Source organism: Streptomyces sp. M41, from assembly GCF_043673425.1.
Taxonomy (GTDB): Bacteria; Actinomycetota; Actinomycetes; order Streptomycetales; family Streptomycetaceae; genus Streptomyces.
The window spans coordinates 1-57,671 of sequence record NZ_JBIMKE010000011.1; the positions used below are offsets into that span (position 1 = coordinate 1).

39 protein-coding genes (1 of these 39 running past the window's edge) are annotated in these 57,671 nt (G+C 71.3%); 14 read left to right on the forward strand and 25 right to left on the reverse strand.

Annotated elements, in window-relative coordinates; translation table 11 throughout:
• Window positions 1-183 precede the first annotated feature (183 nt).
• The 5 genes from ACHBTE_RS16170 to ACHBTE_RS16190 are packed head-to-tail and all read right to left on the reverse strand — an operon-like array spanning window position 184 to window position 5,824.
• On the reverse strand, window positions 184-1,494 hold the full coding sequence (locus ACHBTE_RS16170; RefSeq protein WP_394724561.1) for a DUF58 domain-containing protein: 1,311 nt from the start codon (window positions 1,492-1,494) through the stop codon (window positions 184-186).
• A complete protein-coding gene (locus ACHBTE_RS16175; RefSeq protein WP_394724716.1) occupies window positions 1,494-2,483 on the reverse strand; it encodes an AAA family ATPase in 990 nt (329 codons plus the stop codon). Before ACHBTE_RS16175 ends, ACHBTE_RS16170 begins: the two co-directional genes overlap by 1 nt.
• Entirely contained in the window at window positions 2,483-3,685 is a 1,203-nt protein-coding gene (locus ACHBTE_RS16180) for a DUF4350 domain-containing protein (RefSeq protein WP_394724562.1), read from the reverse strand. Before ACHBTE_RS16180 ends, ACHBTE_RS16175 begins: the two co-directional genes overlap by 1 nt.
• Complete coding sequence (locus tag ACHBTE_RS16185; RefSeq protein ID WP_394724563.1) at window positions 3,682-4,491, reverse strand: DUF4129 domain-containing protein; 810 nt, start codon at window positions 4,489-4,491, stop codon at window positions 3,682-3,684. Before ACHBTE_RS16185 ends, ACHBTE_RS16180 begins: the two co-directional genes overlap by 4 nt.
• A 4-nt stretch (window positions 4,492-4,495) precedes the next feature.
• A complete protein-coding gene (locus tag ACHBTE_RS16190; protein ID WP_394724564.1) occupies window positions 4,496-5,824 on the reverse strand; it encodes a hypothetical protein in 1,329 nt (442 codons plus the stop codon).
• Window positions 5,825-5,964: 140 nt separating this feature from the next.
• On the opposite strand from ACHBTE_RS16190, the gene mtnA reads away from it, so the two are divergent.
• From mtnA to ACHBTE_RS16225, 7 genes are all read left to right on the forward strand, one after another.
• A complete protein-coding gene (mtnA, locus tag ACHBTE_RS16195; protein WP_394724565.1) occupies window positions 5,965-7,116 on the forward strand; it encodes an S-methyl-5-thioribose-1-phosphate isomerase in 1,152 nt (383 codons plus the stop codon).
• Between the two features lie 312 nt (window positions 7,117-7,428).
• Entirely contained in the window at window positions 7,429-8,118 is a 690-nt protein-coding gene (gene mtrA / locus ACHBTE_RS16200; RefSeq protein WP_015659998.1) for a two-component system response regulator MtrA, read from the forward strand.
• Between the two features lies 1 nt (window position 8,119).
• Window positions 8,120-10,198, forward strand: a complete 2,079-nt coding sequence (mtrB, locus tag ACHBTE_RS16205) for an MtrAB system histidine kinase MtrB (RefSeq protein ID WP_394724566.1) — start codon at window positions 8,120-8,122, stop codon at window positions 10,196-10,198.
• Window positions 10,188-12,029, forward strand: coding sequence for an LpqB family beta-propeller domain-containing protein (locus ACHBTE_RS16210; RefSeq protein ID WP_394724567.1), 1,842 nt, complete (start codon window positions 10,188-10,190; stop codon window positions 12,027-12,029). Before mtrB ends, ACHBTE_RS16210 begins: the two co-directional genes overlap by 11 nt.
• Before the next feature lie 515 nt (window positions 12,030-12,544).
• Window positions 12,545-13,669 carry a ComF family protein gene (locus ACHBTE_RS16215; protein ID WP_394724568.1) on the forward strand — a complete coding sequence of 375 codons (1,125 nt, stop codon included), beginning with the start codon at window positions 12,545-12,547 and terminating at the stop codon, window positions 13,667-13,669.
• Between the two features lie 315 nt (window positions 13,670-13,984).
• Complete coding sequence (gene hpf / locus ACHBTE_RS16220; RefSeq protein ID WP_394724717.1) at window positions 13,985-14,677, forward strand: ribosome hibernation-promoting factor, HPF/YfiA family; 693 nt, start codon at window positions 13,985-13,987, stop codon at window positions 14,675-14,677.
• A gap of 203 nt (window positions 14,678-14,880) precedes the next feature.
• Window positions 14,881-15,627: a response regulator gene (locus tag ACHBTE_RS16225; RefSeq protein WP_394724569.1), complete on the forward strand. Its 747-nt coding sequence runs from the start codon at window positions 14,881-14,883 to the stop codon at window positions 15,625-15,627.
• A gap of 21 nt (window positions 15,628-15,648) precedes the next feature.
• On the opposite strand, the gene ACHBTE_RS16230 is transcribed toward ACHBTE_RS16225, so the two are convergent.
• Both ACHBTE_RS16230 and ACHBTE_RS16235 read right to left on the reverse strand, forming a co-directional pair.
• Window positions 15,649-16,851: a winged helix-turn-helix domain-containing protein gene (locus ACHBTE_RS16230; RefSeq protein ID WP_394724570.1), complete on the reverse strand. Its 1,203-nt coding sequence runs from the start codon at window positions 16,849-16,851 to the stop codon at window positions 15,649-15,651.
• Window positions 16,852-16,918: 67 nt separating this feature from the next.
• Window positions 16,919-17,491 carry a GNAT family N-acetyltransferase gene (locus tag ACHBTE_RS16235; RefSeq protein ID WP_394724571.1) on the reverse strand — a complete coding sequence of 191 codons (573 nt, stop codon included), beginning with the start codon at window positions 17,489-17,491 and terminating at the stop codon, window positions 16,919-16,921.
• A gap of 285 nt (window positions 17,492-17,776) precedes the next feature.
• On the opposite strand from ACHBTE_RS16235, the gene secA reads away from it, so the two are divergent.
• Window positions 17,777-20,596 carry a preprotein translocase subunit SecA gene (secA, locus tag ACHBTE_RS16240; protein WP_394724572.1) on the forward strand — a complete coding sequence of 940 codons (2,820 nt, stop codon included), beginning with the start codon at window positions 17,777-17,779 and terminating at the stop codon, window positions 20,594-20,596.
• Window positions 20,597-20,854: 258 nt separating this feature from the next.
• On the opposite strand, the gene ACHBTE_RS16245 is transcribed toward secA, so the two are convergent.
• Window positions 20,855-21,532, reverse strand: coding sequence for an Rv3235 family protein (locus tag ACHBTE_RS16245; protein WP_394724573.1), 678 nt, complete (start codon window positions 21,530-21,532; stop codon window positions 20,855-20,857).
• Window positions 21,533-21,862: 330 nt separating this feature from the next.
• Here ACHBTE_RS16245 and ACHBTE_RS16250 point away from each other — a divergent pair, with 330 nt between their 5' ends.
• Both ACHBTE_RS16250 and ACHBTE_RS16255 read left to right on the forward strand, forming a co-directional pair.
• Window positions 21,863-22,378, forward strand: a complete 516-nt coding sequence (locus tag ACHBTE_RS16250) for a DUF6912 family protein (RefSeq protein WP_394724574.1) — start codon at window positions 21,863-21,865, stop codon at window positions 22,376-22,378.
• Between the two features lie 78 nt (window positions 22,379-22,456).
• Complete coding sequence (locus ACHBTE_RS16255) at window positions 22,457-23,122, forward strand: HAD family hydrolase (RefSeq protein ID WP_394724575.1); 666 nt, start codon at window positions 22,457-22,459, stop codon at window positions 23,120-23,122.
• A 75-nt stretch (window positions 23,123-23,197) separates the two neighbouring features.
• Here the strand turns inward: ACHBTE_RS16255 and ACHBTE_RS16260 are convergent, their stop codons facing one another.
• Window positions 23,198-23,764: a DJ-1/PfpI family protein gene (locus ACHBTE_RS16260; RefSeq protein WP_394724576.1), complete on the reverse strand. Its 567-nt coding sequence runs from the start codon at window positions 23,762-23,764 to the stop codon at window positions 23,198-23,200.
• Window positions 23,765-24,487: 723 nt separating this feature from the next.
• On the opposite strand from ACHBTE_RS16260, the gene ACHBTE_RS16265 reads away from it, so the two are divergent.
• Window positions 24,488-29,425 carry an NAD-glutamate dehydrogenase gene (locus tag ACHBTE_RS16265; RefSeq protein ID WP_394724577.1) on the forward strand — a complete coding sequence of 1,646 codons (4,938 nt, stop codon included), beginning with the start codon at window positions 24,488-24,490 and terminating at the stop codon, window positions 29,423-29,425.
• Window positions 29,426-29,586: 161 nt separating this feature from the next.
• The gene (locus ACHBTE_RS16270; protein WP_394724718.1) at window positions 29,587-31,059 is read left to right on the forward strand and encodes a hypothetical protein; all 1,473 of its coding nucleotides are present in this window, start codon (window positions 29,587-29,589) and stop codon (window positions 31,057-31,059) included.
• 21 nt (window positions 31,060-31,080) lie between these two features.
• On the opposite strand, the gene ACHBTE_RS16275 is transcribed toward ACHBTE_RS16270, so the two are convergent.
• The 4 genes from ACHBTE_RS16275 to ACHBTE_RS16290 form a co-directional block, all read right to left on the reverse strand.
• Window positions 31,081-32,742, reverse strand: a complete 1,662-nt coding sequence (locus ACHBTE_RS16275; protein ID WP_394724578.1) for a glycosyltransferase family 2 protein — start codon at window positions 32,740-32,742, stop codon at window positions 31,081-31,083.
• On the reverse strand, window positions 32,739-35,018 hold the full coding sequence (locus tag ACHBTE_RS16280; protein WP_394724579.1) for a CDP-glycerol glycerophosphotransferase family protein: 2,280 nt from the start codon (window positions 35,016-35,018) through the stop codon (window positions 32,739-32,741). Before ACHBTE_RS16280 ends, ACHBTE_RS16275 begins: the two co-directional genes overlap by 4 nt.
• Window positions 35,019-35,111: 93 nt before the next feature.
• Window positions 35,112-35,990, reverse strand: coding sequence for an ABC transporter ATP-binding protein (locus ACHBTE_RS16285; RefSeq protein ID WP_394724580.1), 879 nt, complete (start codon window positions 35,988-35,990; stop codon window positions 35,112-35,114).
• Window positions 35,983-36,927, reverse strand: a complete 945-nt coding sequence (locus ACHBTE_RS16290) for an ABC transporter permease (protein WP_394724581.1) — start codon at window positions 36,925-36,927, stop codon at window positions 35,983-35,985. Before ACHBTE_RS16290 ends, ACHBTE_RS16285 begins: the two co-directional genes overlap by 8 nt.
• Before the next feature lie 251 nt (window positions 36,928-37,178).
• Here ACHBTE_RS16290 and ACHBTE_RS16295 point away from each other — a divergent pair, with 251 nt between their 5' ends.
• Window positions 37,179-37,805: a TetR/AcrR family transcriptional regulator gene (locus ACHBTE_RS16295; protein WP_394724582.1), complete on the forward strand. Its 627-nt coding sequence runs from the start codon at window positions 37,179-37,181 to the stop codon at window positions 37,803-37,805.
• A 97-nt stretch (window positions 37,806-37,902) separates the two neighbouring features.
• Here the strand turns inward: ACHBTE_RS16295 and ACHBTE_RS16300 are convergent, their stop codons facing one another.
• The 4 genes from ACHBTE_RS16300 to ACHBTE_RS16315 form a co-directional block, all read right to left on the reverse strand.
• A complete protein-coding gene (locus ACHBTE_RS16300) occupies window positions 37,903-38,880 on the reverse strand; it encodes an ADP-ribosylglycohydrolase family protein (RefSeq protein ID WP_394724583.1) in 978 nt (325 codons plus the stop codon).
• A gap of 15 nt (window positions 38,881-38,895) precedes the next feature.
• On the reverse strand, window positions 38,896-39,876 hold the full coding sequence (gene galE / locus ACHBTE_RS16305) for a UDP-glucose 4-epimerase GalE (protein WP_394724584.1): 981 nt from the start codon (window positions 39,874-39,876) through the stop codon (window positions 38,896-38,898).
• 52 nt (window positions 39,877-39,928) lie between these two features.
• Entirely contained in the window at window positions 39,929-41,590 is a 1,662-nt protein-coding gene (locus tag ACHBTE_RS16310; protein ID WP_394724585.1) for a glycosyltransferase family 2 protein, read from the reverse strand.
• 132 nt (window positions 41,591-41,722) lie between these two features.
• Complete coding sequence (locus tag ACHBTE_RS16315; RefSeq protein ID WP_394724586.1) at window positions 41,723-42,199, reverse strand: MarR family winged helix-turn-helix transcriptional regulator; 477 nt, start codon at window positions 42,197-42,199, stop codon at window positions 41,723-41,725.
• A 172-nt stretch (window positions 42,200-42,371) separates the two neighbouring features.
• Here ACHBTE_RS16315 and ACHBTE_RS16320 point away from each other — a divergent pair, with 172 nt between their 5' ends.
• Window positions 42,372-42,785 carry an organic hydroperoxide resistance protein gene (locus ACHBTE_RS16320; protein WP_394724587.1) on the forward strand — a complete coding sequence of 138 codons (414 nt, stop codon included), beginning with the start codon at window positions 42,372-42,374 and terminating at the stop codon, window positions 42,783-42,785.
• 138 nt (window positions 42,786-42,923) lie between these two features.
• Here ACHBTE_RS16320 and ACHBTE_RS16325 read toward each other — a convergent pair whose 3' ends face one another.
• The 8 genes from ACHBTE_RS16325 to ACHBTE_RS16360 all read right to left on the reverse strand — a co-directional run.
• Window positions 42,924-44,537, reverse strand: a complete 1,614-nt coding sequence (locus ACHBTE_RS16325) for a hypothetical protein (RefSeq protein ID WP_394724588.1) — start codon at window positions 44,535-44,537, stop codon at window positions 42,924-42,926.
• Between the two features lie 50 nt (window positions 44,538-44,587).
• Window positions 44,588-46,822, reverse strand: a complete 2,235-nt coding sequence (locus ACHBTE_RS16330; RefSeq protein WP_394724589.1) for a CDP-glycerol glycerophosphotransferase family protein — start codon at window positions 46,820-46,822, stop codon at window positions 44,588-44,590.
• Window position 46,823: 1 nt separating this feature from the next.
• Window positions 46,824-49,025: a CDP-glycerol glycerophosphotransferase family protein gene (locus ACHBTE_RS16335; RefSeq protein WP_394724590.1), complete on the reverse strand. Its 2,202-nt coding sequence runs from the start codon at window positions 49,023-49,025 to the stop codon at window positions 46,824-46,826.
• 157 nt (window positions 49,026-49,182) lie between these two features.
• Window positions 49,183-51,447, reverse strand: coding sequence for a CDP-glycerol glycerophosphotransferase family protein (locus ACHBTE_RS16340; RefSeq protein ID WP_394724591.1), 2,265 nt, complete (start codon window positions 51,445-51,447; stop codon window positions 49,183-49,185).
• Window positions 51,448-51,614: 167 nt separating this feature from the next.
• Window positions 51,615-52,526 carry a carbohydrate ABC transporter permease gene (locus ACHBTE_RS16345; RefSeq protein ID WP_394724592.1) on the reverse strand — a complete coding sequence of 304 codons (912 nt, stop codon included), beginning with the start codon at window positions 52,524-52,526 and terminating at the stop codon, window positions 51,615-51,617.
• Entirely contained in the window at window positions 52,523-53,869 is a 1,347-nt protein-coding gene (locus ACHBTE_RS16350; protein ID WP_394724593.1) for a carbohydrate ABC transporter permease, read from the reverse strand. The genes ACHBTE_RS16345 and ACHBTE_RS16350 overlap by 4 nt, the downstream gene beginning before the upstream one ends.
• Before the next feature lie 4 nt (window positions 53,870-53,873).
• Entirely contained in the window at window positions 53,874-55,247 is a 1,374-nt protein-coding gene (locus ACHBTE_RS16355; protein WP_394724594.1) for an ABC transporter substrate-binding protein, read from the reverse strand.
• Window positions 55,248-56,051: 804 nt separating this feature from the next.
• Window positions 56,052-57,671: the 3' end of an FtsK/SpoIIIE domain-containing protein gene (locus ACHBTE_RS16360; RefSeq protein ID WP_394724719.1), read on the reverse strand. It continues 2,586 nt past the right edge of the window; only the last 1,620 of its 4,206 coding nucleotides appear in the window; its start codon lies beyond the right edge, outside the window — the gene reads right to left on this strand; its stop codon occupies window positions 56,052-56,054.

Genomic DNA, 57,671 nt, shown 5'->3' on the forward strand with positions numbered 1-57,671 from the left:
TAAGCCTTACAGCGCCGATGGTACTGCAGGGGGGACCCTGTGGGAGAGTAGGACGCCGCCGAACAAATTTTGAGAAAGCCCCCGGCCGGGGATACCGGCACGGGGGCTTTCTGTATTTGTGGAGGAATAGAGTTCGGCTCTGAGGAACGGGGCGGATTTCTCAGAGCCCTCCGGCCACTCGGGTCATAGGCGGCCTGTGGTCTTGAGGGCCAGGTACGCGTCTGCCAGTGCCGGGGGGAGTTCCTCTGGGGTCGCGTCGACGACTGTGACTCCGTGACGGCGGAGTTGTTCCGCTGTGCGGTGGCGTTCGCTCTGCGCCTGGGCCGCTGCGGCGGCCTCGTACACGGACTCCGTGTTTCCGCGTGCCGCTGCCATGCGGGCGATGTGCGGGTCTGCAACGGATGCCAGCAGGACTGTGTGGCGCTGGGTGAGCTGGGACAGGACGGGGAGTAGACCTTCTTCGATCGGGGCTGCGTCCAGCGTCGTCAGGAGCACGATCAGGGTGTGGCGGGGGGCCGTACGCAGGGCTGTGGCGGTGAGGCCACGGGCATCCGTTTCGATCAGTTCTGGTTCGAGCGTGGCCATCGCGTTGACGAGGGCGGGCAGGACGTCGCCGGCCGCGCGGCCCTGGACCAGGGCGCGTACTCGGCGGTCGTATGCGAGGAGGTCCACGCGGTCGCCGGCTCGGGAGGCGAGGGCGGCCAGGAGGAGTGCGGCGTCCATGGAGGCGTCGAGGCGTGGAGCGTCGCCGACGCGTCCTGCCGAGGTGCGTCCGGTGTCCAGGACGAGGAGGATGTGGCGGTCGCGTTCGGGGCGCCAGGTGCGTACGGCTACCGCGGATTGTCGGGCCGTAGCGCGCCAGTCGATGGAGCGGGTGTCGTCGCCGGGGACGTACTCGCGCAGGCTGTCGAATTCTGTGCCCTCGCCGCGGGTGAGGACGCTGGTGCGGCCGTCCAGTTCGCGTAGGCGGGCCAGCTTGGCGGGTAGGTGCTTGCGGCTGGTGAAGGGCGGGAGGACGCGTACGGTCCAGGGGGCTTTGTGGGTGCCCTGGCGGGCGAAGAGGCCCAGGGGGCCGTATGAGCGGATGGTGATGCGGTCGGTCTGGCGGTCGCCTCGGCGGGTGGGGCGTAGGCGGGTCGTGATACGGCGGCGTTCGCCGGCGGGGACCTTCACGCGGTGGCGGGAGGCTGCTGTTTCCGTGCCGGGCTGCCAGCTGCTGGGGGGCCAGGCGTCGCGGAGGTGAGCGCGCAGGGGGCGGCGGGATGGGTTGGTGATCGTCAGGGTGACGTCGGCCGCTTCGCCCAGGCGCACGGAGGTGTCTCCGGAGCGGGTCAGGCCGAGGCGTCGTACGGGTGCTGCCAGGGCGAAGTCGCAGGCGCAGGCGGCGGCCAGGGGGGCGTTGACCGCGAGGATGCCGGTCCAGCTGGGGTCCCAGATGCCGACCGGGAGGGTGCCTAGGGCCGCGAGGAGTGCGGCGCGTCCGGTGAGTGCCATCAGCGGGGGACGGGGACGTGGGCGAGGATCGCGTTGATGACGGAGTCGGCGGTGACGCCTTCCATCTCGGCCTCCGGGCGCAGTTGCACGCGGTGGCGGAGGGTGGGGAGGGCGAGGGCCTTCACGTCGTCGGGGATGACGTAGTCGCGGCCGGTGAGCCAGGCCCAGGCGCGGGCGGTGGCGAGGAGGGCTGTGGCCCCGCGCGGGGAGACGCCCAGGGTGAGGGAGGGAGACTCGCGGGTGGCTCGGCAGATGTCCACCACATAGGCCGTGATCTCCGGGGAGATGGTGGTTTTGGCCACCGCCGCGCGGGCCGCTTCGAGGTCCGCGGGGCCTGCTGCGGGGCGCACGCCGGCGGCGCGCAGGTCGCGCGGGTTGAAGCCCTCGGCATGGCGGGTGAGGACGTCGATCTCGTCCTGGCGGGAGGGGAGCGGGATCGTGAGCTTGAGGAGGAAACGGTCCAGCTGGGCTTCGGGGAGGGGGTAGGTGCCCTCGTACTCGACGGGGTTCTGCGTGGCCGCGACGAGGAAGGGCTCCGGGAGCGGGCGCGGGGTGCCGTCGACGGTGACCTGGCGTTCCTCCATGGCTTCCAGGAGGGACGACTGCGTCTTCGGCGGGGTGCGGTTGATCTCGTCGGCGAGGAGGAGGTTGGTGAAGACCGGGCCGGGCTGGAAGGAGAACTCGGCGGTGCGGGTGTCGTAGACGAGGGAGCCCGTCACGTCGCTCGGCATGAGGTCCGGGGTGAACTGGACGCGCTTGGTGTCGAGTTCGAGGGCGGATGCGAGGGCGCGGACGAGGAGCGTCTTGGCGACGCCGGGGACTCCCTCGAGGAGGACGTGTCCACGGCAGAGGAGGGCGACGACGAGGCCGGTCACGGCGGGGTCCTGGCCGACCACGGCTTTGGCGATCTCGGCGCGCAGGGCCTCCAGGGAGGCGCGGGCGGCGCCCGGGTCCCCGGTGTTCCCGGCGTTGTCAGTGGTCGGGTCCATCATGGACGGCGTACCTCTCTTTCGAGGGCGTCGAGTTGGTCGGCGAGGGAGATGAGTGCCGCGTCGTCGCTGGGCGGCGGGCCGAAGAGGAGTGTGTGCAGGGCCTGTCCGTCCCCGTGGTCGCGGAGGTGGGCGGACAGGGCGGGGAGCAGGGCCTCGGGCGCGTGCGCCTGGGAGACGGAGACACCTACGAGGGGGGCGAGGCGCGTGCGGGTGGTGGAGCGAAGAGCTGTTGCCGCGCGGTCGCGGGCGTTGGCCTTGCGGTAGAGGCGGGCGCGGCCTTCGACGGTTTCGGAGGCGCGGATCGCCACGGGGAGTTTTTCGGGCACCAGGGGGCCGAGTCGGCGTGCTCGCCAGAGGGCGGCCAGGGCTGCGGCGATGAAGAGCTGGAGGGTGCCCCAGAGCCAGCCCGAGGGGAGCAGGTCGAAGAAGCTGCGTTCGTCGTCCTCGTCGGCGGCCGACGTGTCGGAGAGCGAGGGGAGGTACCAGACCAGATGGGGGCGGGAGCCGAGGAGTTGGAGGGCGAGCGAGGCGTTGCCCTGCTCGTCGAGGCGGTCGTTGAAGAGGATGTCGGGGGCGCCGAGGACGACGGTGTCGCCGTCCGCGTCGGTCTCCGGGACGCGCAGCAGAGTGGCCAGGCGTTCGCTGGGGTAGCACTCGTCGGCGTCGAGATGGGTCGTGGTGTATCGGATGCCGCCCAGGTCGGCGTTGCCCGCGCGGCGGGCGGCGGGCAGGGAGCAGTCGGGGGCGAGCTCGGAGTCGAGGCTGGTGGCGGGATCCGCCGTGACGCCGGGGGCGAGCCTTTCGACGGACCAGCTGCCGGGGGCGACGAGGACGGTACGGCCGTCGGTGCCGGCGGTCGCCGAGCGCAGCCAGGTCTGTTGACGGTGCGTCAGCAGGTCGGGGGCTGCGACCAGGAGAGTGGTGTCCGGGGAGGCTGCCGCGCGTGCCTCGTCCAGTGTGGTGACGACGTGTGTGTCCACGCCCCGGTCGGCGAGGAGTTCTGCGACCGCTCGGCTGCCGTTGGGGTCGGCGGAGCGTGGGTCGAGGGTGCCGTGCCTGGTTTCGGAGCGGATCGTGGCGATCGCGACGGCCGCGGCCAGCAGCAGGACGACGGCGAGGGCGACGCCTCGCGAGCGGGTCCACAGCCGGCGGGCGGTGGGCGAGGCCGAGGTGGACGCGAGCGTGGCCTCGGTGGTCATCGGGCGGCCCCCTGGTGGGCGTCGGAGGCCGTGCTGTTCGCGCTGCTCGTGAGCTGCGGCTTGGTGCTCTCCAGGTCGTGGTCGAGGTCCGCGATGCGCTGGTACGCCTGCTGGGTGGCCGTCCGCCCGCCGTACGTCACGTCGTCGAAGTCCCGGGCTGCGGTGCGCAGTCGGTCGGTGTGGGAGGGCAGGGACCGGCCCGCTTCGGCGGCGGCTTCGTCGGCGGTGCGGCCGGGGCGGAAGTCGAGGAGCGCGCGTTCCTCCAGGGAGCGGACGATGGCGCGCATGCGCTCCTGGACGGCCTGGTTCCAGTGGCCCTGGGAGGCGTGCGCTTCGGCGGCGGCCCGGTGTTCGGCGGCGCTGCGGGGGCGGTCGTCGAACAGGGCGGTGGAGGAGGTGGGCCTGCGGCGCGGGGTGCCGAGGCGCCACCACAGGGCGCCCAGGACCGCCAGGACGACGAGGATGACGACGACCAGGCCGAGCGGTCCGCCGGGTGCCACGGTGGAGGCGCTGCTGAACAGGTCCTCGACCCACTCCCAGAACGCGTCCAAGGCGCGCTCGAACCAGCTGGGTTCGTTCTGGTGGTACATGTTCTTCGACAGCTCGCGCCTGGCCGCTTCCCGCGCTGGATCACGCGGGATCGTCAGTGGCGGCTCGTCGTCGGAGCGGGCTGCCAGGGACAGTACGGACATGTCGCCGCCGGGTGACAGCGACCGCACGGCGGTGCCGCCGGCGCGCAGCACGGCGCTGCCGGACGCGTCCGGCAGCGCTGACGCCGTGATGAGAACTCCCCCCGCCAGGACCACCCGTTCAGCTCCCCCGAGTGTCGGTGCCTTGGGCCGGGAGGCCGGCTGCTCGGGCCAGTTCGAGGTCGAGGGCCTCGCGGCGGATGCGCTGGTCGATGTAGAGCAGGACGGTGACGCCGGCCGAGATCGGGAAGGTGATCATGGAGCCGATCACCGAGCCGATGCCGCTGATGATGAGGAACGTCCAGCCGAAGTCGGTGGTGCCGTCGAGGAAGCTGGTGGCACCTTCGCCGCTGACGGCGCCGCCGAGGAACGTGAAGGGGATGACGACGATCGCGGCGACGATGTTCGCGATGACCATGGCGAGCAACTGGATGCCGAAGACCCGCCACCACGAGCCGCGGACCAGCTTCGCGGAGCGGCTCAGCGACTTCATGATGCCCTGCTTCTCCAGCATCAGCGCAGGCGAGGCGAGGGAGAAGCGGAACCACAGCCACAGCGCGACGATGCCGGCGCCGAGGGTGCCCAGCACGGCGAGCGCCGCGCCGCCGTCGCCGGAGCCCGAGGCGGCCACGAGGATGCCGGGCAGGGCGCCCAGGATCACCACGCCGAAGGTCATGAGCAGCAGCAGGAAGAGCAGGCCGAAGAGCCTCAGCACCTGAGGCCGGGCGTCCCGCCAGGCTTCGCCGGTCGTCACCGACTTGCCCAGTACGGCACGGCTGGTGACCGTCGTCAGCAGGGCGGTCGCGGCGATCGCGCCGACCACCGAGATCAGGAAGATCAGGCTGGAGCTGAGCAGGGCGTCACGGGTGGCGCGGGCCAGCTCGCTGATGGTGGCGCTCGGGTCGTTGAGGGCTTCGGTGCTGGTGCGGTCGTTCAGGACGAAGCCCTGGAGGAGGATGACCAGGATCTCCGTGACGACGGCGACGGTCAGGGAGATGCCCAGGACCGTGCGCCAGTGGGTGCGCATGGTGGAGACCGCGCCGTCGAGGATCTCGCCGACGCCGAGCGGGCGCAGCGGGATCACGCCGGGCTTGGCGGCGGGGGGCGGGCCGCCCCAGCCGCTGCCCCACGCGCCGTGGCCCCCCGGAGGGCCGTACCCCTGATGGCCGCCGCCGTAGCCGCCCGGGCCCGGGGGAGGCGGGGCGCCCCAGCCCTGGCCGGGCGGTGGGGGCGGTGGCGACTGGCCGGGGGGCTGCTGCCCCGTCGGCGCGGACCACTGGGCGGGTGGCGGCTGTTCCTTGGACCACTTCGAGTCGCCGCCCTGCGGATCCGGTCCCGGCTGCTGGGCGGAGTCGGGACGGTCGGCGGGCTCGGCAGAGCCGGACGTGCCGGGCTCCTGTCCGTCGGACGGGGCGGATCCGGGCGAGGCCCAGCCCGGAGTGTCTTTCATCGTCGCTCCTTCACGGTGCCCGTCCGCGGTCGCGGCGGCAGGTTGGCAGCCATCGTGCCATGGGGTGGTCGGCGAGGTACTGGCCGCGGTACGGGCTGCACACCTTCAATTGTCCGCCGCACACGGGGCAGACTGACCGCATGGCTGATCAGTACGCGCAATCCGGCGAGGACAGCAGGCCGACCGAGATCCCGGCGATCCGCTGGGACGAACCGCCCGAGGGGCCCGTCGTGGTGCTTCTCGACCAGACGAGACTGCCGGCCGAGGAGGTCGAGCGGGTCTGCACGGACGCGCCGGCGCTGGTGGAGGCGATCCGTTCGCTCGCCGTGCGCGGGGCGCCGCTGCTCGGGATCGCCGGGGCGTACGGCGTCGCGCTCGCCGCCGCGCGCGGCTTCGACGTGGACGCCGCCGCGCAGGCGCTGGCGGGTGCCCGGCCCACGGCCGTGAATCTCGCCCTCGGTGTGGACAGGGCCCAGTCGGCCTACCGGGCCGAGCTTGCGAACGGCGGAGACGTCGAGCGGGCCGCGGCTGCGGCGCTGGCCGCGGCGCGGGCGTTGCACGAGGAGGACGCCGAGGCCAGTACCCGGATGGCCGAGCGGGGGCTGGCGCTCCTGGACGAGCTGCTCCCGGGTGGTGGGCACCGCGTCCTCACCCACTGCAACAGCGGGGCGCTGGTGTCGGGTGGGGAGGGCACGGCGTTCGCGGTGGCGCTCGCCGCGCATCGGGCGGGGCGGCTGCGGCGGCTGTGGGTGGATGAGACGCGGCCGTTGTTGCAGGGGGCGCGTCTGACGGCGTACGAGGCGGCGCGCAACGGCATGGCGTACACCCTGCTCACGGACAACGCGGCGGGCTCCCTGTTCGCGGCCGGTGAGGTGGACGCCGTGCTGATAGGGGCGGACCGCATCGCGGCCGACGGTTCGGTGGCGAACAAGGTGGGGAGCTACCCGCTCGCAGTGCTGGCCCGGTACCACCATGTGCCGTTCATCGTGGTGGCACCGCTGACCACGGTGGATCCGAAGACGCCGGACGGGGCGTCGATCGAGGTGGAGCAGCGGCCGGGATTCGAGGTGACCGAGGTTCTGGCGCCGCAGGTGCCGTTGGCGGGGGCGGAAGCCGGAGGCGGGATTCCGGTGGCGCCGCTGGGCACCCAGGCGTACAACCCGGCGTTCGATGTGACACCGCCCGAGCTGGTGACGGCGATCGTCACCGAGGAGGGCACTGCGTCGCCTGTGACTGCTGAGGCGCTGGCCGAGCTGTGCGCCCGGTCGCGGCAGGTGTCGCCGACGTTGTGAGGGGGAGGACGGTCGGCCTGGGGCACTTGGTCGGGTTATCCCCTTCGCCCTTCCAGCCGCGGCGGCCGTCGCAGTGTGGATCGCGCTCTGGCACCCCGTCGGCCCGCACTGGGGGCCGATGGGGTGCCCTGGGTTGCTGGCCGCCGCGCTGCGTCGCCTGGATGGCGGGGCGGACACCGCCTGGCACCGTCTGGCCTCCGTTGCTGACATCAGCGTCTGGGGACGAGGGCAGACAGTGACGGCCGCGTACGACTAAGGTCACTGGCCGGTGACCTACCTCACCTGAGCCTTCGCCACTGTTATGAGAATGGGATGATGTCGTTTATGAAGGGACGAGTCCTTGTCGTCGACGACGACACCGCACTGGCCGAGATGCTCGGCATCGTGCTGCGTGGTGAAGGTTTTGAGCCGTCTTTCGTGGCCGACGGCGACAAGGCGCTGGCTGCATTCCGGGAGACCAAGCCTGATCTGGTGCTGCTGGACCTGATGCTGCCGGGCCGGGACGGTATCGAGGTGTGCCGTCTGATCCGGGCGGAGTCCGGCGTGCCGATCGTGATGCTCACGGCCAAGAGCGACACCGTGGATGTCGTCGTGGGCCTGGAGTCCGGCGCCGACGACTACATCGTGAAGCCGTTCAAGCCGAAGGAGCTCGTCGCCCGTATCAGGGCGCGGCTGCGGAGGTCGGAGGAGCCGGCGCCCGAGCAGCTCGCCATCGGTGACCTAGTCATCGATGTGGCCGGACATTCCGTGAAGCGGGACGGGCAGTCGATCGCGCTGACGCCGCTGGAGTTCGACCTGCTGGTCGCGCTGGCCCGTAAGCCGTGGCAGGTGTTCACGCGTGAGGTGCTCCTGGAGCAGGTGTGGGGCTACCGGCACGCCGCCGATACGCGTCTGGTCAATGTGCATGTGCAGCGGCTGCGGTCCAAGGTCGAGAAGGACCCGGAGCGGCCGGAGATCGTGGTGACCGTTCGTGGCGTGGGCTACAAGGCAGGGCCGAGCTGACATGTCCCGGGACAGTGCCGCTGCGGCCCCCGGTCGGACCGGGGCCCGTCCGGAGCGGCCTGTCGGCCGGAAGAAGGCGGGCTCCCGCTGGAGCCGGTTCTTCGAGGGCGGGCTGCTGCAAGGAGGAGTTCAGGGCAGCCCGGTCCTTCGGCTCCTGCTGCGCTGGGTGCGTCGGCCGTTGCTGCCCGTCATGCGGCTGTGGCGGCGCAACATCCAGCTCAAGGTCGTCGCCACGACCCTGCTGATGTCGCTCGGTGTGGTGCTGCTGCTGGGCTTCGTCGTCATCGGGCAGGTGCGCAACGGCCTGCTGGACGCCAAGGTGAAGGCCTCGCAGAGCCAGGCCACCGGCGGGTTCGCGGTGGCCAAGCAGCGGGCCGACGAGGCGGCGGCCGGGACGGCCGACGACGGCGCGACGGCGGGCGAGCGTTCCGACCAGAACGTCATCCAGTGGATGAGTGATCTCGTCTCCTCGCTCTCCAGCGGCGGCCAGGGCGCCTTCGACGTGGTGACGCTTCCGGCGTCCGCGGGCGGCGACACCGGCGGGCGCGGACCGCGCGCTTCCGGTGGCGTGAACCCGACGAGCAGCGTGCCCGAGAACCTGCGCGAGCGGATCGACAGCAACACCAGCGCCTTCCAGAGCTACACGCGCATCGTCTACCACGCGAACACCGCCAAGGAGCCGCAGCCGGCCCTGGTCATCGGCAAGCAGGTCAACGACCCCAACGGCGACCCGTACCAGCTCTACTACCTCTTCCCGCTCACCCAGGAGGAGAAGTCGCTGAGCCTGGTCAAGGGCACGCTCGCGACCGCCGGGCTCTTCGTCGTCGTGCTGCTCGGGGCCATCGCCTGGCTGGTGGTGCGTCAGGTGGTCACGCCGGTGCGGATGGCGGCCGGGATCGCCGAGCGGCTGTCCGCCGGGCGGCTCCAGGAGCGGATGAAGGTCACCGGCGAGGACGACATCGCGCGGCTCGGCGAGGCCTTCAACAAGATGGCGCAGAACCTTCAGCTGAAGATCCAGCAGCTGGAGGACCTGTCGCGGATGCAGCGGCGGTTCGTGTCGGACGTGTCGCACGAGCTGCGGACGCCGCTGACGACCGTGCGGATGGCCGCGGACGTCATCCATGAAGCCCGGGAGGACTTCGATCCGGTGACCGCGCGGTCGGCGGAGCTGCTGGCCGATCAGCTGGACCGGTTCGAGTCGCTGCTCGCCGACCTGCTGGAGATCAGCCGCTTCGACGCCGGCGCCGCGGCGCTGGAGGCGGAGCCGATCGACCTCAGGGAGGTCGTGCGGCGCGTGGTCAGCGGGGCCGAGCCGCTGGCGGAGCGCAAGGGCACACAGATACGCGTCGTCGGTGACCAGCAGCCCGTCGTCGCCGAGGCCGACGCCCGGCGGGTCGAGCGCGTGCTGCGCAACCTCGTCGTCAACGCCGTCGAGCACGGCGAGGGCAAGGATGTCGTCGTCAAGCTCGCCTCGGCGGGCGGGGCCGTAGCCGTCGCGGTGCGCGACTACGGTGTCGGGCTCAAGCCCGGCGAGGCGACCCGGGTCTTCAGCCGCTTCTGGCGCGCCGACCCGGCACGCGCGCGTACCACGGGCGGTACGGGGCTGGGGCTGTCCATCGCGCTGGAGGACGCGCGGCTGCACGGCGGCTGGCTGCAGGCGTGGGGTGAGCCGGGTGGCGGTTCGCAGTTCCGGCTGACGCTGCCGCGGACCGCGGACGAGCCGCTGCGGGGCTCGCCCATACCGCTCGAGCCCAAGGACTCGCGCCGCAATCGTGGGCTCGATGACGCCGGTCTGCCGTCCGGGGGTGGCGAGAAGGCCGCGACTGTGCCGACCCAGACCACGGGCGATCAGGGGTCCTCGAAGTCGTCGAGGGACCCGATCGCGCCGCGTTTCGGTACCGGCGCGACCCCCAAAGCCGATCCCACGGCGCTGCCCGGCAACGGCGCGCGGGTGGTGCCCAGGCCCACATCGGGCGCGCGACCACAGAACGACACCACCGGGGCCGAAGGCGCACCGGGCGACGAGACCGGGGCGGCCGAGAAGCCGGACAAGCATGGGGAGGCATTTCGTGGGCGCTGACCGTGAGGGGGGCGCTCGGCGCCGGCCGGTGCGCGCGGTGGCGTACGCCGCCTGTGGCGCCGTACTGCTGGCCGGGTGCGCCTCGATGCCGGACAGCGGTGACCTGCAGGGTGTCGAATCCACGCCGCGCCAGGACACCCAGGTGCGGGTCTTTGCCATGCCGCCCCGTGAGGATGCTTCGTCCTCGGAGATCGTGTCGGGCTTCCTCGAGGCGCTGACCAGCGACGACCCGGACTATGAGACGGCCCGCAAGTATCTGACCCAGGAAGCCGCCGCGAGGTGGCAGCCGCAGCGGTCGACCACGGTGCTCGCCGACGGGCCGGGCGCCGAGGCCGAGCACGTGGGCGGCCGGGAGGAGACCGACAGCCTGTCGTACACGCTGATCGGCACCCGGGTCGCCACGGTCGACGCGCAGCAGTCGTACGCGCCCGCCAGCGGTGGCTACAGCGAGGCGATGCGCCTCGTCCGGGAGAAGAAGTCCAAGCAATGGCGCATCGACGTGCCGCCGCGCGGCGTCGTCATGGGCAAATCGGACTTCCAGCGCAACTACATGTCGGTCGACAAGTACTACTTCGCCTCGAACACCACGCTCGGGACCTCTCCGCACACGGCGGCCGTCGCCGATCCCGTCTATGTGCGCAGGAACGTGGATCCCATGACGCAGACGGTCCGCGCCCTGCTCAAGGGGCCCACCAGCTGGCTCAACCCGGTGGTGCGGTCGAGTTTCCCGACCGGAACGGCGCTGCAGAAGGGCGTCGGCTCGCTGACGCCGGACGACCAGAACCGGCTGACCGTGCCGTTGAACGACAAGGCGGGCAGGGTCGGGCTGACCAAGTGCAACGAGATGGCGGCGCAGCTGCTGTTCACCCTCCAGAACCTCACGCCCACGGTGGACGAGATCGTGCTGGAGGCGGACGACAGGCAGCTGTGCGCGCTCACCGAGGACCAGGCCGAAGCCGTCGCCATGCGCGGGTCGATGGAGCGGGCCGAATACCTGTACTTCCTCGACGACGAGCACCGGCTCGTACGGTTGGCGGCGGCCACCAACGACACGAGCGCCGATCCGGTGCCGGGTGCCCTCGGTGAGGGTGAGCGGAACCTGCGGTCGGTCGCGGTGTCTCGTGACGAGGACATGGCGGCCGGGGTCGGTCTCGACGGAAAGAACCTGTACGTCGGCGCGCTGGTGTCGGGCGGTCAGCTCGGCGAACCCGAGCTGACCAGCGCGGGCAAGACGGCCGAGGAGAGGCTGTCCGCGCCCAGTTGGGACGCGCAGGGCGATCTGTGGGTGGCCGACCGCGATCCCGGCAATCGCCGGCTGCTGCTGCTGAAGGAGGGCGTCGGCGATCCGCTGGTGGTGAAGACGCCGCCGGGGTTGGAGGGGAGCATCGAGTCCGTACGGGTGGCCGCCGACGGCGTGCGGATCGCGCTCGTGGTGAAGCAGGGCGAGAAGTCGTCGCTGCTCATCGGGCGGATCGAACGTGGCGAGGACGACAAGTCGGCAGCGGGCTCCGCCGTCTCGGTGCACGAACTGCGCTCCGCGACGCCGGAGTTGGAGGAGGTCACCGCGATGTCGTGGGCCGGTGACAGCCGGCTCGTGGTGGCCGGGCGTGAGAAGGGCGGCGTGCAGACGATGCGGTACGTCCAGGTCGACGGCTCCACACCCGAGGGGCCGGCGCCGGCGGCGCTCAGCGGGGTGAAGGAGATCACCGCCTCCGAGGACGCACGGCTGCCGCTCGTCGGCTACTCGGAGGACGGCATCGTGCGGCTGCCGGCCGGAACGCAGTGGCAGAAGGTGGTAACGGACGGGACGGCGCCGGTCTACCCGGGGTGATGTCCGATGCGGGATCGGGCCCGGGATCGGGCCCGATCCCGAGTTCGCGCACGAGCCCTAGGTGAGGTCGGGGTCGGGGTCGGTGAGTGTGGCGGCTGCTTCCGGTCGGGGTGGGACTCCGGCTGGGGGCGGCCGCCTTTGTGTGGTGGGGATCCGGGGTTTCAGGGGATCGGGGGGTTCCAGGGGATCAGGGGGATTTCGGGAGCCGGTGGGGGCGGGTCGGGCGCGTGTATTCGCGGGGTGGGAATCCGACTGGGCGGCAGGCATCCGCTTGGGTCGGGGTCGCACTGCGGCTCGGTCGCGGAGCCGAGCGACGGGAACGAGCCCAGGTACGGGAGCAAGCCCAGCAATGGGAAAGAGCCCACCTACGGGAAGGCGCGAACGACCGGAATCAAGCCGAGCGACCGGTATCGGGCTCGCGGGTGAGGAATGCGCTCCAGCAGCGGCCGGAGTTATCCACAGGGGGTTATCCACAGGGGTGGTCGCCCGGCTCGGGCGTTGGCACAGTGGTGGCCATGCGGGGGTGGTGGCAGGACCTCACCGACCTGGTGCTGCCGGCCGAGTGCGGAGGCTGTGGAACGCCTCGCACGGTGCTCTGCCCTGAGTGCCGTGCCGTCCTGAGTGGGACCGCACCGAGCCGGGTGCGACCAGTGCCGGAGCCCACCGGGCTGCCGGTCGTGCACGCGGCGGCCCGGTACACGGACGAGGTGCGCGCGGCGCTGCTGGCCCACAAGGAGCGCGGTGCGCTGGCGCTCGCGGCACCCCTCGGGGCGGCTCTGGCGGGAGCCGTGCGTGCGGGGCTCCGGGAGACCTGCGCGGCCGGGAGCGGGCCGTCTGTGCCTGCCGGGAGCGGGCCGTCTGGGCCGGTTGGGCCGGTGCGGAGGTCCCGGGCGCGGAGTTCGCCGGCGTGGGCGGGTGCCGAAGGAAACGGGCGGTATGCGGGTGCCGGTCTGCCCGTTCTGCTCGTACCCGTTCCATCCGCGCGTGCGGCGGTGCGGGCGCGGGGGCATGATCCGGCGCGGCGGATCGCGTTCGCGGCAGCGGGTGAGCTGCGGCGGGCCGGGACATCGGCGCGTGTGCTCGCCGTGCTGCGCCAGCGGCGCGAGGTGGCGGATCAGTCGGGTCTCAACTCTTGCCAGCGGCTGGACAATCTCGCGGGCGCGTTGACCGTGGCCCCCGGGGGAGCTCGGCTGCTCGTCGAAGGTCCGGTCGTGCTCGTGGACGACCTGATGACCACGGGTGCGTCCCTGGCGGAGGCGGCGCGTGCCGTGCGGGCGGCCCTGGCGGAGGGGGCCGGTCCCTTCCGGCAGGGGCGACGGGACGCGCGCGGTGGTGCGGCGGCGAGGGGTCGCGGCAGGGCGGTGGCGGAGGAGGCGAACGGGTACGGCGCAGCGGCGGAGGAGATGAGCGCGTACGGACGGGTGGTCGCGGAGCTCGATGCGGGGGCCGGCGGAACAACCGCTGTGTACCCGGCGGGAACTCGGGAATGCAGAGGGGAACAGAGAGTTGGATCGACGGAGGGCGTGGTACGGCGGACGCTTGAGATGCCGGGAATCACGGGTGCCGGACGGGTGGGTGACCTGATCCGCGCGGCTGTGGTCGCCGCGCCTCCGGATTCTTTCGAAATAAACCGGAACTGACTGAGAACTTGCATCGTTGCAGGTAACGAGAGGGCCTATTCACCTGAACGGAGGTACGCCGCAGTAGAGGGTGACGACATCCGTCCAGGCGAGATATGTTCGGTTGTGAGGGAAAGGCGCAGGCCATCCCCGTCATATCCGAATGCCGTGCCGTGGGTTTTGCGCAAACACTCACGGCCATGGGGTGGAGATCTTGCCCATGGGGGAGGAGGAGGTGGACGTCACCAAGTCCGAGGTTCCGGGGTTCGCCGGAGCCTGGTGCAAGAGGGAGATGCTCCGCCGATGGAGCGGAGCGATCCGGGAACGGAGTTCTGCGTGGACATCGTCGTCAAGGGCCGCAAGACCGAGGTGCCCGAGCGGTTCCGCAAGCACGTGGCCGAGAAGCTGAAGCTGGAGAAGATCCAGAGGCTCGATGCCAAGGTGATCAGCCTCGACGTCGAGGTGTCCAAGGAGCCCAACCCCCGACAGGCCGACCGCAGTGACCGAGTGGAGATCACGCTCCGCTCCCGCGGTCCGGTGATCCGGGCGGAGGCAGCGGCCAGCGATCCGTACGCGGCGCTCGACCTCGCGGCGGAAAAGCTGGATGCCCGGCTGCGCAAGCAGCACGACAAGCGTTTCTCGCGCCGAGGTGCACGTCGGCTCACGGCGGCCGAGGTCCCCGACCACGTTCCGGGCGCGGCGACGCTCAACGGCAACGGCCGCACCGTGCAGGAGGAAGAGCCGGACGGGATTCCGACCAAGAAGATCGGCTCGCTGGAAGTCAAGGGTGAAGGCCCCCTCGTCGTACGCGAGAAGACGCACGTCGCCTCCCCGATGACCCTGGACCAGGCCCTCTACGAGATGGAGCTGGTTGGGCACGACTTCTACCTGTTCGTCGACTCCGAGACCAAGGAACCGAGTGTCGTCTACCGGCGGCACGCCTACGACTACGGCGTCATCCACCTCAGCACGGATCCGATGGTCACCCAGGCGCAGGCCACCGCGGCCGGTGGCACGCTGGGCGGCTGACCCACCCGGCTGACAGCTGAGCCGGTGCCCCTGGAGCGCGCGTGTGCGCCCCCAGGGGCACCGGTGTGCGACCCCTTCGCGCCCCGCTCGTCACCGTAGGGTCGGCCGGGCATGGAATCATGGCCGCACCGGCCCAACCGTTGGGTCGTTGCCTTGGGTTGGCGATGGCACAGGACCAGCCACAGCCTTCAGGGGGAGGAACGATGACGGACAGCTTCGGACCGATGCGGGACGACGATGCCGACAGTGATGTCGTCGGCATGGGCCCGGACACGGGCTCTCCACGCAAGGAGCCGATCAGAGTCCTCGTCGTGGACGACCACGCCCTCTTCCGCCGGGGACTGGAGATCGTGCTCGCGGCCGAGGAGGACATCCAGGTCGTGGGAGAGGCGGGCGACGGCGCGGAGGCCGTCGACAAGGCCGCCGACCTGCTGCCGGACATCGTCCTGATGGATGTCCGCATGCCCAAGCGCGGTGGGATCGAGGCCTGCACCTCCATCAAGGAGGTGGCCCCCAGCGCGAAGATCATCATGTTGACGATCAGCGACGAGGAGGCCGACCTCTACGACGCGATCAAGGCGGGCGCGACCGGCTATCTGCTCAAGGAGATCTCCACGGACGAGGTGGCCACAGCCATCCGCGCGGTGGCGGACGGGCAGTCGCAGATCAGTCCCTCCATGGCGTCGAAGCTGCTCACCGAGTTCAAGTCGATGATCCAGCGGACGGACGAGCGCAGGCTCGTGCCCGCGCCGCGGCTGACGGACCGGGAGCTGGAAGTCCTCAAGCTCGTCGCCACGGGGATGAACAACCGCGACATCGCCAAGGAGTTGTTCATCTCCGAGAACACCGTGAAGAACCACGTGCGCAACATCCTGGAGAAGCTTCAGCTGCACTCCAGGATGGAGGCCGTGGTGTATGCGATGCGGGAGAAGATCCTCGAGATCCGCTGAGGGCCGCCGAGGGCCATCGGGTCAGGCCAGGGTGCGGGTGAGCTCCTCGGTGAGGGCTGCACGCAGGTCGGGTGCGTCGACGCGTTCCACGCGCACATCCGTGCACTCCACCCAACTCGCCGCCTCGGTCAGGGCCTGGGCCACCGCCGGGACCGCCTTCGGGCCGTCCAGCGTCACCTGCTTGGCGACCAGGGTGCGTCCCTCACGGGCCGGGTCGACACGGCCGACGAGGCGACCGCCGGCCAGTACCGGCATCGCGAAATAGCCGTGGATCCGCTTCTGCTTCGGGACGTACGCCTCCAGGCGGTGGGTGAAGCCGAAGATCCGCTCCGTGCGCGCCCGTTCCCAGATCAGGGAGTCGAACGGAGACAGCAGCGTCGTACGGTGACGGCCGCGCGGGGGTGTCTCCAGCGCCGCGGGGTCGGCCCAGGCGAGCTTGCCCCAGCCCTGCACCGTGACCGGGACCAGCCCGGAATCGGCGATCACCGCGTCCACCTGCTCACCCTTGAGGCGGTGGTAATCGGCGATGTCCGCGCGGGTGCCGACGCCGAGGGACTGGCCTGCCAGGCGGACCAGGCGACGCAGACACTCGGTGTCGTCCAACTCGTCGTGCAGCAGTGCCTCGGGGATGGCGCGCTCGGCGAGGTCATAGACGCGCTTCCAGCCGCGGCGCTCGACGCAGACCACCTCGCCGTACATCAAGGCGCGTTCGACGGCGACCTTCGCACCCGACCAGTCCCACCACTCGCTGGTCCGCTTCGCTCCGCCCAGCTCCGTCGCGGTGAGGGGGCCCTCGGCGCGGAGCTGCTTGATGACCTGGTCGTAGGCGCCGTCGGGGAGTTCGTGGTTCCAGTGGGGCCGGTTGCGGTAGGCGCGGCGGCGGAAGGCGAAGTGGGGCCACTCCTCCACGGGCAGGATGCAGGCGGCGTGGGACCAGTACTCGAAGGCGTGGGGCTGCGCCTTCGACGGCGTGCCGGTGGACTCGGGCGTCCAGTAGGCGTCCTCGACCGTCCTGCGGCCCACGGCGCCGAGGCGGGCGTACGGGATGAGCTCATGGGAGCGGGCCAGCACCGAGATGGTGTCCAGCTGGACCGCGCCGAGGTGACGGAGGACGCCGCGGACGCCGGCCTTGCGGTCCGGGGTGCCGAGGAAGCCCTGGGCGCGCAGGGCGATGCGGCGGGCTTCGTCTGCGGTGAGGTCGGTCGTGGGGCGCGGGGTCGTCATGGTTCGGACGATAGGGGGTGGCACTGACAATGGGGAGTGACCTGAGGTTTTGCGGTCGGCAGGGGCCTCAGGGGCGGGCGGGCAGGTAGGGCGCTGTCGACGGCAGGCCGAGGTCCGACGGGAGCAGGGAGCCCACCCAGCAGTCACGGCGTACGCCACGGTGGACGAGGGCGGCGCGCAGGGTGCCCTCGACGGTGAAGCCACTGCGGGTCGCCACCGCGCGGGAGGGGAGGTTGCCGACCTCCGCACGCCATTCCACGCGGTCGATGGCGAGATCGACGAAGGCCCAGCGGGACGCGGTGAGGACGGCCTCGGTGACGTAGCCGTTGCCGCGGTGCTCCTTCGTGCCCCAGTAGCCGATCTCCGCGTCGCTCATGGAACGCATCGTGAGACCGAGCATGCCCACCAGGTCCTCCTTATCGGGGAGGAAGAGGCCCCAGGTGAACATCGAACCGTCGCTCCAGCCCTCGGGGACCAGCTGGTGAGTGAAGCTGTGGGCGTGCTCGTACAAGTAGGGCGAGGGGATCGTGGTCCAGCGCTGGATGTCGCCGTCCTGGGCGGCCTCGTACACGGCGTCGGTGTCCTGCGGGCCGACGGCGCGCATCAGGAGGCGGTCGGTGGTGAACGAGACTGGTTCCATCGGGCGATTCTGCTGGGCAGCCAACTGCGAGCGCCAGCATTTACGAGCCGGCGAGCTGTGCGCTGGGTGAGCGAGTGATCGCGGTTCGCACAATTCGCTCGCGGAACGCGGCACCATCCGCGACCCCCGGCCGTTGTCCCTTTGACGGAGATTTGAAGCAGCGGACGGTCGGCGTCCCCGGCAGGCTCCCGGCGTGGCAGGGTCCTCGCATACGATGGCCGTTGCTCAGTCAAGTCAAATGGAAACCGACCGTCCCAGGCCCGACCGGCAAGGAGACCAACCCCCGTGTCCGTCCTCTCGAAGATCATGCGTGCAGGCGAAGGCAAGATCCTGCGCAAGCTGCACCGCATCGCGGACCAGGTCAACTCCATCGAAGAGGACTTCATCGACCTCTCCGACGCCGAGCTGCGAGCCCTGACCGATGAGTACAAGCAGCGCTACGCGGACGGCGAGAGCCTGGACGACCTGCTGCCCGAGGCCTTCGCCACGGTCCGCGAGGCCGCCAAGCGCGTGCTCGGACAGCGGCACTACGACGTCCAGCTGATGGGCGGCGCCGCCCTCCACCTCGGTTACGTCGCCGAGATGAAGACCGGTGAGGGCAAGACCCTGGTCGGCACGCTGCCCGCGTATCTGAACGCCCTTTCCGGCGAAGGCGTCCACCTCATCACGGTCAACGATTACCTGGCCGAGCGCGACTCCGAGATGATGGGCCGCGTCCACAAGTTCCTCGGCCTGAACGTCGGCTGCATCCTCGCGAACATGACGCCAGCCCAGCGCCGTGAGCAGTACAACTGCGACATCACTTACGGCACGAACAACGAGTTCGGCTTCGACTACCTGCGCGACAACATGGCCTGGTCCAAGGACGAGCTCGTCCAGCGGGGCCACAACTTCGCCATCGTCGACGAGGTCGACTCCATCCTCGTCGACGAGGCCCGTACGCCGCTGATCATCTCCGGCCCGGCCGACCAGGCCACCAAGTGGTACGGCGACTTCGCCAAGCTGGTCACGCGCCTCAAGCGCGGCGAGGCCGGCAACCCGCTCAAGGGCCTGGAAGAGACCGGCGACTACGACGTCGACGAGAAGAAGCGCACCGTCGCCATCCACGAGGCCGGTGTCGGCAAGGTCGAGGACTGGCTGGGCATCGACAACCTCTACGAGTCGGTGAACACGCCGCTCGTCGGCTACCTGAACAACGCCATCAAGGCGAAGGAACTGTTCAAGAAGGACAAGGACTACGTCGTCATCGACGGCGAGGTCATGATCGTCGACGAGCACACCGGCCGTATCCTCGCCGGCCGCCGCTACAACGAGGGCATGCACCAGGCGATCGAGGCGAAGGAAGGGGTGGACATCAAGGACGAGAACCAGACGCTCGCCACGATCACCCTCCAGAACTTCTTCCGCCTCTACGGCAAGCTCTCCGGCATGACCGGTACGGCGATGACCGAGGCCGCCGAGTTCCACCAGATCTACAAGCTCGGCGTCGTCCCGATCCCGACCAACAAGCCGATGATCCGCAAGGACCAGTCGGACCTGATCTACCGCACCGAGGTCGCCAAGTTCGACGCGGTCGTCGACGACATCGCCGAGAAGCACGAGAAGGGCCAGCCGATCCTCGTCGGCACGACGTCCGTCGAGAAGTCCGAGTACCTGTCGCAGCAGCTGAGCAAGCGCGGCATCCAGCACGAGGTGCTCAACGCCAAGCAGCACGACCGTGAGGCGACGATCGTCGCCCAGGCCGGCCGCAAGGGCGCCGTGACCGTGGCCACCAACATGGCCGGCCGCGGTACCGACATCAAGCTCGGCGGCAACCCCGAGGACCTCGCCGAGGCCGAGCTGCGCCAGCGCGGCCTCGACCCCGAGGAGCACATCGAGGAGTGGGCCCACGCCCTCCCCGCCGCCCTCGAGCGGGCCGAGCAGGCGGTCAAGGCCGAGAAGGAAGAGGTCGAGGAGCTCGGCGGCCTGTACGTGCTCGGCACCGAGCGGCACGAGTCGCGGCGGATCGACAACCAGCTGCGCGGTCGTTCCGGCCGCCAGGGCGACCCCGGCGAGTCCCGCTTCTACCTCTCCCTCGGCGACGACCTGATGCGCCTGTTCAAGGCCCAGATGGTCGAGCGCGTGATGTCCATGGCCAACGTCCCGGACGACGTGCCGATCGAGAACAAGATGGTCACGCGCGCGATCGCGTCCGCCCAGTCACAGGTCGAGCAGCAGAACTTCGAGACCCGTAAGAACGTTCTGAAGTACGACGAGGTCCTCAACCGCCAGCGCGAGGTCATCTACGGCGAGCGGCGCCGCGTACTGGAGGGCGAGGACCTGCACGAGCAGGTCCAGCACTTCATGGACGACACGATCGACGCCTACGTCGGTGCCGAGACCGCCGAAGGCTTCGCCGAGGAGTGGGACCTGGACCGGCTGTGGGGTGCCTTCAAGCAGCTCTACCCGGTGAAGATCACCGTCGAGGAGCTGGAGGAGGCGGCCGGCGACCGGGCCGGACTGACCGCCGAGTTCATCGGTGAGTCCATCAAGGACGACATTCACGAGCAGTACCAGCAGCGTGAATCGCAGCTCGGCTCCGAGATCATGCGCGAGCTGGAGCGTCGGGTCGTCCTGTCGGTGCTGGACCGCAAGTGGCGCGAGCACCTCTACGAGATGGACTACCTCCAGGAGGGCATCGGCCTGCGCGCGATGGCGCAGAAGGACCCGCTGGTCGAGTACCAGCGCGAGGGCTTCGACATGTTCACCGCCATGATGGAGGGCATCAAGGAAGAGTCCGTCGGCTACCTGTTCAACCTGGAGGTCCAGGTCGAGCAGCAGGTCGAGGAGGTCCCGGTCGAGGACACCAAGCCCGTGGCCGACCTGGAGAAGAAGGACGCGGTGCCGGCGCAGGCGGGTGCGCGTCCCGAGATCCGCGCCAAGGGGCTCGAGGCCCCGCGCCGGCCCGACCGGCTGCACTTCACCGCTCCCAAGGTGGACGGCGAGGGCGACATCGTCGAGGGCGACTTCGACAACGGCGACGAGCCGGTGCGTTCCGAGGCCGACGGCCTCACGCGCGCGGAGCGGCGCAAGCAGTCGCGTGGCGGGCGGCGCCGCAAGAAGTGACGCCGGGCGGTGACGCCGGGCGGTGACGCCGCGACAGGGGCGTAGCGTCGTTCGCCGTGGAGACGGACGGACAGCGCCGGTGCCTGCGGCGTTCTGGTGGCTGGAAGGGCCGGGCCTCCTCCGGGGGGCTCGGCCCTTCGCTTTTGCGCGGTGCGTGAGTGCGTCTCGGTGTCCGTGTGCGGCTCGGCGTGCGAGTACATCGAGTGCGTCTCGTGTCCGAGTGCGTCAAGTGGGCGGGTGCGGCCTCCCTGGTGGTGGTCAGGTGGCGTTCGTGGCGGGGTGGCGTCGGCCGCCCAGTTCCACTGCCGTGCAGCGCCAGCGCAGGTCCCCGCCCTGTTCCAGGCGGAACGCCATGGCGCGCAGCTGGTCGCCGGCGCCGATGCGGGCGAAGGCCTCGATGGCGCCCGGGCGGGGCTCGAAGTAGCCGATGTCGCGGACCACCGGGCGGGTGCCGCGGGTGCGCAGGGGGCCGCGCTCCGCGAGCCAGGCGAGCTCGTCGTAGGCGCGGCCGGCGGTGTGGCGGAGCATCGAGTGGACGGGGCGCTGGCCGCTCAGGACGAGGAGCAGACGGTCGGCGAAGACGTCGGTGGGGCGAGGCGGCGGAAGGGGCCTGAGGGGCGTCCTGGAGGGGGCGGAGTGGGCTTCGTGTGCGGAGGGGCTCGTGGTGCGCCGCGTGGCGGCTGGGCGGGCGTGGGGGGCTGAACTCGGCGCTTGCGATGTGCCCGCATCGACGACATCGACGGCGACAAGGGTGGTGGCGTAGGTGCTCGCCTGCCGCGTGGGTGCCGTCGGCCGTGGAGCGGTGGGCGGTGCCGTACGGGACGTGGTGCTGTTCGGGGTGCGCGGTGGGGTGCCGCCGGGGCGGCGGGTGTCTCGGCGGCCCGGCGGGCGGGTGCCGGGGCGGTGCTGGGCGGCCCTGGTCATGACCTTGTTCATGGAGTCCCCGTTCCGTGAGCCCGATTGATACCGGGCGGTAACTTCGTGGTCCGGTGATCTTGTACGGGCTTCAGGGGCCCGGCAGCAAGGAAGCCGAGGGCCGGGCCGGGCCCTAGGAAACTTCACTTATCCGGGTGATGGAGGGGGTCGTGAGGCCATGCTGACGGGGGTGTTCCGGGTGACTTCGTGGAGCGGAGTGGACGCCCGGGGAGGGGGCTGTGGGGACTCGAAAGGGGACACGCGCACGTATCCTGAAGGCCGTCCGGGAGGTGCGGGGCCCGCCCTCTCCGGGTCCTTGCGGAGACCTACGAACAACGAAAGCGGTCGGCCATGCGCGTCTACGTCCCCCTGACCCTCCCCGGCCTCGCCGAGGCGTACAAGACGGGCGGGCTGGGGACCGGGCCGCTTGTCGCGTACGCCGTCACGCCCGGCTTGCGTGAGTGGTATCTCTCCGACGACATCGAGGAGTTGGAGTACGCGGCGCTGAACCGGGCCGCGCTGGCGTCGCTGCGGCTGTTGGCGAAGGACGCGGAGGCCGTGCGGCGCCGGGTCGTGCTCGCGGTCGACGTGCCCGACGGGGCGGCGGTCGCCGATCCGGACCGGGGGCTGGATCCGTCGGCGTTGGGTGAGGTGCGGATCGCCGGGGGCGTGGCGCTGGGCAAGGTGGCTTCCGTGCATGTCGACTCGGGCGACGCGGAGGCGGATGTGGCGTCGGCCGCCGGGGCGCTGGAGGCGGCGGACGACGGGGACGACGACGCGCAGTTCGTCGTGGACGGGGCCGAGGATCACGAGCTGCTGTGGTTCGCGACCCAGGAGATCCCGAACCTGGTGGGGCTGGGGGACTGAGGCGCCGGCCCTGTGGCCCCGTAACCCGTTGACCTGCTGTTCTCATGATTGTCAGTGGGGCCGGGTACGGTTTTTGGCATGGGGAAGCACGTAGGGGCGCACATCGTCTGGGACTGGAACGGGACGCTGTTCCACGACAATGACGCGATCATCGGGGCGACGAACGCGGCGTTCGCCGAGCTGGGGCTCGAACCGATCACGCTGGAGCAGTACCGGTCCATGTACTGCGTGCCGGTGCCGAAGTTCTACGAGCGGTTGCTGGGGCGGCTGCCGACCGATGCCGAGTGGCTGGTCATGGACGAGACCTTCCACCGGTACTACACCGAGCACCGGGTGAGGTGCGGGCTCACCGAGGGTGTCGCGGAGCTGTTGATGACTTGGCGGTCGGCGGGTCGCAGCCAGTCGATCCTCAGCATGTACGGGCACGAGGATCTCGTGCCGCTGGTGCGGGGCTTCGGTATCGAAGAGCACTTCATACGCGTCGACGGGCGGACCGGGCCGTCCGGGGGCAGCAAGGCCGAGCACATGGTGCGGCACATCGAGGCGCTGGTGAGCGTGGATCCCACGCGTACGGTGGTGATCGGGGACGCTGCCGACGATGCGGTGGCGGCGCTGCATGTGGGTGCGCGGGCCGTGCTCTACACCGGGGGGTCGCACAGCCGGGCGAGCCTGGAGCAGGTGGGCGTGCCGGTGGTGGACACCTTGGGGGAAGCGGTCGCGGAGGCGGAGCGGCTGGCGGCGTAGCCGGGCCGGCTGGGCAGCGCGGGGCCGGGCGCGCAGGCAGCGCCCGGTGGTGCATCGTGCGTGGGGCCGTGGACGTCAGGTCACCGGTGCCTTCGCCCGCAGCACTGTCAGGAACTCTCGCATCCAGCCGGGGTGGTCCGGCCAGGCGCGGGCGGAGACCAGGGTGCCGTCGACCACGGCCTCGGCGTCCTGGAAGGTGGCACCCGCTGCCTGCATGTCCAGCTCCAGGGCGGGGTACGCCGTGACGCGGCGGCCGTGGAGGCTGTCGATCGCGGCGGTGAGCAGAGGGCCGTGGCAGATCTGGGCGACGGGTTTGTCGGCGTCGAAGAAGGACTTGAGGATCTTGCGGAGTTCGGGGTCGTTGCGGAGGTACTCGGGGGCTCGTCCGCCGGGGATGACGACGGCCGCGTAGTCGCCGGGGTCGACCTCGGCGAAGGCCAGGTCGGCGGGCCAGGTGTAGCCGGGTTTCTCGGTGTAGGTGTCGAAGCCGGGTTCGAAGTCGTGGACCACGAACTGGAGCTGCTTGCGGGTGGGGGCGGCGATGTGGACGTCGTAGCCCTCTTCGCGGAGGCGCTGGTAGGGGTAGAGGACCTCCAGTGACTCCGCGGCGTCACCGGTGACGATGAGGATCTTCGCTGTCATGTCCTGCGCTCCTCTTCTGGCGGGGGCTGCTCTTCTGCCGGGGGTCCGCGCCGGCGTCGGGCCTCTTGGGCAACGTGCCTCGGGGACGGCAGCCTGCCAAGGGGGCGAGTGGCTGGGAAAGGCCGACCACGGCGGTGGCCGGTTCCAGTGGCTCACGGCTGTTTTCGGACACGGCCTCGCTCCGAATGGCCTGCTTTCGGCGCCGACGGCTGCTCGACAGCCCGCCTGGCTCTCCATCCAGGCTCTCCCCCGGTGCCCGGACCCCGCCAGTTACGCCTTGACCGCCCCGTTTGCCCCTGTGCAGAACGTCAAAGTTCGACCCCAGGTTTTGTACACATACGGCTCATGACGGGCCCCCTGTAAGGAGCGATAGCCTTAGTGGCGTGATCAGCGCGATAGCTCGCGGGGGCACCGTTGCCCCCGCCCTGCGCCCGGAGAGCACGGACGACATCCGTGACCGGGCGGCGATCGCTGGTCTTCGCGGGCGGGACAGGGGTCGAAGGGCTCCCGGGGCGCCATGCGCATCCCGGGCCCGATCGCCGCAGAGAGCGGCGTCACACCCCGTGGGCAGCTCAAGAATGGCTCATATGGCCCCGCTCGTCTCACCTCGCGGCATAGCGTCGAAGCAGACCGGACACCCCGCGTCACGGCGTTACGTCCGAGGGGAAGAGACCGTACATCCTTCAACGTCACGCAACGGCGCGCGACAGGAGCCAGAGGACAATGCAGACCAAGCTGGACGAAGCCAAGGCCGAGCTGCTCGAGAGGGCCGCCCGGGTAGCTGAGAACAGCCCGGTCGGGGGGTACCTACCGACCGGGAAGACGGACGAGAGCACGCCCGGCACCCCGGACCACGACGCCGTGCTCGCGTTCCTCCAGCGCTACTACCTGCACACCGCACCGGAGGACCTCACCGACCGCGACCCGGTCGACATCTTCGGAGCCGCTTTCTCGCACTACCGTCTGGCCGAGAACCGCCCCCAGGGCACGGCCAACGTGCGGGTGCACACGCCCACCGTGGAAGAGAACGGGTGGACCTGCAGCCACTCCGTGGTCGAGGTCGTCACCGACGACATGCCCTTCCTGGTCGACTCCGTCACCAACGAGCTGACGCGGCAGGGGCGCGGGATCCATGTGGTCATCCACCCGCAGGTCCTCGTCCGCCGCGACGTCACCGGCAAGCTGATCGAGGTCCTTCCGGCACCGCCCGCCGGCGGGCTGCCGCACGACGCGCACACCGAGTCCTGGATCCACGTCGAGATCGACCGTGAGACCGACCGCGCCGACCTGAAGCAGATCACCGCCGACCTGCTGCGCGTCCTGTCCGACGTCCGCGAGGCCGTCGAGGACTGGAGCAAGATGCGGGACGCGGCCCTGCGCATGGCCGACGAACTGCCCGCGGAGCCCCACTCCGACCTGCGCGAGCAGGAGATCGAAGAGGCCCGCAATCTGCTGCGCTGGCTGGCCGACGACCACTTCACGTTCCTCGGCTACCGCGAGTACGAGCTGCGCGCGGACGACTCGCTGGCCGCCGTGCCCGGCACCGGCCTCGGCATCCTGCGCTCCGACCCGCACCACACCGAGACCGACAGCCACCCCGTCAGCCCCTCCTTCGAGCGGCTGCCCGCCGACGCCCGGGCCAAGGCGCGCGAGCACAAGCTCCTCATTCTCACCAAGGCCAACAGCCGGGCGACCGTGCACCGGCCGTCGTATCTCGACTACGTCGGTGTGAAGAAGTTCGACGAGAACGGCGAGGTCGTCGGTGAGCGGCGCTTCCTGGGGCTGTTCTCCTCCGCCGCCTACACCGAGTCCGTCCGCCGTGTCCCGGTCATCCGGCGCAAGGTCGACGAGGTGCTGGAGGTCGCCGGGTTCTCGCCGAACAGCCACGACGGGCGCGACCTGCTCCAGATCCTGGAGACGTACCCGCGCGACGAGCTCTTCCAGACCCCGGTCCCCGAGCTCCAGCGCATCGCCACCTCCGTCCTCTACCTCCAGGAACGCCGCCGGCTGCGGCTCTACCTGCGCCAGGACGAATACGGCCGCTACTACTCCGCGCTCGTCTACCTCCCGCGCGACCGCTACACCACCGGCGTACGGCTGCGGATCATCGACATCCTCAAGGAGGAGCTCGGCGGCACCAGCGTCGACTTCACCGCCTGGAACACCGAGTCGATCCTCTCCCGGCTGCACTTCGTCGTCCGCGTCCCGCAGGGCACCGAGCTGCCGCACCTCAACGAGCTGGACAAGGAGCGCATCGAGGCACGCCTCGTCGAGGCCGCCCGCTCCTGGGCCGACGGCTTCGCCGACGCGCTGAACGCCGAACTCGGCGAGGAGCGCGCCGCGGAACTGCTGCGCCGCTACTCGGGCGCCTTCCCCGAGGGCTACAAGGCCGACCACGGCCCGCGCTCCGCGGTCTCCGACCTCGTCCACATCGAACAGCTCACCGACGAGGACAACTTCTCGCTGAGCCTGTACGAGCCGGTCGGCGCCTCCCCCGAGGAGCGGCGTTTCAAGATCTACCGCAAGGGCGCGGCCGTCTCCCTCTCCGCCGTCCTGCCGGTCCTCAGCCGGCTCGGCGTCGAGGTCGTCGACGAGCGGCCGTACGAACTGCGCTGCTCCGACCGCAGCGTCGCCTGGATCTACGACTTCGGCCTGCGCATCCCCAAGTCCGCGGGCGGCGCCGGTGACTACCTCGGCGACGACGCGCGCGAACGGTTCTCGGAGGCCTTCGCCGCCACCTGGACCGGCAAGGCGGAGAACGACGGCTTCAACGCCCTCGTGCTGGGCGCCGGGCTGACCTGGCGGCAGGCCATGGTCCTGCGCGCGTACGCGAAGTACCTGCGTCAGGCCGGCTCCACCTTCAGCCAGGACTACATGGAGGACACCCTCCGCAACAACGTCCACACCACCCGGCTGCTCGTCTCCCTGTTCGAGGCGCGGATGTCGCCCGACCGGCAGCGGGCCGGCCACGAGATCGTGGACGCCCTGCTCGAAGAGGTCGACGCGGCGCTCGACCAGGTGGCGAGCCTCGACGAGGACCGGATCCTGCGGTCCTTCCTCACCGTCATCAAGGCGACCCTGCGGACGAACTTCTTCCAGGAGGCGACGGGCGGCGCGCCGCACGACTACGTCTCCATGAAGTTCGACCCGCAGGCCATCCCCGACCTGCCGGCGCCCCGCCCGGCGTACGAGATCTGGGTCTACTCGCCGCGCGTCGAGGGCGTGCACCTGCGCTTCGGCAAGGTCGCGCGCGGTGGTCTGCGCTGGTCCGACCGGCGTGAGGACTTCCGCACCGAGATCCTCGGCCTGGTCAAGGCACAGATGGTGAAGAACACCGTCATCGTGCCCGTCGGCGCCAAGGGCGGCTTCGTCGCCAAGCAGCTGCCCGATCCGAGCGTGGACCGGGACGCCTGGATGGCCGAGGGCATCGCGAGCTACAAGACGTTCATCTCGGCGCTGCTCGACATCACCGACAACATGGTCGCCGGCGAGGTCGTGCCCCCGGCCGAGGTGGTCCGGCACGACGAGGACGACACCTACCTCGTCGTCGCCGCCGACAAGGGCACCGCGACCTTCTCCGACATCGCCAACGGGGTCGCCGAGCAGTACAACTTCTGGCTCGGTGACGCCTTCGCCTCCGGCGGCTCGGCCGGCTACGACCACAAGGGCATGGGCATCACCGCCCGGGGTGCCTGGGAGTCCGTCAAGCGGCACTTCCGCGACATGGGCGTGGACACGCAGAGCGAGGACTTCACGGTCGTCGGCATCGGCGACATGTCCGGTGACGTCTTCGGCAACGGCATGCTGCTCAGCGAGCACATCCGCCTGGTCGCCGCCTTCGACCACCGGCACATCTTCATCGACCCGAACCCGGACGCCGCCACCTCCTACGCCGAGCGCCGCCGCCTGTTCGAGCTGCCCCGCTCCAGCTGGGAGGACTACAACACCGAGCTGCTGTCGGCCGGTGGCGGGGTCTTCCCGCGCAGCGCCAAGGCCATCCCGGTCAACGCGCACATCCGCGAGGCGCTGGGCATCGAGGGCAAGGTCTCCAAGATGACCCCGGCCGACCTGATGAAGGCCATCCTCCAGTCGCCGGTGGACCTGCTGTGGAACGGCGGCATCGGCACTTACGTCAAGGCGAGCACCGAGTCGAACGCCGACGTCGGCGACAAGGCCAACGACGGTATCCGCGTCGACGGCGCCGACCTGCGCGTCAGCGTCGTCGGCGAGGGCGGCAACCTCGGGCTGACCCAGCTCGGCCGGATCGAGTTCGCGCTGCACGGCGGCCGGATCAACACCGACGCCATCGACAACAGCGCGGGCGTGGACACCTCCGACCACGAGGTGAACATCAAGATCCTGCTCAACGGCCTGGTCGCCGAGGGCGACATGACCGTCAAGCAGCGCAACAGGCTGCTCGCCGAGATGACCGACGAGGTCGGCCGGCTGGTGCTGCGCAACAACTACGCGCAGAACACGGCGATCGGCAACGCCCTCGCGCAGTCCGGTTCCATGCTCCACGCCCAGCAGCGCTTCATGAGGCACCTGGTCAGGGAGGGCCACCTGGACCGGGCGCTGGAGTTCCTGCCCACCGACCGCCAGATCCGCGAACGCCTGGCCGCCGGGCACGGCCTGACCGGCCCGGAGACGGCCGTCCTGCTGGCGTACACGAAGATCACGGTCGCCGAGGAGCTGCTGGACACCTCGCTGCCCGACGACCCGTACCTGAGCACGCTGCTGCACGCGTACTTCCCGACCGAGCTGCGCGAGCAGTTCCCGGAGCATCTCGTCAGCCACCCGCTGCGCCGTGAGATCACCACGACCGTGCTGGTCAACGACACGGTCAACACCGGCGGTACGACGTATCTGCACCGGCTGCGCGAGGAGACCGGTGCCTCGCTGGAGGAGATCGTCCGGGCGCAGACCGTGGCCCGCGCGATCTTCCGCTCGGCGGCCGTGTGGGACGCGGTCGAGGCCCTGGACAACAAGGTCGAGGCCGAGGTCCAGACCCGGATCAGGCTGCACTCGCGCCGCCTCGTCGAGCGCGGCACCCGCTGGCTGCTCAACAACCGGCCGCAGCCGCTGGCGCTCGCCGACACGGTCGACTTCTTCGCCGACCGGGTCGAGGAGGTCTGGGCGCAGCTGCCGAAGCTGCTCAAGGGCGCGGACCTGGAGTGGTACCAGCAGATCCACGACGAGCTGACCGGCGCCGGCGTTCCGATCGAACTGGCCACCCGGGTCGCCGGGTTCTCCTCGGCCTTCCCGACGCTGGACATCGTCTCGGTGGCCGACCGGATGGGCAAGGACCCCATGGACGTCGCCGAGGTCTACTACGACCTCGCCGACCGGCTGCGCATCACCCAGCTCATGGACCGCATCATCGAGCTGCCCCGCGCGGACCGCTGGCAGTCCATGGCCCGTGCCTCCATCCGTGAGGACCTCTACGCCGCCCACGCGGCGCTGACCTCGGACGTCCTGGCGGCCGGCAACGGCACCGCGACTCCCGAGCAGCGCTTCAAGACGTGGGAGCAGAAGAACGCGGCGATCCTCGGGCGGGCACGCACGACGCTCGAGGAGATCCAGGGCTCCGAGGCCTTCGACCTGGCCAATCTGTCGGTGGCGATGCGGACGATGCGTACGCTGCTGCGGCAGCACTCGTGAGCCGAGCCGGCGAAGCGCAGGCCGCGGCAGCGGCGTAAGCCGCGGTAGGCCGCGTGGCTCGTCGTAGGCCGTACGAGCGTCCGGGCGCCCCGGGCTGGTGACAGTCCGGGGCGCTCGTGCGTTCGGGGCAAAACGGGACTTAAAGTGCTCGGGTGAGCACGATGCGGGCCACGCCGCACAGGACCACGGTCGTTCCGCAGGTCGCCTCCGCGCTGGTCGTCCTGCTGCTGCTTGTGGTGATCGTCCGGCTGCCGTGGGCCGGGGACCTCGGTATGCACGCGGCGACCGTCGAGCGCCTGCGACACGACCTCGTCGACCCCGGCAATCCGCTGGTCGACGCCGATACACCCAGCCCCTACTACTCGCCGTGGATGCTGGTCCTCGGGTGTCTCGCCCGGGTGACGGGACTGTCCGTCTTCGTCGTGCTGCGGATCGGCGCGATGGTCGGGCTCGGGCTGCTCGTCAGCGGCGTATGGCGGTACGTGCGGACGCTGAGCGCGCATCGGGGCGCGCCCGCGGTCGCCGCGCTGTGCCTGGTGTTCCTGTGGGGGACCTCGCTGTTCGCCTGGAGCGGGTTCCTCGGGCTGAACTCGCTGGCGCTGACGGTGTCGTATCCGAGTGTGTTCGCGTTGGGGCTGGCCTTTCACTTCTGGGCCTGGCTGGCGGGTGCGGTGCGTGCGATGGCTGGGTGGGGTGTCTGGGCCGGGCTCGGGGTGCTGTGGGCGGTGATCCTGCTGTGCCATCAGTTCTCCGGGGTGGTGGCCACGTTGGGCGCGCTGGCCACGGTGGTCGCGGCGCGGCCCGGGCGCGCGGAGTGGCCGAGGCTCGCAGGTGGGCTGGCGGTGGCGTCGGCGGCGGGCGTGGTGCTCCTGTGGGCGTGGCCGTACTACGACTTCTTCGCGCTGGCCGGGGCGGGGGCCGATCTGGAGGCGGTGCATCGGTCGCTGTACCGGGACTTGGCGGGCCGGTACTGGCTGGTGCTGCTCGGGGTCGTGGCGCTGGGGCTGCGGTGGTGGCGGGACCGGCTGGACCCGTTGGTGCTGTTCTTCGGGCTGGGCATGGCGGTCGTGGCGCTGGGGTGGGCGAGCGGGCACTACTCGTGGGGAAGGGCGCTGCCCGCGGTGGTGATCCCGGCGCAGATCGCCGCGGCGCTGGAGGTGCTGGAGGGGCGGCGCGCCCGGCGCGGGACATGGGCCGCAGTGCTGGCCGGGGCGCTGGTGGTGGGGGCGTGGACGCAGGTCGGGACGGTCGGGTACGTGGTGCCACGAGGGTCGTTGCCGGAGGCCGTCGCGGCGAAGTACCGGGAGCCCTGGCGGGGGTACCACTGGGTCACGCCGTGGGTGAGGTACGGGGACGTGGTCATGGCGCGGACGTTTCCGGCGCGGCAGCTCCCGGCGTACGGGGCGTACACGGTGGCGCCCGGCTACCCCGACTTCTTCCTGCCGGACGAGGGGGCGCGGCAGGCCGCGGTGCGGCGGTACTTCGAGGCGGGGACGCCGGAAGCCGTGCGGCGGGGGATCGTGGAGGAGTACCGGGTGCGGTGGGTGGTGGACCGGGGCGGGGTGCGCGATCCGGGGTTGCGGATGGTGACTTGGGGGCCGGACGGGCAGGTGCTGTACGAGGTGGTGCGGTGACGGGGCTGCCTGCCCGGTGTTCTAGCGCAGGGCGCTTCTGAGGAGGCGGGCCGCTCTTTTCACGCGGGGGCGGGCCAGGCGGCGGGCCAGGGGGTGGAGCAGTTTCGCACTGAGGCCCAGCGGCTGCCAGCGGATCTGGAGGCGGCCCGGGCCTCGGCCCTCCGGTTCGAGGGTGACGCGGTGCGGGGCCGCGCCGGCGTGGTAGTCGATGCGGGCGCTCAGGGAGGGGAAGGAGAGTGGGGCCAGGAGGACGGCCGTGTGGCGCAGGCCCTGGTGTTCGAGGCGGAGCAGCGGGTGTCGTACGCCGGCGAAGCCATGGCGGGGGACGGGGGCCGCAGTCAGGTCGAGGTGCACCTGGCCCTCGAAGACGCCGGGGCTGACGGGGGAGAGGCGGAACGGCACGGTGAGGCGGCGCCGGCCGGGGGTGAGGATCAGGCCGGCCCGCTGGGGGCCGACGGGGAGCCGCAGACCGGGGTCGTACGTGCGGATCGTGAGGTCGATCGAGGCGCCGGGGCCTCGGGTGAGTTCCGTGATCTCGTGCCGGAACTGGGCGCTGCGGAACGGGCGGGTGTCCAGCTCCAGGTCGGACAGCTCCAGTTCGCGGCGGGCCCAGTCGGTGGCCGGGATGCCGTCGCCCCAGTAGGTGTGGCCCTCCGTGTCCGCGGTCACCTGCCTCGGTGCCACGGCGCGGCCGAGGCCCCGGGCGGCCAGCCGGGCCTCGGCGAAGCGGCGTTCGCGGATCAGTTGCAGGACCACGCGTTCGGTACGGGGGAGCCGGGCGTAGGCGTTGGGGCTGAGGGTCTCCAGGTACGGGGTCGTGATGTCCGCGAAGGACGTCAGCCAGGCGTCGTCCCGGTACGGCAGGTCCCCGGCGTACATCCGGAAGTCGTGCTTGAGGAACTTGTAGTCCTTGTCCTCGCGCAGCGCGCCGTGCCCGCTCTCCACCAGGAAGTCGTCGATGAGGCGCTGCACATGGACACGGTCGCGGACGTTGTGAAGCTTGTGGCGCTGGTTGGAGATCGACGCCGCCTCCGTGTCGGCGAAGGGCGCGATGTGCCAGCGGTAGACCGGCTCCGGGATGATCGTGAACTCCTTGGCCAGGCAGTACGCCTGCGCCGTGAACAGTTGGTCCTCGTAGTGGATGCCCTCCGGGAACCGCAGGTCGTGGCGGTCCAGGAAGGCGCGGGCGTACATCTTGCTCGTCGACAGGTGCTCGAACAGCAGCCGGGGTTCGGACTCGATGCCCAGGACCGTGCGCCGCCCGGCGACCAGGTGCGGCATCCACTTCGTACGGCGCCCGCTGTCCTCGCGGACCCGTATCACCGCGCCCATGGCGAAGTCGATCTCCCGTTCGCGGTGGGCGGCCAGGAGCAGCTCCACGGCGTCGTCCATGAGCTCGTCGTCGCTGTCCAGGAACATCACGTACGGCGCCCTGGCGATCTCCACTGCACGGTTGCGCGGGGCGCTGCAACCACCGCTGTTCTCCGGCAGCCGCAGGTAACGGATGCGGGGATCCCGGGACGCCAACTCACGTGCCACTTGCGGTGTCTCGTCCGTCGAGTGGTCGTCGCTAATGATGATCTCGATGTCGGCATGCGTCTGCCGGCGCACCGACTCCACGGCCCGGGGGAGGCGTTCGGCGTCGTTGTAGACGATGACGGTCACCGTGACGTCCGGGGTCATACGGCCTCCCTCGGGCTCGGCGCCGGAGTGCGTCGCTCCAGCGGGATCACCGGCGGCAGGGCGTCCTCGCTCTCGCCCAGAAAGACGCGGCGTACGACGCGCTCGGCGGCCTGTCCGTCGTCGTACTCGCAGAATCGGCGCCGGAAGGCGGCCCGCGCCTTGCTCGCGCCCTCGTCGCGCCAGGCCTCGGTGGTGAGGATCTCGGTCAGCTCCTGCTGGGTGCGGGCCACCTGGCCGGGAGGCTCGGCCATCAGGTCGAAGTAGACGCCACGGGTGGAACGGTAGGTCTCCCAGTCGTCGGCGTACACGACGATCGGGCGGTCCAGGTTGGCGTAGTCGAACATGATGGACGAGTAGTCCGTGACCAGCGCGTCCGCGGCCAGGGACAGCTCCTCGACCGGGTCGTAGGCGGAGACGTCGATGATCCGCCCTGTGCGGCGCAGGGCGGTCAGCGGGGACGGGGTGCCGTCGTAGAAGTAGTGGCCGCGGATCAGCAGGACCGTGTCCTCGCCGAGGCTGTCGGCAAGGGTGGCGAGGTCCAGCCGGGGGGTCCAGCCGGCCTCGTAGTCGCGGTGGGTGGGGGCGTAGAGGATCGCGCGGTGCGTCGGGGGGATGCCGAGGCGGTCGCGGACGGCGCGGATGTCGGCGGCGGTGGCCGAGTAGAAGACGTCGTTGCGCGGATAGCCGTAGTCGAGCGAGGTGAAGCGGGACGGGTACGCCCGCTCCCACATCCGCGTCGAGTGGCTGTTCGCGGAGACGCTGTAGTCCCACTTGTCGATCCGGGCGAGGAGGGCCTGGAAGTCGAGGCCCTTGGCGGCGGCCGGGAACTCCATCTGGTCCACGCCCATGCGCTTGAGCGGGGTGCCGTGATGGGTCTGCAGGTGGACCGCGTCCGGGCGTTTCACGATCGCGTTCGGGTAGTTGACGTTGTTGACCAGGTACTTCGCCGTCGCCAGCACCTCGCGGTAGCGACGGGTGCCGGGGATCACATGGTCCGTGTGGGGCGGCAGCAGACACGCGTTCTCCGCGGTCACCACCCACACCGGGTGGATCTGCGGGGCGAGTTCGGTGAGCTTGGCGGCGATCGCCGCCGGGTTGCAGGCGACCCCGCGGTTCCAGTACGCCGAGAAGACGGCGAGGTTGGGATCGACCGGACGGGACAGCGATTTGCGGTAGTGCCGGTCACCGAAGGCGGCGGCGGCCTGGCGTCCCCGGGTCCGTACGGCCGCCTTCGTGGCGCGGCGGGCCCGGTTGGCGGCCTGGAAGGCGCGGTACCTGGTGTACGCGTTCTCCTCCAGGAGCGCTCGGCGGATGCCCTCGGGGCCCGCGGGGCGACGATGCCCGGGCGGGCGGTGCCGTACGGCGGCCTCGGACGCCCTGCGGAAGAACTCCCGGGCCGTGGCGTCCGGCATGCGGGTGCGGGCGAAGGTGCGCAGGCAGTCGCGGACCATGACGTCGTACAGGACGGCCTGGACGGGATCGGGGGCGGCGCCCGGGGTGGTGGGGGGAGCGGCCGGGGCGACCGGAGCGGTGGTGGTGGCGGTGGTGGTTGCGGTGGTGGTGGTGCGGTGCTGGGCGATCGTGAGGAGCGCCTCGTAGCGGTCGACGAGGGCGAAGTGCTGCTCGGGGGTGACCGGGGGGAGGCTCTCCGGGCGCAGCTCGCGGCTTTCGTACGCCACTTGGTTCAGGGCGGCGATGTGGTCGGCGAGGAGGAGCGTGGCGTAGGCCGCGAACGGCTCGTCGGGGGTGGTGAGTTCCGCTTCGTGCGCCTGCCAGAACGCGGTGCGCAGCGCGCGGTTGCCCAGGAGCGGGGTGACGCGCAGCGCGGTGCGGGCGACCGCGTCGAGGGGGTGGGCGGCGCGCCCCGAGCGGGCCAGACGGGGGCCGTCGTCGGAGGGGAGGAGCGAGGTCTCCCAGGTGGAACTCACGTGGTCGAAGAGGAGTACGTCGACCTCGTCGGGCAGGTCCGCGACGCGGTCGGCTACCAGGCGCGGGCCGCCGACGGGCAGGCCGTCCTTCGCGTGCACGAAGTGCAGCCAGCGGCCGGTGGCCCGGGCCGCCCCCGCCGACCGGGCCGCGGCGTCGTCCGTGCCGTCCGGCAGGGGCAGCACAAGAATCTCCGGCGCGTACGTCCGCGCCGCCTCGTGCGCCCAGGCGCCGACCGCGGCCACGATCACCTCGACGTCGGGGTGCGGATGGGCGGCCAGGGAGGCGAGGAGTCCGGTCAGCCGGTCCTGAGTGTTCGGCCCGTGGACGACGACGCTGAGCTCGGGCATCGCGGGGACTCCTTCACCTTCGTCATCGCTGCGGGGCACCCTGCTCGGCCATAGTGGCACTAATAGGGCGAAAGGGTGACCCTGGGTTGCGCCTCACGAGGGAACGGGAGCGGGCGCCGCCTGCGGTTCGGGCTGGGACTTGGGCTTCGGCTTCGGTTTCGGCTTGGTCACCTTGTCCCCGGTGAACGCCTCGTACTCCTTCAGGACCTCGTCCGTCGGCCCGTCCATGCGCAGTTCGCCGCGCTCCAGCCACAGCACGCGGTCACAGGTGTCGCGGATCGACTTGTTGTTGTGGCTGACCAGGAACACCGTGCCCGCGTGCTTGCGCAGTTCGCGGATCCGGGCCTCGGAGCGCTTCTGGAACGAACGGTCACCGGTGGCCAGCGCCTCGTCGATCAGCAGCACGTCGTGGTCCTTGGCCGCGGCGATCGAGAACCGCAGCCGGGCTGCCATGCCGGAGGAGTAGGTGCGCATCGGCAGGGTGATGAAGTCGCCCTTCTCGTTGATGCCGGAGAACTCGACGATCTCCTGGTAGCGCTCACGGATCTGCTCGCGGGACATGCCCATGGCCAGGCCGCCGAGGTGGACGTTGCGCTCGCCGGTGAGGTCGTTCATCAGGGCCGCGTTCACGCCGAGGAGGGAGGGCTGGCCGTCGGTGTAGATGTGGCCGTTCTCGACGGGGAGGAGGCCCGCGACCGCCTTGAGCAGGGTCGACTTGCCGGAGCCGTTGGTGCCGATGAGGCCGATGGCCTCGCCGCGGTACGCGGTGAAGGACACGTTCCTGACCGCGTGCACCTTGCGCACGCCGGCCGCCTTCTCGGTCTGCCTGCGGCGCAGGATGCGGTTGAGGGCGCCGGTCGCGGAGCCGCGGCCGGCGCCCGTGCCGTTGACGCGGTAGACGATGTCGACGCCGTCCGCGATGACGGTCGGGACCCTGTCGGCGGGGTGCTGCGGATTCGGGTTCTCAGCCACGGCCGTACGTCTCCTCAGCCTTCCAGAAGTAGATGAAGCCACCGACGCCGGCGAGCAGGGCCCAGCCGGTCGCGAGCGCCCACACGTGCGGGGGCAGCCGGCTCCCGTCGAAGCTGTCGATGAGGGCGAAGCGCATCAGGTCGATGTAGACGGCGGCCGGGTTGGCCTGGAGGGCCGAGGTCGCCCAGGACGGCCAGTCCGTGTGCTTGCTCATCATGTGGGTGATGCTGAACATCCCGCCCGACGCGTACATCCAGGTGCGCAGCAGGAACGGCATCAGCTGGGCGATGTCCGGCGTCCTGGCGCCCATCCTGGCCACGATCATCGCCAGGCCCGTGTTGAAGGTGAACTGGAGCACCAGCGCCGGGACCGCCAGCATCCAGGAGGCGGCGACCGGGACGCCGAAGCAGAGCAGGATCACGACCAGCGCCGCCATCGAGAACAGCAGCTGCTGGAGCTGCTGGAGGCAGAAGGAGATCGGCAGCGCGGCCCGCGGGAAGTGCAGGGCTCGCACCAGGCCCAGGTTTCCGGAGATCGCGCGGGTGCCCGCCATGATCGAGCTCTGCGTGAAGGTCCAGACGAACACGCCGGTCACCAGGAACGGGATGTAGTCCGGCACGCCCCGGCTGGTGTCCATCAGCTCGCCGAAGATGAAGTAGTACACCGCCGCGTTCAGCAACGGCGTCAGCACCTGCCACACCTGGCCGAGCTTGGCCTGGCTGTACTGGGCGGTGAGTTTGGCGGTGGAGAACGCGGCGATGAAGTGGCGGCGGGCCCACAGCAGGCGGATGTACTCGGGCGGCGAAGGGCGGGCGCCGCTGACCGAGAGGCCATGGCGCGCTGCGAGGGCCGCGAGACCGGCGCCGGGCTCGGGAGGGGTGGGCGCCTCAACGGGGGTGGGGGGTGGTGGGGGCGGTGTGTGGAGGGCCTGGGTCACAGCCGCTGCTTTCGTTCGGGGGAGGGGACTGGTCGCCGTTCGTCGAACGTTTTCGTCGGTACCTCTTCACGGCGTTCTCTTACGTCGGGACGGACCCGTATCGTCGCAACGCGAGCGTAGGCCGAGTTGGCGTCGGAACGCAACCGTTTCGTCGTTACGGGCCGGTGAGGGCGTGCGCGTATCGTCGTGAGGACGGACCCGGATTGTCGTAAGGACGGACCCGTATCGTCGCTACGCCCTATGCTGGCCGCATGACGACCAACGCCGGCCAACCCCAGACGCCCCCGCGCCGCCGACCCCCCGCCGGAGCCGCCGTGCTCCGCGAGGACGTGACCGAAGCCATCCGGGCGGCAGTCTTCGAGGAGTTGGCGGCGGTCGGCTACGCGCGGATGTCGATCGAGGGCATCGCGCGCCGCGCGGGCGTCGGCAAGACCGCGGTGTACCGGCGCTGGCGCTCCAAGCTGCACCTGGTGCTCGACGTGGTGTCGGCGGTCGCCGTCATGGGCCTGCCCACGCCGAACACGGGCTCCCTGGAGGGCGACCTGCGGATGCTGTACGAGGTGACCTCGCGCGCCCTGCGTCACCCCGTGGTCTCGCAGATCATCCCCGACCTCCAGGCCGAGGCGGCCCGCAATCCCGAGATCGCGGAGGCGCTGCAGAAGGCGTTGGAGCAGGGCCAGGAGGGGGTCGCCAGCAAGATCCTGGTCGGGGCGGAGCAGCGCGGCGAGGTGCGCATGGGCCTCGACGACGAGCTGGCGCTCGACCTGATCTCGGGCCCTCTGTACTGGCGGCTGGTGGTGGCCCGCAGCCCGAGGCTCCCCAAGGGCTATCTGGACGCCCTGGCCAGGTCGACGACGCAGGCCCTCAAGGCGCTGTGAGCCCGCTCAGCCGCCCACCCCACTTGCTCAGCCGCTCACCCCACCTGCTCAGCCGCTCACCCTGCTTGTTCAGCCGCCCACCTCACCTGCTCAGCCGTCAGCCCCTGAGCCGCTCGTCCCGCTCGCTGAGCCGCCCCGCGAGCTCCGTCAAGTCCGCCACCCGCAACACCCGTTCACCGGAACCCGGCAGCGGGACGTGCAGGACCGCGGTCCATCGCTCCGGTACGGCGGCGATGCCGTACACGGCTCCGGCCAGGCCGCCGGTCACGGCGGCCACCGTGTCCGTGTCGCCGCCGAGGTCGATGGCGGCGCGTACGGCGTCCTCGTACGAGGAAGTGGTGCGCAGCGCCCAGACGGCGGAGCCGAGGCAGGGCCATGCAGCGCCGTTGAACTCCGTGGCGTCGTCGGGGTGCCAGCCGGGGGCGAGGACGACGGCGTAGCGCTCGCGGTGGTCCGGGTGAACCGCGTCGAGGATGTCGGGGAGCGCGGCCAGTGGGTCGGCGCCGGCAAGCGCGATCCGCACCGCCTCGTGGAAGACGGCGGTGCCTTCCCACGCCGCACGGTCCCCGTGGGTGAGAGCCGCGAGGCGCCGGGCGGCGTCCATGGTGGCGTCGCGGCCCTGGCTCGCGAAATACACGGCTGAGGTGGCGGCTCGCATCAACGCGCCGTTGCCCGCCGCCCGTTGATTCGTCTGGAAGTGCAGTGCGGCGGCCAGGTCCCAGGGGTCGCCGCTGCTCAGCACGGCCTCCGTCTGAAGACCGATGTCCTTCGGCCCGGCGGCTGCCCAGCGCTGGAACCGACGGAAGGCGTCGGCAGGGTCGAGCCCGCCGCACTCCAGCAGCGACTCGCCGACGAGTACGGCCATCTGCGTGTCGTCGGTCGCCTCGCCCGGCTCCCAGCCGCCGCCCCCGCACATCTCCCCGCCCCTGCCCGGCTCGGGAAAACGCCCCGAGAAGGCGCCTTCCGGGCCGAACTCGAAGGGCGCGCCCAGAGCGTCACCGACAGCGGACCCGATGACAGCGCCGAGGGCGCGCTCGAAACGACGGGGCTCGGTGACGCGGTGGGGCTCGGTCATGCCCGCGAGGCTACGTCAGCTGCGGGCCGCCTCCGGGTGCAGGCGCAGCCAGCCCTCCCAGGCCGACGCGATCATGTCCTGCACGTCGTGCTTGGCCTTCCAGTCCAGCTCGGTGGCGATGCGGTCGGCGGCGGCGACGACGCGGGCCGGGTCGCCGGGGCGGCGCGGGGTGACCGTCGGGGGGCGGTCGTAGCCGGTGACGGCGTTGACGAGGTCGATCATCTCGCGGACCGAAACGCCTTCGCCCCGGCCGATGTTGAGGGTGAGGTCGTGGCCGGGGGAGGACTGCAGGGCGCGGGCCACGGCCACATGGGCGTCGGCGAGGTCGACCACGTGGATGTAGTCGCGAATGCAGGTGCCGTCGGGGGTCGGGTAGTCGTCGCCGAAGATGCGCGGCGGCGCGTTCTGGGTCAGCTTCTCGAACACCATGGGGATGAGGTTGAAGACGCCGACGTCGGCGAGGTCCGCGGTGGCCGCGCCCGCCACGTTGAAGTAGCGCAGCGACGCCGTGGACAGACCCGTGGCGCGGCCGGTCGCCCGGACCAGCCACTCGCCGGCCAGCTTCGTCTCGCCGTACGGCGACATTGGCACGCACGGCGTCTCCTCGGTCACCAGGTCCACGTCCGGCATGCCGTAGACCGCCGCGGAGGAGGAGAAGACGAAGGACAGGACGTCCGCCGCCGTCACCGCTTCCAGCAGGACGCGCAGGCCCTCGATGTTCTCGCGGTAGTAGTGCAGTGGGAGGTCGACCGACTCGCCGACCTGCTTCTTCGCCGCGAGGTGGACGACCCCGGTGACGCGGTGCTCCGTGAGGGCGCGGGCGACGCGCTCGCCGTCCAGGATCGAGCCGACGACGAGCGGGACGCCGTCCGGCACGCGCTCGGCGACACCGGTGGACAGGTCGTCGTAGACCACGGCCTGCTCGCCCGCCTCGGTCATCGCGCGTACGACGTGCGCTCCGATGTAACCGGCGCCGCCGGTGATCAGCCAGGTCATGTGCGGCCGTCCCCTCGTCAGTGGCCCTGTGTCGCCCGTGGTGGCTCCAGTGTCAGTGAAGCAGGCGGTGGAGTCTGGCACGGCTCACTGACATGACTCCGCGTAGACCGGGTGCCACGCGCAGTGCCAGGGCGCCGGAGTGTGTGGCGTGGGGATGGGCGAGTACGACCGTGTGGTGTGCGCCGAGCACGGCGCGGCGGCGCAGCAGGCCGGCGCCCGTGACCGCGTGTGCCGTCACCTCGCGCTGCGCGCCGTCCGCGAAGACCACCCGTAGGCGAAGGTCCCACGCGCCGGGCCCGGACCTGCCGAACACCGACCAGTGCACCGTGGTCTGCGCCGACCACACCCCCCTGGCCGCACGCACGAGCCCCACCCGCGTACGCGGACCCGCCACCCGCCCCGTCTCCCGGCACCGCCACTCCACCTCCAGGGCCTCGGGGCCGGCCTGCGCCACCCGCCCGTACAGCTCGTGCAGGCCCAGCCTGAGCTGTGCGGTACGCGCGCGTGGGCGCAGTTCCGCGTCGACCGCGAGGGGGAGGAGCCGGAGCGGGCGGGTCAGCAGCGGCTCCAGGGTGACCTGGGGGAGGTCGGCCGACCAGACGGGGGTGCCGTCGGCGGTGCGGGCGTAGGGCGGGAGGAGGCGGGCGGGGCGGGAGGCGAGGTCCCTGAGGCGGGGCAGGTCGCGGGGCTCGGGGGAGGCCAGGACGACACGGCCGATGAGGCGGCCGGGTGCGGTGGGGTTGCGGGCCCAGTCGGAGGCGTCGTACTCGGCGAGGTGTGTGCGGGTGTGGGCCCACCAGGCGCGTTGGTAGTCCCGGTCGTGCAGGCTCAGCTCGCGTGCGTACATGCGCAGTTCGTGGTCGAGGAACTTGGCGCGCGCCTCCCTGGCCAGCTCCTTGCGGCCGGCGCCCAGCAGGATCCCGTACGCCTGCCGGCTCGCCTCCGTGCGCGCCCGCCAGTTGGAGATGTCCGCTCGGTCCAGGGAGATAGACAGCCGGCCGGCGGAGCGGCGCACATGCCAGACGTACACCCGGTCCGGGACGAGGGCGATGCGGGGGCCGGCGGCGAGCAGGCGCGCGGTGAACACGAAGTCCTCGTAGGGGAAGCGGCCTTCGGGGAAGCGGATGCCGTTCTCGCGCAGGAAGCCGGTGCGGTAGAGCTTGTTGACGCAGAGGGTGTCGTGGACCAGGCGCGGGCGCTGCGCGGGGCGCTCGACGACGGCGTGCTCGGCGTAGAGCGATCCCTGCCACGGCACTTCGCGCCCCCCGGGCAGTTCCCGCCGCACACACAGCCCGCTCGCCACCTCCGCGCCCGCCCGCATGACCGCCGCGAGCAGCGCGTCCACCGCGCCGGGTGGCAGGACGTCGTCGCTGTCCAGGAACATCACGTACGGCGATGTCACCCGGTCGAGCCCGGTGTTGCGGGGGCTGCCGCAGCCGCCGCTGTTGGTCCGGCGCCGGACTACCGTCAGGCGTGGCTCGGATGCGGCGAGCCGGGTGAGCAGCTCCGCGCTGTCGTCCGTCGAGCAGTCGTCGACGGCGACGACCTCCCGCACGGCCGGGCCCTGGGCCAGCGCCGAGCGGACGGCGGTCGTCACGTGCGCGGCGTCGTTGTAGCCGATGACGACGATGCCGACGCCGACGCCGCCGGGCCCGATGTCCGGGGTGGCGGCGGGGGCGGGGGCGGGGACGGCGGTGGTCCGGGGGAGGTTCATCACAGCGAGCGTAAGCCGGATGAAAGCCTCATTTCGGGTGATACGCCGCCATGCCGATGTTGTCAGATGAAAATCCACCCATGAACCCGCTCATGCGGGCGAATCGGCGACCCGGCGAATCGGCGACCCGGCTCACACCCCCTGCGCCCGCGCCTCCTCCAGCGCCGCGGCGTCCAGAGCCTCGGTGAGCTGGTCCAGCCGTGCCCGCAGCGCGCGGATCTCCTCCACCTCGAAGCCCGTCGCCGCGGCGATCCGGCGTGGCACCTGTAGGGCCCGCTCGCGCAGTGCGGCCCCCTCCTCCGTCAGCCGCACCTCCACGGAGCGCTCGTCGCGGACGCTGCGCTCCCGGTGCACCAGGCCCGCCGCCTCCAGCCGCTTGAGCAGCGGCGAGAGGGTGCCGGAGTCGAGGCGCAGGTGCTCGCCGAGCTTCTTCACGGGGAGGTCGCCGTGCTCCCACAGCACCAGCATCGCCAGGTACTGCGGATAGGTCAGGCCGAGGTCCTTGAGCACCACGCGGTAGACGCCGCCGAAGGCGCGCGACGCGGCGTTCAGGGAGAAGCAGATCTGCTGGTCGAGGCGGAGCCAGTCGGCCGCGGGCGTGGTCGTCATGGCTCCAGGGTAGCTCGTGCTCGTCATTTAGTTGTGCGCAATTGAGTTGTGTGCTCTACTTGTGGTCGTGCGGTGGCCCCGGACCGAACGGGGGCCGGCCGCACCACCACGACGGCGAGTAGCCAGGTCACGCCTGCCGACTCGTCCCGACTTCCGAGAGGAATGGTTTTCCATGGACGCGCTCTACACCGCTGTCGCCACCGCCACCCACGGCCGCGAGGGCCGCGCCGTCTCCAACGACGGCAAGATCGACCTCGCGCTGGGCATGCCGGTGGAGCTGGGCGGCAACGGGCAGGGCACCAACCCGGAGCAGCTCTTCGCCGCCGGGTACGCCGCCTGCTTCGGCAGCGCGCTCGGCCTCGTCGGCCGGCAGGCCAAGGTCGACGTGTCCGAGGCCGCCGTGACCGCCGAGGTCGGCATCGGTAAGCAGGGTGAGGGCTTCGGCCTCGCCGTCACCCTCCGGGTCGAGCTCCCCGACACCCTGGACGAGGCGACCGGCCGCAAGCTGGTCGAGCAGGCCCACCAGGTCTGCCCCTACTCCAACGCCACCCGCGGCAACATCCCGGTCGACCTCGTCATCGAGTAGGACCGCACGCGGTCATCGGCCGAACCCGGCGCCGGAGCCTCCGCGGAGCCCGGCGCCGCAGCCGTCCCGCTCCCCACCGCACACGCCGTCCCGCGCCCCACCGCACAAGCCGCCGGACAGCCACCGCCCCGCCTCACCTCACCCCCCGATCCGCGCCAGCACCTCCCCCGTCTCCTCGCTCCAGGCCACCACCACCGCCTCCTCCGGCACCCGCTTCCACCGCGTCAGCAGCAGCCATCGGGCGTCATGGCGCCGGGCGATCGCGGTGCGCTCGGCTCGGGTGGAGGTAGGGGCGAGGTAGGCGCGGACGTCGGCGAGGCGGCGAACGCGTTCGTGGTCGTCGAGGGCGGGGTCGGGCCAGATCGGAGCGGCGAGGTTCGGGCCGTAGCCGGGGATGGAGCGGGGGGCGAAGTGGCCGTCGGAGATCACCACCTCGCCCTTGCCCACATGCCGTGCCACCCACGTGTACGACGGCCACTGCGACGGCTGTTCCAGCCCGAAGGGATCCAGCGCGCGCGGCACCACGGCCCCGCCCTGCACGGTGAGGAACCCGACGCACGCCCCGACGGCCGCCGCCCCGCCCAGCGCCCGGCGTGCCCTGCCCCACGGCCGGGGCGCCGCCAGTTCGACGGCGAGCGCGAACTGCAACGGCACCAGGGTGAGCCCGAGGATCCTGCCGTAGGTGTAGTGGCCGCTGACCCAGCCGTACGCCACGACCAGACAGTCGAGGGCGAACAGCAGCACCAGCGGGTCCCGCCAGGTGCCGCGGCGCCATCGCGCCCACAGCGCCGGCAACCCCAGCAGCGCCAGCCAGAACTGGCCGGGGAGCCGCTCGTACAGCTGCCGGTGGATGCCGTCCACGCTGCTGTCACCGGCCAGCGCGAACACATCGAAGTAGGGCCAGGAGGCGGCGACCAGCACCGCCGCACCCGCCGTCACCCCCCAGCGCACCACGACGGCGACTCCCCACCCCCGCTGCCACCCGGCGACGAACGCCACCGCCCCCAGCGCCGCCGCCACCGCGGTGATCGGATGGATGAGCAGGATCAGCCCGTACAGCGAGCCGATCCCCGCGTACCCGGCGAGACCCGGCAGCCCGCTCGGACCGATGTACCGCACCGCCCCCCGCTTCTGCCCCTGCCCCCGTGCCCGCGCCCCCGTCAGCGCCCAGGCCCAGAAGGTGAGCCCGATGGCGAACGCCGAGGGGTAGGCGAGATTCCCCGTCATCGACATCAGGCTCAGGTAGCCGCTCCACCAGGCCCGCTCGGTCCCCCACAGCAGCGTCATCGCCCCCAGTGCCAGCACCGGCGCCCATGGTCTCGGCGTGAGCACCCGCACGAGGCGGCCGACGCCGGTCAGCAGGACGAGCAGGTTCAGCGGGCCGGCCAGCCGCACCGTCTCCCAGCCGCCCAGCCCCGTCAGCCGGGCGAACGCGCCCTGCGCCACCGAGTACGGCGAGTAGTACGGGCTGCCCGCGCCCGGCAGGTCCGCCATCGGATGCCGAGGGTGGAGCAGGGAGACCTTCAGGCGCTCCACCACCGCCGCGTGCTGACCGGCGTCGCAGCACAGCGGAACGGCCCAGTACGCCAGCAGTATCACCAGGAGGAACAGCAGGCCGACGGCCTGGTACGGCGTCGGACGCCAACTGCCGCCGCCGCGCAGCGCACTCGCTCCGCGCACGGTCCTCCGGACGAGGACACCGACAGCGGCGCCCGCGGCTCTGGTCGTGGAGGTTGTGTGGGTTTGAGGCATTTGCCGTATGTTCCCGGCCGGGTCGACCGGGTCAACGGCTTTGCCTCACGTCACCTCATCGAGTGAGCCCGCCCGGTGGCCGGGGCCGGCACCCGCCGCGCCCCGTCCGGATGCTCCGGCATCCGCTCACCCAGCATCAGCGTCCGCACGACCCGTTCCGCGGCCAACCCGTCGTCGAACTCGCAGAACCGCTCCCGGAACCCGGCCCGCAGCCGCTCCGACTCCCCGTCCCGCCAGGCCCCCGACGCGAACAACCAAGCCAACTCCCGGTAGGAGCACGCCACATGACCCGGCGCCTCGGCCGTGATGTCGAAATAGGCGCCCCGACTCGCCGCGTACGCGCCCCAGTCGTCGGCGTGGACCACGATCGGCCGGTCCAGGTTGGCGTAGTCGAACATCAGGGCGGAGTAGTCGGTGACCAGGACGTCCGCGGCCAGCATCACGTCCTCCACATGCGGCTCGTCCGTCGCGTCGATCAGCACGCCCCGCCGGTGCAGATCGGCCAGCCCCGCCCCGCGTGCCGTGCCCTTCGCCAGCGACGGATGCAGCCGTACGACGAGGGTGTGGCCCGCACCCAGATCCGCGGCGAGGCGGGCCAGGTCGATCCGGTCGACGTGGCCGCCCCGGCGGTAGTCGCGGCGGGTCGGCGCGTACAGCACCACGGTGTGCCCGGCGGGGACGCCGAGCCGGGCGCGGGCCGCCTCGGTGGCCGCGGGTCCCGCGGTGACCAGCCGGTCGTTGCGCGGGCTCCCGGTCCGCAGCGAGGTGAAGTGGCAGGGATAGGCCCGCTCCCACACCAGCTCCGAGTGCCGGTTGGCGACCAGGCTGTAGTCCCAGCGGTCCGCGCGCCACAGCATCTTCGGCACGTCGAAGCCGTGCCGGGCGCCGGGCTTGGTCAGCAGATCCGCCGCCATGTACTTCAGCGGGGTGCCCTGGTGGGTCTGGATGTGGACGCTGCCGGGGCGCTTGGTCAGGGTGCCCGGCCAGTTGACGTTGTTCACCCAGTACGTGGCCCGAGCCATGACCTCGTGGTAGCGCCGCGAGCCCGGTGTGACGAACTCGATGCCGTCCGGCAGCTCGTCCACGGCGTCCTCCCGGACCACCCACACGCCCCTGATGTCCGGGGCGATCTCGCGGGCCTTGGCATGGATCGCCGCCGGATCGCCCAGCACACCGCGGTGCGAGAACGCCGAGTAGACCGCGAGCCGCGGATCGAGCGGCAGCTTCGACCCGGCCGTGTACCAGGCACGTCCGGCCCGCTGGGACACCGCTCGCGTCACCCGCCGCTTGCCCTTCCCGGCCACCTCACGCAGATCGCGCAGACCGCGCGCCACCGCGTACGACGCGTACGGAGCCGTCGCCAGCAGCCGCATCTCCGTGCCGCGCCACCCCGGCGGCGGGGTGAAGCCCTCGGGGAGCCGGCGGGCGTGGAAGGAACGGATCTCGCGGTAGAAGGCCGGGCGGTCCGCGGGGCGCACCCGGTCCTCGCGGGCCAGCACGAACAGCATGTGGTCCAGCGCCCGTTCGAACAGCAGCGGTCGCGCCCACGCCAGGTCCGGACGCTCCTGAAGGAACGCGAACAGGCCCTCGTACTGCGGGAAGATGTCGAAGTGCCGCCGGCCCGGCGTCTTGGTGATCGCGCCCTGCCGGCGCTGCCGGTACTCGACTCCGATCCGCTCCAGGCAGGCGATGCGGTCGGCGAGCACCATCGAGCGGTAGGTGACGGGCGCGTCCTCGTACAGGCCCGGTGCGTAGCGCAGCTCGTGCTCGAGGAAGAACTCACGGCGGTACGCCTTGTTCCAGGCGACCAGGAACAGATGCAGGTACTCGGGGTGCTCGCGGACGCGGAAGGTGTCCGTGCCGGCCGCCGCCAGCAGGTCCGCCGCCGTGCTGCGGCCACCGCGGCCCCACCAGTGCGTGCGGACGTGGTCGAAGACCAGGATGTCCGGGTCTTCGGCGCCCTCCAGACGGGCCGCCACCGCGGCCAGCAGGCCCGGGGTGTAGGAGTCGTCACTGTCGAGGAACAGGACGTAGTCGCCGCTCGCCTGCTCCAGACCGGCGTTGCGGGCCCGGCCGAGGCCGACGTTCTCCGGCAGGTGCAGCACACGCACGCGTGCGTCGCGCTCGGCGTAGTCGTCCAGGATGGCGGGGCAGCCGTCGGGGGAGCGGTCGTCGACGGCGATCAGCTCGAAGTCGCCGTAGGACTGCCCGAGCACCGAGTCCAGGCACTCCCGCAGAAAGCCCTGCACCTTGAAGACGGGGACGATGATGCTGAAGCGGGGCATGTCAGTTCCTCACGAGGGTCGTCGCGGCGGGGGCGGGGCTGCGCTCGGCGAGCGGGATCACCGGCGGCAGCGCCTCGGGCGGCTCGCCCAGCAGCACCCGGCGTACGACACGCTCGGCGGCGCGTCCGTCGTCGAACTGACAGAACCGCTCCCGGAACGCGGCGCGCAGCGCCCCGGCCTCCTCGTCCGCCCATGAGCCGTCGCGGAAGACGGCCGCCAGCTCCTCGGGTGTGCGGGTCACCCGGCCCGGCGGGGACTTCATCAGGTCGAAGTAGACGCCCCGCAGCTCCCGGTAGACGTCCCAGTCGTCCGCGTACACCACGATCGGCCGGTCCAGGTTGGCGTAGTCGAACATGATCGACGAGTAGTCGGTGATCAGCGCGTCGGCGGCAAGGCACACGTCCTCGGTGCTGAGATGGCCGGTGACGTCGATGATCCGGCCGGTGCCGCGGGCGGTACCCCGGTCGTAGAAGTAGTGGGCGCGCAGCAGCACGACGTACTCGTCGCCGATCTCCTCGCACAGCGCCTCGAGGTCGAGGCCGGTCTCGAAGCCGGTGGCGTGGTCGCGGTGCGTGGGCGCGTAGAGCAGGGCCTTCTTGCCCTCGGGGACGCCGAGTTCACGGCGCACCCTGGTGACGTCGTCGGCGGTCGCCGTGCAGTAGACGTCGTTGCGCGGATAGCCGTACTCCAGGGGCTCGTGCGCCGAGGGGAAGGCGCTCTCCCACATCTCGGTGGAGTGCCGGTTGGAGGTCAGGTTGTAGTCCCAGCGGTCCACTCGGGCCAGCAGCCTGGCGAAGCTGCCGGTCGCCGCGGCCACCACGGGGTACGTCGACTGGTCGGCGCCCATCTTCTTCAGCGGGGTGCCGTGCTGCGTCGACAGATGCACGCTGCCCGGGCGTTTGACGACGGCGTCCGCGAAGTTGGCGTTGTTGATCAGGTACGTGGCGCGGGCCAGTACGTCCCAGTACTTGCGGCTGCCGATGACGGCGTACTCCACGTCCTCGGGCACCCGGCCGACGGCGTCCGGCTCGACCAGGAACACCGAGCGCCGATGCGGGGCGAGTTCGCGCGCCTTGGCGTGGATCGCGGCCGGGTTGCAGAGGTAGCCGCGGCCCCAGTAGGCGCAGTACACGGCGAGGTTGGGATCCAGCGGGCGGCGCAGCTGCCACCGGTAGCGCAGCCGGGTGCGCAGCCCGCGCGGCCGGGGCACCGCACAAGCGACCCGCGCCGCGAGCTGGTTGACGCCGCGCAGCGCCCGGAACGCCCCGTACGCGCCGCGCGCGAGCAGCCGGTGCTGCACCCCGAGACTGCCGCCGGGCATCCGGAACCCGGCCGGCCGGTACCGCCGGTACAGCCCGCCCGCCCGGCGGAAGAAAGCGCGCCGCCCGCGCGGCAGCCGCCGTGGCCGGGCCGCGGTCTTCAGCACGGCCGCGAAGAGCTGCTCGAACAGCCGCCCGAACCGGTCCCCGGGCAGCTCCTGCCCGGCGGCATGCGCGAGCAGCGCCTCGACCTGGTCGAGCAGCTCGAAGTGATGCTCACCGGGAAGGCTGAGCCGGTTCCCCTGCCGCCGCAGCAGATGCCGTACGACGACCTGACGCAGCACCGCCATGCGCTCGGCCGCCAGCGCGACCAGGCCGCCGAACCCGATGTCGGTGAAGTGGCCGGCGGGGAAGGAGAGCTGCCGCTCGGTGAGGAAGGCCCGCCGGTAGGCCGCGCTCCACGCCGGGAGCTCGACGCCCGTCAGCCCGGGGGCGAGCGCGGGCGGGAAGGCCCCGCGCGGCGCCCGCGCCAGCACCGGGGCCGCCGGGTTGGTCGGCTCGCCCACCCACCACGGCGTCCGCTCGTGCTCGAAGTACAGGACGTCCACGTCACCGGTCTCGTCCAGCCGGGCGTCCAGCGCGGCGAGCGCCCCCGGCACCAGCTCGTCGTCGCCGTCCAGGAACAGCACCCAGTCGCCGAGCGCCGCCCGCAGCCCGGCGTTGCGCGCCCCGGCCGCGCCGTCCGTCGGCGGCGAGGTCACCGGCGCCACCCGGCAGTCCCGCTCGGCGTACCGGGCGGCGACGGCCGCCGCCGGGCAGTCGGCGGCGTCGCAGACCGGGATCAGCTCGAAGTCGCCGAAGGACTGGGCGAGGACCGAGTCCAGCGCCTGGGACAGCCGGCCCGCGACCCCATGGGACGGAACGATGATGCTGAAGCGGGGCATACTGCTCTCTCTGTCGTGATCGTGTCGACGGCCGGGCCGGCCTCAGCCGGTGCGCCGGCGACCGGGCCGCCCCGCAGGACGCCAGGTGGGCGGGCGGCTCGGCGTGGGCCGTGACGGGCTGGAGGGCATGTGGACTCCTCTTCCGTGAGAACGGCGCTCAGAGACTCTCGGTGACGGGCACCGGACGGGCCGGTTGCGGCACACCGCCCCGCGGGGACTGCGCGAGCGACGCGGCGACCGCCGACGGCACCGGGTGACGCATGTCCAGCGGCACGACGGGCGGGACACCCCGCTCACCCAGCACCACATGGCGTACGACCCGCTCGGCGGCGCGTCCGTCGTCGTACGGGCAGAAGCGCTCCCGGAACGCCGCGCGCAGCTCGGCGGAGCGCGAGCCGCGCCAGTGGCCGGTGGCGAAGATGTCGATCAGCTCGTCCTCGCTGCGCGCCACCGCGCCCGGCGGGAAGGTGCGCAGGTCGACATAGGTGCCGCGGGCCGCCTCGTACGCCTCCCGGTCGTCGGTGTGCAGCACGATCGGCCGGTCCAGGTTGGCGTAGTCGAACATGATCGACGAATAGTCGGTGACCAGCGCGTCCGAGGCGAGGCACAGCGACTCCACGCTCGGGTGGTCGGAGACATCGATCACCTGGCCGCCGCCGGCGGCGAGGGGACCGCCATGGCGGTGGTGGGCGCGGGCCAGCACGACGAAGCCGGGTCCGAGCGTGCGCGTCACGTGGTGCAGGGCGAGAGTGGTGCGCTGGGTGCGGTGGTAGTCGCGGTAGGTGGGGGCGTAGAGGATCGCCACCGCGCCCTCGGGGATGCCGAGGGACTCGCGGATGCGGGCGACGTCCGCCGAAGTCGCCTGCTGGAAGGGGTCGTTGCGTGGCGAGCCGTACTCCAGGGTGGTGTAGTCGCCGGGGTGCACACGCTCCCAGGTCAGGGTGGAGTGGCGGTTGCCGGACAGGACGTAGTCCCACTTGTCGACGTCGTCGAGGAGGTCGTCGAAGTCCGTGTCCGCCGCGGCTGCCGGGCGTTCGCGCAGGTCGACGCCCATGTGCTTGAGCGGGGTGCCCTGCCGGGTCTGGACGAGGACCTGGCCGCGCCGCTTGACCAGACGGCGGTCGAACTCGGCGTTGTGCACGAGGTACTTGGAGCGGGCCAGGGCCGTCCAGTACGCCGCCGTCCCCGGACGCAGCCGACGGGTGCCGGGCGGGACCGAGCCGTCCTGCCCGGCACCCGCGACCCAGGCGGTGCGGATACGCGGGGCGTGCGCGCGGAACGCCTGCTCCAGGGCGCCCGGGTTGCAGCCGTGGCCGCGGACGCCATGGGCGGCGAAGACGGCGCGGTCGGCACGGACCGGGAGACAGCGCTGAAGGCGGTAGTGCAGCCGCAGGACGCCGGAACGCACGCCCTTCAGCAGGCGGTTGGTGACCTTGGCGGTGCGGCGGATCAGGGACGCCGTCAGCCGCAGGACCCGGTAGGTGCGGTGCAGGCCCAGACGGACCAGGGTGTGATGCAGCCGGCTGCGCAGCGCGACGGGGACACCGGGGGCGCGGTGGCGGCGGTAGCGCGTGCGCGCCATGCGCAGGAACTCGGCGCGGCTGCGGCGTGGAAGCCGGTCCGGGCGGGCGAACACCACCACGAAGTGGTCGACCATCCGGCGGAACAACAGCGGGCGCCACCGGTCGAGTTCGGGGTTCTTGTCGACGTAGGCGAAGACTCGGTCGTACTGCTCGAAGATGTCGAAGTGCCGTGGGCTGACCGTGCCGAGGATGCCGCCCCGGCGGCGCTGGCGGTAGTGCACGCACACCCGGTCCAGGGTCGCGATGGACTGCGCCGTCATCAGGATCGGGTACGTCCAGGGCGTGTCCTCGTAGTACCCGGTCGGGAACGTGAAGCCTTCCTCCTCGACGAAGTCCCGCCGGTACGCCTTGTTCCAGGCGACCATCAGCAGCCGCAGCAGACCCGGCCGGTCCGCCAGCCGGAACGGCACCGGGCCCTGCTCGCTGAGCTGGGGGGCGGCCTGGTTGCGGACCGTCTCGCCGTTCCAGAAGGTGCGCGCGTAGTCGTAGACCAGGACTTCCGGGTCGCCGGTCTCCTTCAGCCGGTCGGCGATCGCCTGCAGGGCGTCGGGGGTGAGGGTGTCGTCGCTGTCGAGGAAGATCAGGTAGTCACCGGTGGCCTCGGCCATACCGGCGTTGCGGGCGCGCCCCAGACCCTGGTTCTGCTCGAGGTGCACGGCGCGCACCCGCGGGTCACGGGCCGCGACTTCGTCGATGATCGCGCCGCAGGCGTCCGGCGAGCAGTCGTCGACGGCGATCAGTTCCAGATCGGAGTACGACTGCGAGAGCACCGAATCCAGGCACTCGTGAAGATACGCCTGAACCTTGTACGCGGGGACAATGACACTGAACCTGGGCACGGGACATCCACTGGGTCGACCTGGGCGGTGGGGGCTGTCGCCCTGCCGGGAACGGCCAATGGAGTGACTTGGTTACGCCTGCGTACGGCATACGGGGGACGGGCCGCGAACGGCGCGGGGGCGGACCGCGGTGCCGGCCCGCCCCCTCAAAGGCACTGCCCGCACGGCTACTTGACCGCGCCCGCCATCACGCCGGACACGAACTGCCGCTGGAAGGCGAAGAACACGACCAGCGGGATCACCATGGAGATGAACGCGCCGGGCGCCAGGACGTCGATGTTGTTGCCGAACTGCCGTACCTGGGTCTGCAACGCCACCGTGATCGGCTGGCTCCCGGAATCCGTGAAGATCAGCGCGACCAGCATGTCGTTCCACACCCACAGGAACTGGAAGATGCCGAGCGCGGCGATCGCCGGCCCGCCCAGCGGCATCACGACGCGGAAGAACAGCCGCAGTTCACCGGCGCCGTCCAGCCGGGCCGCCTCCAGCAGCTCCCGTGGGATCTCCGCGAAGAAGTTCCGCAGCAGGAACACGGCGAACGGCAGACCGAAGCCGACGTGGAAGAGGATCACGCCGATCAGGGAACCGAAGATGCCGATGTTGCCGAACAGTTCGGCGATCGGGATCAGCGCCACCTGCACCGGCACCACCAGCAGACCGACCACGCCCAGGAACCACCAGTCGCGGCCCGGGAACTCCATCCACGCGAACGCGTATCCCGCGAGCGAGCCGATCATGACGACGAGGACCGTCGCCGGGACCGTGATCAGCACGGTGTTGAGGATCGAGTCGGTGATGTCGGGGTTGCTCAGCAGCTTGTCGTAGCTGTCGAAGGTGAGTTGGGCGGGCTCGCTGAAGACCTCCCACCAGCCGCTCGCCGTCATCTCCTCCGGCGGGCGGAGGGAGGACAGCAGCAGCCCGATCGTCGGGACCAGCCAGAACAGGCCCACGACGATCAGGAACACGCGTACCAGCCCGCCGCTGACGAACGAGACGAGCCGGGCCCCGAGGGACTGTTCGGCCCCGGCGCTCGACGGCGACCCGGGCGTCCCCTTGCCGACACCGGCGTCCGCACTCATCGCCGCACCTCCCGCCTGAGCCTACGGATGTTGAACCACATCACCGGGATCACCAGCAGCAGCAGGAACACCGCGATGGCGCTCGCGACGCCCGGCTGGTCCTCGGAGAAGCCCTTGCGGTACAGCTCCAGCGCGAGGACGTTCGCGTCGTCCTGGGAGGAGCCCGGGGCGATGATGAAGACCAGGTCGAAGATCTTCAGGACGTTGATCATCAGGGTCACGGTGACGACCGCGAGGACCGGCGCCAGCAGCGGCACCGTGACTCTGCGGAACACCTGCCACTCGTTGGCACCGTCGACCCGGGCCGCCTCCAGCAGATCCCGGGGAATGCCCGCCAGCCCGGCCGCGATCAGCACCATCGCGAAACCGGCCCACATCCAGATGTACGACCCGATGATGGCCGGTGTGACGAGGGACGGACCGAGCCAGTCCAGGCCGTTGTACGGCTCCTTGAAGTTGTCCGGCGGCAGCCGCAGCTGTGCCCCGTCGGCGGCGGCCGGCAGCGTGAACGTGCCGTCGTCGGCGGCCTTGGTGGAGGCCACGACCTTGCCGTCCTTGACGGCCTCGATCTGCATGCCGGGATAGCCCAGCTCGGCCGGGTCGACGCCGCCGAGGGTGCCGACGCCCTTGCCGCGCGTGAAGTCCTGCCAGGTGGTGCCGGTGACCTTGTCCGGCTCCGGCTTCGCCTGGACGGCCCTCGCGGCGTCGTCCGGCATCTGGTCGGGGGCCACGCCCACCAGGGGCAGATCGACCGGGGTGCCGGCGCTGACGGTGGCCTTGGTGATGAAACCTCCGCCGGGCGCCGCCTCGAGGGGCGAGTCCCGCCCCGGGTGGGCCTTCGGGAACGCGGACGCCTGCGCGAACGTGTCGTGGACACCCACCCACACCGCGTTCGCCACGCCCTTGTCCGGGTCCTGGTCGTACACGAGCCGGAAGATGATGCCGGCCGCCAGCATCGAGATCGCCATCGGCATGAAGACGACCAGCTTGAACGCCGTACCCCAGCGCACCCGTTCGGTGAGCACCGCGAAGATCAGACCCAGCGCGGTGGCGATCGTCGGGGCGAACACCACCCAGATGATGTTGTTCTTCAGGGCGGTACGGATGCCGTCGTCGGTGAAGAGCGCCTGGTAGTTGTCGAATCCGGCGAAGCCGTCGCCCGACTGGTCGTAGAAGCTGCGGGCGACCGAGTACCCGATCGGGTAGACCACGAGCGCACCGAGCAGCACGAGCGCGGGCAGCAGGAACAGCGCCGCCATCGTCCTGCGTGTGCCGGTCACACTCTTGCGCGACTTGGGTGCGGCAGGGGTCTTGGAGACCCCTGCCGCTTCCGGCGACGCCATGGCGTCAGTTTCCGTACGCCGCGGCCGCGTCGGCTTCCAGCTTCGCCTGCGTCCCGGCGACGTCCGACGGGTTCTTCAGGAAGTCCTGCAACGCCTTCCACTCGCCCTTGCCGGGCGTGCCGCCGAACGCCTGCGGCGCCTGGTCGGACATGTCGAAGCGGAAGTCGTCACCGGAGTCGATGAGCGCCTTGGCGATCTTGCGCTGCACCTCGTTCGGGTACGCCGAGTTCTCCACGTTCTTGTTCGGCGAGAGGTATCCGCCGAGCTTCGCCTGGATGGTCGCCGCGTCCGGGGAGGCGAGCCAGGTGGCCAGGGCCTGCGCGGCCTTGGAGTCCTGGAGGATCACGGCGGCGTCACCGCCGGAGACGACGGGCGCGGTGTCACCGACGGCCGGGAACGGGAACACCTTGGCGTCCGTGCCGACCTCCGCCTTGGCCTGGACGATGTTGACCTGCGCGAAGTCACCCTCGTAGACCATGGCGGCCTTCGGCTGGTCGCCGCCGGTGAAGACCTGGGTGACCGACGCCGGGAAGTCCGTCTGGAGCGCGCCGCTCGCGCCGCCCGCCACGTAGTCCTTCTTGCCCCACACCTGGGCGAGCGTGGTGAGCGCGTCCTTCACGGACGGGTCGGTCCACTTGATCTCATGCCGTGCCAGCTGGTCGTACTTCTCGGGACCGGCCTGGGAGAGGTAGACGTTCTCGAACCAGTCCGTGAGGGTCCAGCCCTCCGCGCCGCCCACGGAGAACGGGGTGACGCCCGAGTCGTACACCGTCTGCGCGGTGGTGAGCAGCTCGTCCCACGTCTTGGGCTCGGTGGCCCCCGCGTTCTCGAAGACCTGGTTGTTGTACCAGATCAGGGACTTGTTGGCGGCCTTGTAGTAGACGCCGTACTGCTTGTTGTCGACCTTTCCGATGTCCTGCCAGCCCTGGGAGTAGTTCTCCTGGAGCTCCTTGATCGTGTCGGCGCCGAGCGGCTTGGCCCACTTCTTGTCGACGGCCTGCTTGATCGCGCCGGGCTGCGGCAGCATCGCGATGTCCGGCGGCTGACCGCCCGCGACCTTCGAGCCCAGGAAGTTGATGATCGGGTCCTGCGCGGGCACGAAGGTCACCTTGGCGCCCGTGCGCTTCTCGAACTCCGCGAGGACCTTCTTGAAGTTCTCCTGCTCGGCTCCGGTCCAGACGGCCGCGACCTCGAGGGATTCGCCGTTCAGCTTGGGAAGGGTGACGGTGCTGCCGGTCTGCTGACCGCTACCGCCCTGTTCGTTGCCGCCGTCGTCATCGCCGCCGCAGGCGGTCAGCGAGAGTGCGAGAGCACCCGCGGCCACCGCTGCCGCGGTCCTGGCGGCCCTGCTTGTCCGGTTCTTGCTCGTGCTGCGCATCACTGCCCCGTTCTTCGTGCCTCGTCGAACGTTCGAGCGCTGTCCCGTGCGGTCTGGTCTACGCCTTGGCTCTGAGGGCGGCAAGACCGCGTCATGTGTCAACCCGGGGATCGTGACCCCCTCGTGACCAGGCACCCCGCAGGGACGACGCCGTCGCGGGGGACGCGACCCCCGGATCCCTGGTATCGGCCCGGACGGGGCGGTCCTCAACCCCCATCGGAGATCTCTGGCGGGATCGGGGTCCCTGGCGGGATCGAGCGGTGCGGTGAGCCGTCCGCGCAGGGCGAGACGAGCAGTCCTCCGCGCAGGGCGACACGCCGACTGCCCGGGATCGGACACGGCCGCGGCGATGCGGCGCGCGAAACCGCCTTGCGGTGGTGTGACCGCGTGAGGTGCCCCGACCTCGGGGACCCCGACTGCCCTTGACACGGCCGACCCGGGCGGCGTCACAGCAGTGACGGGACCTCCGTGGCCGACACTTCCCGTGCCGCCCGCTCCGGGGCGCTGGCCGGCAGGGCCGGGTCCGTCGGCCGGTTGCCCAGCTCGTGCGGGTGCCTGGCGCGATCGGGTGGGTGCGGGAAGCGGCCGTGGGGTGGTGTGGCGTGAGGGCTCGACCTGGAGCGCGTCACAGCAGTGACGGGACCTCCGTGGCCGACACTTCCCGTGCCGCCCGCTCCGGGGCGCTGGCCGGCAGGGCCGGGTCCGTCGGCCGGTTGCCCAGCTCGTGCGGGTGCCTGGCGCGATCGGGTGGGTGCGGGAAGCGGCCGTGGGGTGGTGTGGCGTGAGGGCTCGACCTGGAGCGCGTCACAGCAGTGACGGGACCTCCGTGGCCGACACTTCCCGTGCCGCCCGCTCCAGGGCGCTGGCCAGCAGGGCCAGGTCCGTCGGTCCGTTGCCCAGCTCGCGGACCGGACGCCGGGCCGGTGGGTCGCCCATCCGGTGCCACTCCAGCGGTACGACGGTCGGCCGCAGCGTCGCCGTCCGCGGGATACGGCCGGTGACCCGCCCGCCCTGGAACGGCACCGCTCTGCCGTCCGCCCAGGTCAGCCGTCCACGCCCGGGTGCCGGTTCGTCCGGCCCCGCCGCCACCGCGTCCAGGGTGACCCGTAGCGTCGCGCGTCGCGCCGGCTCGGATTCCGCCGTACGGCTGTCCAGTCCGGCGGCGGCCACCAGGTGCACGCCGAGCCGCTCGCCCTCCCGGGCCACCGCCTCCAGTGCGCGTATCACCGAGCCCGCCGCGGGCCGGCCGGTCGACCCCAGCGCCGGAGAGATCAGCGCGTCCAGGTCGTCCACGACCACGACGAGCCGGGGCAGCGGCGGTACGGCCTCGGCCTCCGCCTGCCGTCGGGCGGCCCCTGGCCGCAGGCGGATCGTGGAGCTGGGGGGTGTGTCTAGATCGCCGGTGTGATCACTGGGACGGCCGCCGGAGCCGGTGCCGCTGTCCGTGCCGGGGCTGGACCCCGTGTTGGTGCCGGCTCCCTTCCGGCCGCCGCCCGCCCCTGTCCCTGCCGAGCGCTGGGCGATCATCCGGCCCGACAGCTCACGACCCGTGTGCCACTCGGTGAAGTCCGAGCGCCCGAGCAGCTCCGCGCGCCGCTTCAGCTCGGCGCTGAGCGACTGGGCGAACTCCCGCATGCGGACGGGGTCGTTGGCGGTGAGATGGGTGGTGACATGCGGGACGTCCGTACAGACCCGCAGTCCCTCGCCGTGGGCGCCGCCCGAGCCCACGCCGTCCCGGCCGTCGATCAACACGACGCCCAGCCGGTCCGGCCGCTCCGCCGCGGCGAGCGACGCCACGACGGCGCGCAACAGCTCCGTACGGCCGCTGCCGGGCGGCCCCTCGATCAGCAGATGCGGTCCTTCGGCACGCAGATCCACGCCGACCGGACCGCGCGGTCCGGCGCCGAGCACGGCACACGCCCGGCCGCCGAGGGCCTCGGTGTCATCGGCCGCGTCGGCCCAGCGGGCCATCAGCGACGCCGGGGTGGCCCGGGCCAGCCCCAGCTCGTCCAGCAGCCGCGCCGCCTGCGGCAACGGCACGGACACGCGCGCGTGCCGCTCCCCGACGGCACCCTCCGTCCGCAACGGCGCCAACGCCCGCGCGAACCGCTCCGCCCAGGCCGGCGAGACGGCGTCCACGACGGCCACGGTGCCGGGGCCCACCGGACCGTGGTCGGCGGAGGGGGTGACGGGGGAAGGCGTCGGATCCTGGCCGACGGGGTTGTGGTGCGGGGTGGTGTGGGGGGTGCCGTGCGGGGTGCCGGGACCGACCGCGGTGCGGGCGTCGGTGCCTTGGTGGGCAGGGCTGTCGGCGGCGCCGCGTGTCTGGGGGCCGTGGCCGACGGCGCTTGGGCCCGTGGCTCCGTGTCCGCGGGGGTCGTGTCCGCGCGGGTCGTGTTCGGCCGGCCTGTGGCTCTGGCCCTG

Excerpts from the sequence above, each read along its gene's own strand:
- ACHBTE_RS16170 (WP_394724561.1), bottom strand. The coding sequence starts at position 1,494 with ATGGCACTCACCGGACGCGCCGCACTCCTCGCGGCCCTAGGCACCCTC.
- ACHBTE_RS16175 (WP_394724716.1), bottom strand. The coding sequence starts at position 2,483 with ATGGACCCGACCACTGACAACGCCGGGAACACCGGGGACCCGGGCGCC.
- ACHBTE_RS16180 (WP_394724562.1), bottom strand. The coding sequence starts at position 3,685 with ATGACCACCGAGGCCACGCTCGCGTCCACCTCGGCCTCGCCCACCGCC.
- ACHBTE_RS16190 (WP_394724564.1), bottom strand. The coding sequence starts at position 5,824 with ATGAAAGACACTCCGGGCTGGGCCTCGCCCGGATCCGCCCCGTCCGAC.
- mtnA (WP_394724565.1), top strand. The coding sequence starts at position 5,965 with ATGGCTGATCAGTACGCGCAATCCGGCGAGGACAGCAGGCCGACCGAG.
- mtrA (WP_015659998.1), top strand. The coding sequence starts at position 7,429 with ATGATGTCGTTTATGAAGGGACGAGTCCTTGTCGTCGACGACGACACC.
- mtrB (WP_394724566.1), top strand. The coding sequence starts at position 8,120 with ATGTCCCGGGACAGTGCCGCTGCGGCCCCCGGTCGGACCGGGGCCCGT.
- ACHBTE_RS16215 (WP_394724568.1), top strand. The coding sequence starts at position 12,545 with ATGCGGGGGTGGTGGCAGGACCTCACCGACCTGGTGCTGCCGGCCGAG.
- ACHBTE_RS16225 (WP_394724569.1), top strand. The coding sequence starts at position 14,881 with ATGACGGACAGCTTCGGACCGATGCGGGACGACGATGCCGACAGTGAT.
- ACHBTE_RS16230 (WP_394724570.1), bottom strand. The coding sequence starts at position 16,851 with ATGACGACCCCGCGCCCCACGACCGACCTCACCGCAGACGAAGCCCGC.
- ACHBTE_RS16235 (WP_394724571.1), bottom strand. The coding sequence starts at position 17,491 with ATGGAACCAGTCTCGTTCACCACCGACCGCCTCCTGATGCGCGCCGTC.
- ACHBTE_RS16245 (WP_394724573.1), bottom strand. The coding sequence starts at position 21,532 with ATGAACAAGGTCATGACCAGGGCCGCCCAGCACCGCCCCGGCACCCGC.
- ACHBTE_RS16250 (WP_394724574.1), top strand. The coding sequence starts at position 21,863 with ATGCGCGTCTACGTCCCCCTGACCCTCCCCGGCCTCGCCGAGGCGTAC.
- ACHBTE_RS16255 (WP_394724575.1), top strand. The coding sequence starts at position 22,457 with ATGGGGAAGCACGTAGGGGCGCACATCGTCTGGGACTGGAACGGGACG.
- ACHBTE_RS16260 (WP_394724576.1), bottom strand. The coding sequence starts at position 23,764 with ATGACAGCGAAGATCCTCATCGTCACCGGTGACGCCGCGGAGTCACTG.
- ACHBTE_RS16265 (WP_394724577.1), top strand. The coding sequence starts at position 24,488 with ATGCAGACCAAGCTGGACGAAGCCAAGGCCGAGCTGCTCGAGAGGGCC.
- ACHBTE_RS16270 (WP_394724718.1), top strand. The coding sequence starts at position 29,587 with ATGCGGGCCACGCCGCACAGGACCACGGTCGTTCCGCAGGTCGCCTCC.
- ACHBTE_RS16275 (WP_394724578.1), bottom strand. The coding sequence starts at position 32,742 with ATGACCCCGGACGTCACGGTGACCGTCATCGTCTACAACGACGCCGAA.
- ACHBTE_RS16280 (WP_394724579.1), bottom strand. The coding sequence starts at position 35,018 with ATGCCCGAGCTCAGCGTCGTCGTCCACGGGCCGAACACTCAGGACCGG.
- ACHBTE_RS16295 (WP_394724582.1), top strand. The coding sequence starts at position 37,179 with ATGACGACCAACGCCGGCCAACCCCAGACGCCCCCGCGCCGCCGACCC.
- ACHBTE_RS16300 (WP_394724583.1), bottom strand. The coding sequence starts at position 38,880 with ATGACCGAGCCCCACCGCGTCACCGAGCCCCGTCGTTTCGAGCGCGCC.
- galE (WP_394724584.1), bottom strand. The coding sequence starts at position 39,876 with ATGACCTGGCTGATCACCGGCGGCGCCGGTTACATCGGAGCGCACGTC.
- ACHBTE_RS16310 (WP_394724585.1), bottom strand. The coding sequence starts at position 41,590 with ATGAACCTCCCCCGGACCACCGCCGTCCCCGCCCCCGCCCCCGCCGCC.
- ACHBTE_RS16315 (WP_394724586.1), bottom strand. The coding sequence starts at position 42,199 with ATGACGACCACGCCCGCGGCCGACTGGCTCCGCCTCGACCAGCAGATC.
- ACHBTE_RS16320 (WP_394724587.1), top strand. The coding sequence starts at position 42,372 with ATGGACGCGCTCTACACCGCTGTCGCCACCGCCACCCACGGCCGCGAG.
- ACHBTE_RS16325 (WP_394724588.1), bottom strand. The coding sequence starts at position 44,537 with ATGCCTCAAACCCACACAACCTCCACGACCAGAGCCGCGGGCGCCGCT.
- ACHBTE_RS16330 (WP_394724589.1), bottom strand. The coding sequence starts at position 46,822 with ATGCCCCGCTTCAGCATCATCGTCCCCGTCTTCAAGGTGCAGGGCTTT.
- ACHBTE_RS16335 (WP_394724590.1), bottom strand. The coding sequence starts at position 49,025 with ATGCCCCGCTTCAGCATCATCGTTCCGTCCCATGGGGTCGCGGGCCGG.
- ACHBTE_RS16345 (WP_394724592.1), bottom strand. The coding sequence starts at position 52,526 with ATGAGTGCGGACGCCGGTGTCGGCAAGGGGACGCCCGGGTCGCCGTCG.
- ACHBTE_RS16350 (WP_394724593.1), bottom strand. The coding sequence starts at position 53,869 with ATGGCGTCGCCGGAAGCGGCAGGGGTCTCCAAGACCCCTGCCGCACCC.
- ACHBTE_RS16355 (WP_394724594.1), bottom strand. The coding sequence starts at position 55,247 with ATGCGCAGCACGAGCAAGAACCGGACAAGCAGGGCCGCCAGGACCGCG.